The following is a 57,201-nucleotide window of genomic DNA, read 5'->3' as shown; positions in this document are numbered from 1 at the left end:
TGGTATCGGCAGTGATAAACGCAGTGACTTAATTTGGTAAGTTCCATATTGAGATGGTACTAAATATGAAGATTTGGGGATACACACTCCATCCCTCGGGCTTACGCCCGGGGTTTATTGTGAGCAGTAGTTATAAAAAATCCCCAGCCTAAGCCGGGGATTTTTAATAAAGCCAAACGAAACTATTTTTCGTTTTCTTTTTGGAATAAATCCCGCAGAAATTCCTCCACCAGCGGCTTGCTCCCCAACCCCACGCCTATGCCGAACGCCAGGCCCAAAGAAGCCAGTAAAATCACCACCACATTATTTACCAACTGTGTGGCAAAGCCTAAATTTTCCACCGCCACCAACGCACAGAAAAACACAATAAATACGTTGACCGCGCGGGAAATTAAAAACCCGCCTTTTAAGTTATTGGCGCGGGAGGCGTTATCAATAATATTGCCCATTAATTTGCCAAACAACAGCCCCGCAAACAAAATGAGCACTGAGACAAACAACGTGGGAATAAACGCCAGAAAACGGGTAAATAAATCCCGTATAACGGCCAAATGCAGAAAATCCGCCGCCAACACGATAGCGTAAAAGATAACCGCCCACGCCAATATAAACGAAATAATATACGTGGGGGATTTGCCCAACCCAAACCGCACGCACAGCTCATTAATGCCGATTTTGGAAGTCTTGTCATCAAAAGAAATTTTATTAAGCAGTTTTTTAGTCCACGAGCTGACAAAGCGGGACAAATACAACCCAATTACCAAAATAAAAAGGGCAACCACCACCTCAAACAAAAATTTGAGGCCCGTCTGCCCGATAACGGTCAAATGTTCGGTTATATTGTTGGAAATGGCTTCAATATCCATAAAAAGTCCTCCTTTTGTTTCATTGTAGCAAAAATCCATTAAAGCGTATCAAATATCCTCCTGATATACGCCGCACAAAGTGTTTTTGCTAAAATATAAAAAAGGATTTTCCCGTGACAAAAAACCCCTTGCAATATTTAAAAGGCGTAGGCCCCGCCAAAGCCAAACTGTTTGAAAAGCTGGAAATATCCACGCTTACGGATTTGCTGCATTACTATCCCCGCACTTATCAGGACCGGCGCCTCAACCAACCCCCCAACGATTATAACTCCGGCCAGCTTACCGTTTTTAAAGGCCGCGTACTCAACAGCCGGGAAATCCCCGCCCGCAATATCCTTATTTTTAAAGCATTTTTAGAAGATGAAAGAGGCCGACAAATAGAATGCACCTGGTTTAAAAAAAGAATGTATGGGCGTTTTCGTTTTGATCCGTTTTACCAATTAAAAAAAGATTTCAAAATCAATGCGGAGGTATGGGTCATCGGCCGTCCGGAAAACCGCAACAATTTTTTTGGGGATAAAATAAATGTGGACGAATATTACCCCGTGTCTGACCCGCAATGCGCTTTGCACGCCGGGCGCATTACGCCCGTCTACGCTCTAACCGAAGGGCTTACCAACAAGCAATTCCGCCAGTTTATGCACGAGGCTTTGCAAACGGACACCTTAAATACAGAGCCGGAAATCCTCCCCCCTTCCCTCTTGCAAAAACGCAAACTGCTGGGCAGCGCGCAAGCGTTAAAAGGGATACATTTCCCCGGCAGTCTGACGGAGCTGGACGCCGCCAAAGCCCGCCTGGCGTATGAAGAATTTTTGCTTTTGGCCACCGCCTGGGGCATTAAACGCACCCAAACCAAAGTGCTGGAAAAGGGGTATCGCTACACCTTGAAAAGGAGCCTGCTTACCCCCTTTCGCCAAAATTTAGGGTTTGATTTTACAAACAGCCAAAAACACGTAATTAACGAGATCTTCCGGGATTTGCAATCCCCCCGCCCCATGAACCGCCTTTTACAAGGGGACGTGGGATCGGGCAAAACGGTGGTGGCGCTTTCCGCCATGCTGCTGGCGGCGGAAAACGGCTATCAATCCGCCCTCATGGCCCCTACCGAAATTTTGGCGGAGCAACATTTTATCACCTTTGGAAAACTGCTTAAAAGCCTAGGCGTAAAAACAGCCATTTTAACTTCCAGCACCAAAGCCGCCGCCAAAAAGAAAATACTAAAAGAATTGGCGGAAGGAAAAATACAAATTATCGTGGGCACTCATTCTTTAATCCAAGAAGACGTGCAATTTGCCACCCTGCGCCTGGCGGTAATAGACGAACAGCACCGCTTTGGCGTACGCCAAAGAAGCCTGCTTAAGGAAAAAACCGCTAAGTTGGATTTACTCACCATGACCGCTACCCCCATTCCCCGCACGTTGGCTTTGGCTTTTTATGGGGATTTGGAAGTTTCCACCATTAGCGAGCTTCCCCCCGGCCGCCGCCCCATAAAAACGGAAAGCGCCACGGAAAAACTGGCTTTTACGCGCGTAGCGCAAGAAGTACAGAACGGGCGCCAGGCTTATATTGTTTACCCGCTTATTGAAGAGAGCGAAAAAATATCCGCCAAAGCAGTAAGCGAAGAATTTGAAAAACTAAAAACCGTTTTTCCGCAGTTTAAATTGGCCATGCTGCACGGCCAAATGAGCCAGGAAGAAAAAGAAGCCGTCATGGCGGATTTTGCCGCCCACAAGACGGACATTTTGGTAGCCACCCCGGTTATTGAGGTAGGCATAGACGTTAAAAACGCTACGGTCATGGTGATTGAAAATGCCGAACGCTTTGGCCTGGCCAGCCTGCACCAGCTGCGCGGGCGCGTGGGCCGCGGGGAGCATGAAAGTTACTGTATTTTAGTCCCCCAGCATGCGGGCAGCGTGGCTAAAGAACGGGTGGACATCATCTGCCGCACGAGCGACGGCTTTAAAATTGGAGAGCGCGATATGCAGCTGCGCGGCCCGGGGGAAATTTTAGGCACCCGCCAAAGCGGGGAGCTGGAATTTAAAGCGGGAGACTTTTTTAAAGACCGCGACATCTTAACCTGGGCGATACAAGACCGTGATGAGCTTTTATCGCAAGACCCGTCTTTATCCCAACCCCAGCACGCGCTTTTTAAAGCCCGCCTGATACAGCTGTATGAAAAGAACTGGCATCTGATAGATTTAAGCTAAAAAACCGGTTATTCTTTACGCAAAAACCCCGGCTTTTCAGCCGGGGTTTTACATCATATCTATTGATAAACGTCTGCTTATTTGTCTTCCAACCGCGGAAAAAGCGGCGGATATTTTTCAATTTTTCCCGGCAACAGCCGCTTTTGCATTTCTTTGGCAATCGTGGGCATAAACGGCTCCAGCCACAGCGCCACGCGGCGCAGGCCGCCCACCAATTCCAACAGCACGGCTTTGGCGGCTTCGGGGTCCGTCTTAGCAAGCACCCAGGGTTTTTTATCGTCCACCAATTTATTTAAATCGCCGCCGTAGCCGTAAATGGCTTCCAATACTTTGTCAAAAGCCAGTTCATCGTAAGCTTTATCAATCGTTTGTTCCACTTCATCCGCTTTTTTAAGCAAGGGATAGTCTCCCTCAATTTTTTCAGGCAGTTCACCAATATTTTTGGCGGCCATATTCAGCGTGCGGGAAAGCAGGTTGCCTATATTGTTGGCCAAGTCTGAATTATAACGGTTTTTAAAACTTTCCATGGAAAAATCCCCGTCCTGCCCAAAAGGCACTTCCCTAAACAAGAACGCGCGAAGCGGGTCCGTACCGTATTTGGCGGCTACTTCGGCCGGGTCCACAATATTGCCCAAGGATTTGGACATTTTCTCCCCTTCCACCGTCCACCAGCCGTGGGCAAACACTTTTTTAGGAAGCGGCAGCCCCAACGCCATCAGCATGGCGGGCCAAATCACCGCGTGAAAGCGGAAAATTTCTTTCCCCACCATATGCAAATCAGCCGGCCATAAATCTTCAAACTTATCGGCGCGGATTTGTTTTAGCTGGGCTTCGTGCTCCGCCTTGTCTTCACAAATCAGCGTGCCGTATCCGGCGGCGGAAACGTAGTTAATCAACGCGTCAAACCATACATATACCGTATGCGCCGGGTTGGACAACACCGGCACCCCCCATTTTACCTTGGTGCGGGTGACGGACAAATCCTGCAATCCGCCCTTTACAAAGTTGATAATTTCGTTGGCGCGGAATTTGGGGCTTAAAAAGCCGGGGTTTTCTTCATAAAACTTAAGCAAAGCGTCCTGATAGCGGGACAATTTAAAGAAGTAAGTTTCCTCATGCACGTCCGTCAGCGGGCGTTTGTGCACGGGGCACAGGCCGCCTTCCAGCATTTCGCTTTCGTTGTAATACTGCTCGCAGGACAGGCAATATTTGCCCGAATAAGAGCCTAAATAAATGTCTCCGCTTTTTAACAATTTTTCAAAAATGGCCTGTACCACGTGCTCGTGTTTGGCGTCCGTGGTGCGGATAAAGTCGTCATAAGAAATGTTAAGCGTTTTCCACATTTCTTTGTATTTGGCGGATACTTCATCCGTCCATTCTTTGGGGGACACCCCTTTGGCGGCGGCGGATTTTTCAATATTGGCGCCGTGTTCGTCCGTACCGGTTAAAAAGCGTACGTCCAGCCCTTTCTGCCGTTTATGGCGGGCCAGCACATCCAGCGCAATGGTGGTGTACGCATGCCCGATATGCGGAACGGAATTTACATAATAAATAGGGGTGGTAATATAACATTTTTTAGTCATGGCAGTCTCCGGTTAATCAAAAATCTTTACATTTATTCCGTCCAAGCTCATCAGGGCGGTTTCCAACACTAACGCGGGCGAAACGTTGCGCGTAATGGCCCGTTTGTAATCTTCAAATTTTTTTAAGTCCCGGCGCATGGCGGCGGCTTGGGCCGGGTCGGTCTCCTGCCGCCAAGACTGGTGCAGCGCCGCAAGCAATACATCCAACACGCTTTGCGCCTCCGTGCGCGACAGCGCCAGCGTGCGCGACAGCGCCCCCGCCACCGCGCAAGGCCACGCGGCCCCCTGCTCCGCTGAAGCCAACAGCTCCAGCGCCTGCGAAGCTTTCAGCGCGCGCGCCACGGACCCGCCGGAATATTTGGCGGCCAATTGGGCGTAAGGCACTTCTTGCTGGGAAGCGGACAAAATCTTTTCCACCGTTTCCCCCGCCAGCGGCGCAAAAGCCAGCGGCTGGCAGCGCGACAAAATGGTTTTAAGCATGGTGGCGCGTTTGGAAGTAATTAAAATCCACAATGTTTTATAGGGCGGCTCTTCTATAAATTTAAGCAGCGCGTTGGCAGCAGCCGCCTGCATGGTTTGCGCGGCGTCTATAATAAGCACCTTCCAGCCGCCCGCCACCGCTTTTTGTTGGGATTTGGCCGTTACGTCGCGTATGGTATCTACGTTAATATGCTGCTGTTTGGCAAGTTCTTTTTCCAGTTCTTCCTCATAGCCTTTGCTGGAAAAATCTTTTTTCACTTCCAAGCGGGCTTGGTACAAAAAATCGGCAAACACCACATCGGGGTGCGTGCCCTGGCTGATGGCACGGCAGCTTTGGCAAACGCCGCAGCTGTCCCCGCGCGCACGGGCGGAAGAGTCCAAACAATTGAGCGCCTTGGCAAATTCCAAAGCGGTTTTGGCTTTGCCTATGCCTTCCTCGCCAAAAAAGAGCATCGCCCCGGGGACCTTTCCCCCCGCCGCAAGCCCTTTTAAGTAAGAAACGGCCTTTTCCTGGCCTAAAATATCAGCAAACGGCATCTGCCCCCACAATATGGTGCTTGGCTAACAGACCAACCACCTGACGTTGTATTTCATCTACATTGCGGTCCGCATCCACCAAATAAGCATTGGGCGTACGGGCGATTAACTCTTGATAGCCTTGGCGCATTTTTTGGCGGAAAGCAAGGTCTTCTTGTTCCAAACGATCTGAAAACAAATACTCTCCGCGTTCGGTAAAATACTTGTCTGACATTAAAAACACCAAAGTTAAATCCGGCTTAAGACCCAGGGTAGCTATTTGGTTCAGCGTTTCAATGGTTTTTAAATCTATGCCGCGGCCATAGCCCTGGTAAGCGCAGGTGGACATGGTGTAGCGTTCACAAATAACAATTTTTCCGGCTTCCAGCGCGGGTAAAATTTTCTCCTGCGTGTGTTGGGAGCGGGATGCCTCATACAAAAACAATTCCGCCATGGGGCGCACGTCCAGCCCCGGCTCCAGCACAATTTGGCGTATACGTTCCGCCGTGGGGGTGCCGCCCGGTTCGCGCGTAAGAAGCACATCATATCCGCGCGCCAAAAAATAGTTATATAACAACTTGGCCTGGGTGGATTTGCCGCACCGGTCCGGCCCTTCCAAAACAATAAATTTACCTTTCATAAATAAAACCTGCCGTTTAAGAAATGCCTTCCTGCGAGGTAATAATCTGCAGCTGCGGGAGGGAGTATCCCTTCCAAGAAGAGTTTTTTATACACTCTATCAACGGCTCCAGCTTGCCTTGGGCATCTAAAATAAGGTCCGTCATTTCGCGGTAGGCGCCGTCCCCCCCTTGGCGGGAAGTAATATAATGGGCCGCTTTTTTCACCTGCTCCACCGCGTTGGGCACCGTAACGGCTAAACCCACTTTTAATAAGAGGGGCAAATCCGTTATATCGTCCCCAATAAAAGCCACTTCTTCCGGGCGGAGATTCTCCCTTTTCAAAATATCTTCCAGCGGGCCCGTTTTAGTTAAAAACCCCTGGTAAATATAAGAAAAACCCAACGCCCGCGCCCGGTACACGGTAGAGGGATGACGGCGGCCCGTAATAATACCCTGCTTAATTCCGCAGGATACACACATGCGGGAAGCTATGCCGTCTAATGCGTTGAAAGTCTTAAATTCGTCCACACGGCCGTCGGGCAGGGCAAAAAAATTCAATTTGCCGTCCGTAAGTATACCATCCACATCGGTTAATATGGCCTTTATCTTGGCGGCGCGCGCGCGCAATTCTTCGTTCATATATATAGGTATTATACCAAAAACGAGGGGCCGGGTTTTGCGCTTAGAACAGGCCTTACCTGGCGGTTTTATTTTTATATAATGAATGTAAGAGTTTTTTATCAGGGGTTAAAAATGCCAAAAAGATTTACAGAAAATGCGCAAAAAATTATTCTCATCGCGCAGGAAGAAGCCAAACGTTTAAACCATGACTATGTAGGCACGGAACATATTTTGCTGGGGCTGGCGGCTATAGACGGCACCGTTTCCGGCAAGATTTTAACCGGCTTGGGGATTACCTTTCGCAAAATACGTTTAGAAATTGAAAAGATGATCGGCATTGGGGACACTATTATGCTGCTGGGGGAAATTCCGTTTACGCCCAGAGCCAAAAAAGTGTTGGAATTCTCGGTGGAAGAATCCCAAATGCTGGCTACGGAATACATCGGCACGGAACACATTTTACTGGGATTAATCCGGGAAGAAGAAGGCATGGCCTGCAAAATTTTGGAAAATTTAGGCCTTAGCCTAAATACCGTGCGCGAAAGCGTATTAAATTATATAGGCGATGCCGAACCCGGGGATTTGACGGAAGACCTGTCTGATATCCCCCAGGAAATGAATCTGCCCAACCGGGAAGATTCCCTGCGCAAAGCGGCGCCCGGCAAAAAGAAAAGCAAAACCCCCACGCTGGACGAATACACCCGCGATTTAACCGCCCTGGCCAAAGCCGGCAGTTTGGACCCGGTCATCGGCCGTGAGGAAGAAATAGAACGCCTGGTACAGATTTTAGCCCGCCGCACCAAAAACAACCCGGTTTTATTGGGTGAACCCGGCGTGGGCAAAACGGCCATTGTGGAAGGGCTGGCCCAAAAAATCGCCAAGGGGGAAATTTCCGACGTGCTCAGCGGCAAACGCCTGCTGGCGTTGGATTTAGCCTCCGTAGTGGCGGGCACCAAGTACCGCGGGGAATTTGAACAGCGTTTAAAGAACATTATTGATGAAATTTCCGCCGCCCAAGATGCCATTATTTTTATTGATGAGCTGCACACCATTATAGGGGCCGGCGCGGCGGAAGGGTCTATAGACGCGTCCAACATGTTAAAACCCGCCTTGGCCCGCGGGGAAGTGCAGTGCATCGGCGCCACCACCTTTGACGAGTACCGCAAATACATTGAAACCGATACCGCCTTGGAACGCCGTTTCCAGCCCATTACGGTGGACCCGCCGGACATTGAAGAAACCGTTACCATTTTAAAAGGCATACGTTCCAAGTACGAACAACACCATAAAGTAAAATATACCGATGAGGCCCTCCAGGCCGCCGCCGCCATTGCGGACCGGTATATTACCGACCGCGCCATGCCGGATAAAGCCATAGACCTTTTTGACGAAGCCGGCGCACGCGCGCGCCTTAAAAACGCGGTGCTCCCGCCGGAAATTAAAGAGAAGCAAAAAGAATATACCCAAGCCGTAGAAGAAAAAGACGAGGCGCTCTCCAACAAAGAGTTTGAAAAAGCCGCCGCCGCCAAAGACACCGAGGAACGCCTTAAAAGCTATATAGAACATTTAAAGAAAAAATGGCAGGAAGAGCGGGACCAAAAACAGCCCGAAGTAACCCAGGAAGACATCGCCTTGGTAGCCAGCAAGTGGACCGGCATTCCCGTAACGCGCCTGACCCAAAGCGAGACGGACAAAATCCTGCATATGGAAGAACATTTGCATGAGCGTATCATCGGGCAGGAAGAAGCCGTGCGCGCCGTTTCGCAGGCTATCCGCCGCAACCGCACCGGCTTGGGCAACCCCAAACGCCCGATAGGCGGTTTCCTGTTCCTGGGCCCCACCGGGGTAGGAAAAACCGAGCTGGCCAAAAGCTTAGCCATGTTTTTATTTGGGGACGAAGACGCCATGATTCGATTGGATATGTCCGAATACATGGAAAAATTTGCCGTATCCCGTTTAATTGGGGCGCCTCCAGGCTACGTAGGTTATGAGGAAGGCGGGCAGCTGACCGAGGCCGTACGCCGCCGCCCGTACAGCGTGGTGGTGTTAGACGAACTAGAAAAAGCCCACCCGGATATTTACAATATTTTATTGCAAGTGCTGGACGAGGGGTATCTGTCTGACAATTTAGGCCACAAGGTAAGCTTTAAAAACTGCGTGGTGATTATGACATCCAACGTAGGCGCGCGGGAAATTACCAACAAAGGCAGCAGCTTGGGTTTTGCCGCCAAAAATACGGAAGAACAACAATACCAGGATATGCGCCAAGGCGTAATGGACGAAGTAAAGAAAACCTTCAACCCGGAATTTATCAACCGTATTGATGAAATTGTGGTGTTCCATTCGTTAAATAAAGACAATATCGCCAAAATTTTGGACTTGGCCTTAAAAGACGTGGACGACAAACTGGCGGAAAAAGAATTAACCCTTCAGTTAACCCCGGCCGCCAAAGAGTTTTTAATAGAACGCGGCTTTGACGCCAAATACGGCGCGCGCCCGCTCTTGCGCACTTTACAGCGCGAATTGGAAGACCCACTGGCCGAAAATATTTTAGTCAGCCGTTATGCGCCGGGCACCACCATCCGCGCGGATTTAGACAAATCTTCCAACAAATTAACGTTTAAAAACGCCGCCGCCACGGCTAAACGCGCGGCGCTGATTTAACATTTTAAGGAGAAACCATCATGGACGCAAACAAACAAAAAGCCCTTGATTTAGCCTTAGGCCAAATAGAAAAAGCCTTTGGAAAAGAAGCCATTTGCAAGCTGGGTGACAGCAGCATAAAAAAAGTGGAAGCCATCCCCACCGGCGCTTTATCGTTGGATTTAGCGCTGGGCGTAGGCGGTCTTCCGCGCGGGCGCGTAATTGAAATTTACGGCCCGGAAGCCGGCGGTAAAACCACTTTATCGCTGCATGTGGCCGCCCAAACCCAAAAAATGGGCGGAACCGTGGCCTTTATTGACGCGGAACACGCCTTAGACCCGGTATACGCCACCGCTTTAGGCGTAGATGTGGACGAATTATTGGTTTCCCAGCCCGACTCGGGCGAACAAGCCCTGGAAATCGCCGAAAAGCTGGTACGCTCCGGCGCGATTGACTTAATTATTATAGACTCCGTAGCCGCCCTGGTGCCCAAAGCCGAAATTGAAGGCGAAATGGGAGACGCACATGTAGGCTTGCAGGCCCGCTTGATGAGCCAAGCCCTGCGCAAACTGACCAGCATTTTAAGCAAAACCAAAACCAGCATTATTTTCATCAACCAAATCCGCCAGAAAATAGGCGTGATGTTTGGCAACCCGGAAACCACCCCCGGCGGTTTGGCCTTAAAGTTTTATTCTTCCGTGCGTATAGACGTGCGCCGTATTGAAAACATCAAAAAAGGCGATGAAATCATCGGCACCCGCGTACGCGCCAAAGTAACCAAAAACAAAGTGGCGCCGCCCTACCGCCAGGCTGAGTTTATGATGATTTTAGGGCAAGGTATTTCCCGCGAGGCCTGCATCATAGACAAAGGCGTGGAAGCCGGCTTTATTGAAAAAAGCGGCAGCTGGTTCTTGTATGGGGAAGAAAAACTGGGCCAAGGGTTAGACAACGCCCGCCAGTACCTGTTGGACAACCCGGACTTGGCCAACGAAATACAAGACAAGCTGTTTGTAAAATATTTGGGCCATCATTATGACGGGAAACAACTCTCCCCGGAAGAAACCGCCCAAAAAGAACAAGACGCAGCCAAAGCGTCCGCCTCTAAAAAAACAGCTAAAAAATAACTTCACTTCCCCGGCCCTCACAGGCCGGGGTTTTTTATCCCTCAAATACGTTTCTGCGCTAAAAGTAATTTTCTATAATATGTAAAACCCCCTGCGGGAAAACATATGCATAAAAAGTTTACTAACATTATTTTTTATATCAGTGTGATTGTCAGCGCGGTGATGGCGTTTTATCTGTTTTTACAGCGCTTTGCCAATTTATCGGCAGGGTTTTCGTATGATGAGCTTTACTCCCTAGCTACGGCGCTTCCATCTCTTCCCTTATCCCGTATTTGGAATGAATTTTTAATAAAAGACGTAAACCTCCCGCTTTACAACATTTTGCTGTATGGCTGGAACCACGTTTTCCCGTTAGAGCCGTTTTATATGCGGCTGTTCAACACGCTGGCCAGTGCGGCCGCCGTACCGCTGGTTTGGTTTTTGGCGCCTAAATCCTGGCCCCAATACCCGCGTTTTACCTTAACAGCGTTAACGGCGGGATCATTTCTGCTAATTGCGTTTGGGGTAAATATAAGGGCGTATTCGTTTGCGTTGTTGGCGGCTTTTGCCTTTACGCTGCTGGCCCTGCGGATTATTGACGCCGTTATGCAGCGCATCTATCCGCCCAAAAGCCTGTGGGCGGGTTTCTTTATAACCGGATTTTTAGGCAGCTATTTACATTATTTTTGCTCCGCCGTGTTTTTTATAGCGGCCTTGGTGGTTTTCTTATACGCCTGCGCGTATAAAACGGGGCGCAAAACCGCTTTTTGGGGTACGGCCGCCGTATTTGCCCTGTGGCTTCCGTGGGTAATTAACACGTATCAGATTATGGCGTCTCCGCACGGGTCGTGGTGGTATGTGGCCCCGCTGGCGCGCTCCACATGGGACACAATTACTTTTTTAGCGGGCGGAGCGGTTATGGCCGGTTTTTGGCTGGTATTTTTTATTGTGTCGGGGGTTTCATTCGTACATGAACAAAAAGCCGGCATTTTTAAATGCCCGGCTGTCATCTTGCCTTTGGCTCAAATCATTTTGCTGGTGATTACCGTCCTGATTTTATCTCTTAAATATAATCTGTGGCTGGACCGTTACTTCCTGCTAAGCGTTCCCCCGTTTTTATTGTTAATTACCCAATGTTTAACCCATTTGCAAAAACGCCACGCCATATTGGTGCTTTTACTGCCTTTCATTTTAACAGTTTGGACAAACCAATACTGGAAATTAGACTATCTGCGCAACCCTGAATACACGGGCCTAAAAGAAGCTTTTCATTTTGTATCCAACACATTAAAAGCGCAAAAAGTATTGGTGGACTCCGCCAAAACAGGTTATCCGTCGGACTCCTTTTCGCTGATGCTTCAATATTACATTCCAAAAGAAAGCCCGCTGCGCATTGAAATTTTAACCCCTCAAAACGCACAACAAGCTTTTGAGGAGCCCAAAATACCCGTATTACTGCCGCTGTGCTCGCAAATACACATGATACAGGCCAGCTTGGATTATAATATGGAGGAGGACCACCCGCCTCTTATCTTTGGAAAGGACGTGTGCGTTTTTACCGTCCACCCCATACCGGAGAAAGCGAAATGAAGCCTTTTTTATTGGAAGATTTTGCCAACCACCTCACGTTTGAGCGGCAGCTTTCCCCTAACACCGTAAACGCTTATAAAAGCGATGTGGAAAGCTATTTGGAATATTGTTTGGCCAATGAAAAAGACCCTCAACAAATCACCCCGGAATTTTTAGACCAATACCTTTACCAATTACGTGTGATAGAAAAATTGGCCCCGGCAAGCGTGTTTCGCAAAACGGAAGCAGTAAAAAGTTTGTATAAATTCCTACTGGTGGAAGAGGAGATAAAAGAAGACCCCACCCGCTTTTTAAAATCCCCTAAACTGGCGCAAAAAATACCGGTGCAGCTTTCGCGCGAAGAGATGGACCGCTTGTTATCTTATCCCGCCAAAAAATTTGACGAAGTACGCACGCTGACTATTATTGAGCTGCTCTACGCCGCCGGCTTGCGCGTAAGCGAGTTAATCAACCTGCGCCTAGAAAATGTAAACCTAAAAGAAGGCTGGGTATTGGCTTTTGGCAAAGGCGGCAAACAACGCTTTGTTCCCATCCACCCGCAAGCCTGCAAACGCCTTAAACAATATATGGAATTGCGGGAAGCTCACTTTGCCGCTAAAATAGTGGGGAGCGAACTCTTTTTAAATAAGAACGGCAAAAAAATAAGCCGCCAAAGCGTGTGGAAAGATTTAGCCGCCTTAGGCCGCCTGGCGGGGATATCCCAGCCGCTGCACCCTCATTTATTCCGCCATACCTTTGCCAGCCACTTGCTTCAGGGCGGGGCGGACCTAAGAAGCCTGCAGGAAATGCTGGGGCACGCCAATTTAACCACCACGCAAATCTACACCCATTTAAACGTGGGGGATTTAAAAGAAAAACATAAAAAATTTCACCCGCACGGATGATGAAAGCCCTCCCGCAAGAGAGGGCTTTGCGTTTTCTCTGAAAAGAAACAACCCCCATTACGTATTATGGGGGTTGTTTCTTTCTCTTTACTGCGGTTTTGGAAACGTATCCGTGGGCATCATTTGGGCAAACTGCTCACAGCGCCCGATAATAGAAGCGCATTTAATTGTTTCCCCATTATTCGCGGCGCGGCAATCCGGGGAGGAACACTCCATCCCCAAAATTTCTCCCGTTACGTTGGAAAATGTAACCTCAAACATTTTATTGCCGTTTTGGTCATAGTAAACCGCCTGGGACAACAACCCCAAACGTCCGCCCGGGGTATATTGGTACTCACTGCCGTCTTCCCACTTAAAGGTGTAACAATCCGGGAAGAAAAAACCGCTGATGGAAGAGCACCCTTTTGTTTGGGTGTAATTGTTGGTTAACTCAATATCACCAAAATTGTCCTCTCCCGGGGCGGGTTCCGGCTCTGGTTCCGGCTCCGGCTGGGGAGCGGGAGGCGTCGGATCCGTCGGTTTTTCCGGCTCGGAAGGTTTGTCGTCTTCTCCCTCTTCCGTTTTGTCGCAAGGGGAAGGCAGGGCGGGCTCCGCATATTCATCCACCCCTAAAAAGTCCGCGCATAACGCTTCAGACTGTTTCGTATCCGCCTTGCAATATACCGTACGGTTTGGGTCATGATAATAGGTATACACTTGGTAGTGCCCAAAAACTTCGCTATTTTCCCGCTCGGCCCGGATACCATAGTTTTTTAGGTCGCCTTCTCCGCACAAATTGATTTTAAAAGAGGTAGAAGCCGAAGGACATTGGCCATCCGTCTGCGCGCTGGCCCCGTGCAGGCAGTACAGGTCTGTATATTGGCTGTCAGGCAAACTCATAAAAGAAAGCGCTTTCCATTTGCAGGAATAATCATGTTTGCGCATACGGTACATCTCCTGCGCTTGCCGTACGGTGCCAAAAAGCAATTCCACCTCCGCCAAGCGGGAACGTTCCACCGCCCGGGAATACATAGGCAAAGCTACCGCCGCCAAAATGCCTATGATTAAAATAACAACTATCAGCTCCACTAAAGTAAAACCTTTCTTCATAAAGGGCTCCTTTATAAGAGAATAAGTAAACCAAACGCTATCATAGATAGCTACTATATTATAAGGGAAAACTCCCCAAGCCGCAATAGCAAATTATAAACCAAACGTTTTTGTGTGTAAAAATTGATAAAATGAATTTATGAGCATAGATAACTTTCCCCAAATAGACAAGAAACAACAAGAACGCTGGGAAAAGGAAAACCTTTTTGCCAGTCCCAAACTGCCCAAAGGCAAAAAATTTTATTGCCTGGATATGTTTCCGTACCCGTCCGGCGCGGGCTTGCACGTAGGCCACCCGGAAGGATACACCGCTTCGGATATTCTTGTTCGTTTTAAACTAATGAACGGCTATGACGTGCTTCATCCCATGGGGTGGGACGCGTTTGGCCTGCCGGCGGAAAACTATGCCATTGCTACCGGGATACACCCGCACGTTACCACGCAAAAAAATATTTCCAACTTTAAACGCCAAATTAAAGCCATCGGCTTAGCCTATGACTGGAACCGCGAAATCAACACCACGGACCCGGACTATTACAAATGGACCCAATGGATTTTTTTACAACTCTTTAAAAAAGGCTTGGCCTATGAGTCTACCGTACCGATAAACTGGTGCCCTTCCTGCAAAACCGGCTTGGCCAATGAAGAAGTTTTCAACGGCAAATGCGAACGCTGCGGCCACGAAATAGAACGCAAAGCCCTGCGCCAATGGATTTTAAAAATTACCGCCTATGCCGAACGCCTGCTGGAAGACCTGCCCACCTTGGACTGGCCGGAAAGCACGCTGACCATGCAAAAAAACTGGATAGGCAAATCCCAAGGGGCCAATGTGGTGTTTAAGCTGGACGGGCACAACGAAACCTTAACCGTGTTCACCACCCGGCCGGATACGCTTTTTGGCGCCACCTATATGGTAGTGTCTCCGGAGCACCCCATTTTGCAAAAAATCACCACGCCGGAGCAAAAAACCGCCGTGGAAAAATACCAGGCAGACTCCGCCAAAAAGAGCGATTTTGAACGCGCCGATTTAAACAAAAACAAAACCGGCGTGTTTACCGGCGCCTACGCCATTAACCCCGTGAACGGCAAAAAAATACCGGTGTGGACGTCAGACTATGTGCTTATGGGCTACGGCACCGGGGCCATTATGGCCGTGCCCGCCCATGACGAAAGAGACTACGCCTTTGCCAAAAAATTTGGTTTAGACATTATTGAAGTCATCAAAAGCGAACAAGGCGTAGAAAAAGAAGCGTTCACCGGGGACGGGGAGCTGGTCAACTCCGGCTTCTTAAACGGGCTTCGGGTAAAAGAATCCAAAGCCGCCATGATTAAATGGCTTGAGGAACACGCCTGCGGCAACGCCAAAACCACGTATAAACTGCGGGATTGGGTGTTTGCCCGCCAGCGCTATTGGGGGGAACCTATCCCCATTGTGCACTGCCCCAAATGCGGGGTGGTGCCGCTGCCGGAAGACCAACTGCCGCTGCGCCTGCCGGAAGTGGAAAAATTTGAGCCGTCCGGCACGGGGGAATCCCCCCTGGCCACGGTGGACAGCTGGGTAAACACCACCTGCCCCCAATGCGGCGGCCCCGCCAAGCGCGAAACCAACACCATGCCCCAATGGGCCGGTTCCTGCTGGTATTATTTGCGCTACATGGACCCCAAAAACGACAAAGCCTTGGTAGACCCCGCCATAGAAAAAGCCTACGGCCCGGTGGATTGCTACATAGGCGGAGCCGAACACGCCGTATTACACTTGTTATACGCGCGCTTTTGGCATAAAGTATTGTTTGATTTGGGGATAGTGTCCCATAGGGAGCCTTTCCAAAAATTGCGCCACCAAGGTATGATTTTGGCCTACTCTTACCGGGACAAAATGGGCGCTTACCACGCTTATGAAGACATTGATTTTAAAGACGGGAAAGCTTATTTAAAAACCACCGGGGAAGAATTAACCCCCATGGTGGAAAAGATGTCCAAATCCAAGAAAAACGTCATTAATCCCGACGACATCCTCTGCCAATACGGCGCGGACGCTTTCCGCATGTATGAAATGTTCATGGGCCCGTTTGAAGCCAGCAAACCCTGGGATATGAAAGGCATTGAGGGCATTACCCGCTTTCTGCGCCGCGTAGCCCAATGGGGTGAAGACGCCGTGTTAAAAGACGGACGCGATGAACGGAAACTGGAAATACTTAAAAACAAAACCATCGCCAAAATTAATGAGGATATAGAAAACTTCCGCTTTAATACGGCTATTTCCGCCTTAATGGTATTTTTTAACGAAGCCGGCAAACTGCCCCAAGTAAGCAAGCATACGTTTGAGACGTTCATCAAACTCTTGCACCCGTTTGCCCCGCACCTGACGGAAGAAATCTGGCAGCTGCGCGGTTACCCGGGGTTTGTGGTAAAAAGCGCTTGGCCGCAAGTGGACCCGAACCTCCTGCAAGACGACATGGTGGAAATAGGCGTGCAGGTAAACGGCAAAGTGAGAGACCGTATCCAAATACCGCCCGCCGCCCCCAAAGAAGAAATTGAAAAATTGGCCTTAGCCAGCGCCAAAGTGCAGCGCAATTTGGAAGGCCTGGAAGTAAAAAAAGTAATTGTTGTACCCGGCCGGATGGTAAGCATTGTGGCCGCACCTAAAAAATAGAGGAACTCTTATGAAGAAAATAATGGCTCTTTTACTCACCAGCGCCGTTTTGGCGGCTTGTGCCGGGCAAGGGGTGGTTTATAAACCGCAAGCCCAAATTATGCCCCAGCATATTAAAAAAATAGCCGTACGGCCTATTTTAAATAAAACCGAAGTCTTTGCGTTGGAAGACAAATTTTACATTGAACTTTACGACCAATTCCTGCAAAACGGAACCTATCAAATTGTGTCTGAAAACAACGGGGCGGAAGGCGTGGTGGTTACCACCATTACACGCTATTTAAACATCCCCATACAGTATGACAGCCAGCTCATCCCCACCGTATACCGCATGGAAGTATGGCTGGACGTGGTGTTAATAGACAAATCCACCAACCAGCCGGTATGGAGAGAGCCCGCTTTCTTGGGCACGCAAATTTACTCCGCCTCCACCATGCCCGGCGGCATGACGGAAGTACAAGCGCGCGACGTAATTTGGCAGAAACTTTCCAAAGACATTATTAAACGCACGGTGGACGGGTTTGGTTCCGTCATGAGCGAAAATAAAAAGAAAGTCATGCAAAACCCGGAATACACTACCATTACCCAATAAGCCATGCCAAAAACCACAGCGGATAAATTACTGGCAGAAATTGAACAAAATAAAATTTCCCCCGCCTATTTACTGACGGGGGAAGATGTTTACCGCAAAAACCAAGTGATTAACCGCTTGGTGCAGGCCCTCCAGCCGGACGATTTTAATATTTACCGCAGTGAAGCCGATAAGGCCGATTTGGGCGAAGCCCTGGCTTTAGCCAATACGGCGCCCGTGTTTTCCAATACGCGCGTGGTGATTATCACCGGTGTGGAAAAATTAAGAAAAGAGCCTAAAGAAGCCCTTATACGTTATTTGGATAACCCCCTCCCCACCACAACGCTCATTTTAACGCATAATGACGCCAAAAAATTAAAAACGGATAAAACCCTGCTGGAAGCAGCGGGGGACGCCGGGCGCGTGGCGGACTTTGCCGAACTAAAAAAAGAAGAACTAAACATATGGGCCCGCAACAAAATGCAGGAAAAAGGCCTTCAGCCGGATTTTAACGCCGTAGACATGCTGTGCGAGGCGGTGGGAGCAGAACTGTCCGCCATGGAAAATGAGATAGAAAAAATTTACCTCTACACCCTGGACCGGGCAGATAAAACCGTTACCGCGCAGGATATTTTGGCCTGCATCGGTTTTTCCAAAGAAGAAAACCCTTTTGAGCTTTCCAACGCCATTACCTCATGCGACCGCAAACGCGCCATACAACTGGTGGACAAATTATTAGATGACGGAGAAGAACCGGTAGGTGTTTTAAGCAAAATGACTTTCCCCATTTTAAAAATGGCCCGCATTAAACGCCTGACGGAAGCAGGACTATCCCAAAGCGAAGTGCTCCGCCTGGCCGGTCTAATGTTTTGGGAAAGCCGCTTGGTGAACTCGGCCCGGCGTATGCCTGGTCAAGCGGCTTTTAAACGCACGCTGGACCGTATCATAGAAACGGACGCGGCTTTTAAATCCTCCAGCGGGGCGGACCCCAAGACCGCTTTAAAAGGCATTTTGCTTACGCTTTTTAATAAATGAAAATCCGGGGCTTAGCAGCCCCGGATTATTCTCTTTTCCCGGAGAAAGATTCCACTCCCTCCAGGCATATAACGCGCCATTTACCCCCCGGTAAATTTGTTCTGCGCACGCATCGGCATATTTAAGTATACAGGACAGAAGAAACCCATAAATTCTACTTACCGGTAAGTATATTTTAACACAAAGAAATAAAAAAGGCAAGAGAGAACGCTTTTTAGTTTTTTCAACCTTTTTTCCCTCATTGGTTTTGCCCAAAAACCCGCCCTTAAAACACCTCATTTGGCAAAATATATCCCTCTCAAAAAAGGGTGGGCAAAACGCTAGAAACAAGAGACATCACGCCGGCAAGACAAAAAGACGGCAAACCTCTTTGGTTATTGCGTTGAAAAAGGGAATAAAAAACCTCCCTTACGGGAGGTTTTTGTTTGTCGCCTAAAATTTATTTAGCGGCGGATTTGTTGGCCGCTTTGGCCAAGCGGGATTTCTTGCGGGCGGCCGTTTTCCAGTGAATTACACCTTTTTTGGCGGCTTTATCAATGCAGGATTCCGCTTTTTTCAAATCTTCTTTCAACGTGGCGGCTTTGGTGGAAGCGGCGGCTTTCACGGTTTTGGTGGCCACACGGACCTTTTTAATAAGCCCTTTGTTCTGGGAAGTTCTCTTCTCAGCTTGGCGCTGGGCTTTTAAAGCGCTGGTATGTCTACCGGTTTTTAATTTTGCCATTTAAGATTCCTCTATACAAAAATCTGTTAGATATATTTTATCCAATTCCGGGGCACGGGGTCAACCATTTTTTTGCCGGGCGCATGCGGCCCGGAAATGTTAAAATAAAAAAATGGATCCCAGGCTTTCTATTTTACCAAATAAACCCGGCGTTTACATCATGCGTTCCAAAGAGGGCGCCATTATTTACATCGGAAAGGCCAAAAACCTGGCGGACCGGGTAAAACAATATTTCCAAGCCTCCAACCTCTATTCCCGCGGCTGGAAACTGCCCTGCCTGCTGCCCCTCATCGCTAAAATTGATTACGTAACCACCGCCAGCGAAAGAGACGCCCTTGTATTGGAAGAGAAACTAATCAAACGCTACCAGCCCTTTTTTAATTCTTTAGGCAAAGACGGCAAAAGTTACCCTTATTTAAAACTGACCATGGGGGAAGACTTTCCCCGCCTGCATTTAACCCGCCGCCGTACCCCGGGGAAAGATTTGTACTTTGGGCCGTACCCCAAATCCAGCATTGTCAAAAGCCTGCTGCGCTTTTTATGGAAAAGCAAATACGCCCCGCTGCGCCCGTGCAAGTGGAATTTTTCCCGCCAAAAACCGCTGGACGAAAAAAAAATTAAAACCTGCATTTACTACCATACCGGCCAATGCCCGGCCCCCTGCGCGGGGAAAATATCTTATGAGCGATACCGCGAAATCGCCCAGCGCATGGCTTTGTTTTTAGAAGGAGATTTTGACAACATCACCCGCAGCATTACGGTGTTGATGCGCCGTTGTTCCCAAAATTTAGAGTATGAGCAAGCCGCCGTGTACCGCAATTTTTTACAAGCGCTGGAACACATGAAAGAACGCGTGCTGGTGGGAAAATTTAAAGAAGAAAAAATTGTTACCGCCATGGATAATACCGATAAACTAAAACGCTTGGCGGAGGTCATCGGCATGCATAAACTGCCGGCCCATATAGAAGCGTTTGACAATTCCCACCTGTTTGGGCGGGAAGCCGTAGGCTGTATGGTGTGTTTTATAAACGGTGAAAAAAATACCGAACACTACCGGCGTTTTAAAATACGCTCCAAATTGCCGCAGCGGGGCGGGAGCGATTTTACCATGATGGAGGAAAATGTATTCCGCCGCCTGCGCCAAATCAAAAGGGACCCCTCCCAAATGCCCGACTTAATTTTGCTGGACGGCGGAAAAAGCCAAATACACGCCGCCATGAACGCTTTTGAGCGGGCGGGGCTGTATATACCGTTTATCGCGCTGGCGGAAACGCATGAAGGAATTTACCTGCCGGGCGCCGCCGAAAGCATCAAACTGCCTATCGGGGACCCGGCCCTCAACCTGCTTATGGAAATACGCGATGAAGTCCACCGTTTTGCCATTACCTACCACCGCAAACTGCGCGACAAGCAAACCTTGTCAGACGGGCCCATGACCGCTTAGGCCTTTTAGCCCTGGCATACCCTGCCAAAAAATAAATACAATAGAGATATGAGACTGTTTCCCCTTTGCGTCAATATGCTGGCAGGAAGCTTACTGATCGGGTTGTCTGCTTCTGGCCTGCAGGCGCAGCCATACTCCCAACGTGCTTTTAAAGGAATACAAAAAGCCTGTAAGCGCCACCCCAGCAAAAACCCATATTTTAAAAAACAACGCCAACAGACACCCTCTTTTAAGAAAAAGGAAGAATTAAAAAAATGGCAAAAAGAGGTGGAAAAAAATTTCTCGGCCGCCGCGGCGGAAGCCCAACTTCTGCAGCTTACAAAAAATCCCTTCGCAAAAACCCTGCTGGGCCAATTTGATGAACTGGTTTCTTCTTTTCCGGCCGCGCTGCCAGCGGAGGTGCTGGCCCGCAATAACACCATGGCGGCATTGTTCCGCAAACATTTTATAAGCCGTATCCGTTACATACAAAACAACCGGGAAAGTATCCTGCAACACATTGAACAAACCGTTTCCGCTAATCCGCCCGATTACTTGGCTTTGCTGGAAGATAAAAATGTTATTTTTGCCGCCGTACACCATTATGACCCTTTTCTGGCGCCGGCTTCGCATGAAATTGTGTCTTTGGTAAAACAATATAAGGCAAAAAATCCAAAAGCGCAGGTCTTAATAGCGGCCGAGGCTTTATCCACCACTTTAAACGGCAAGCCCGTCCCGTTGCTGACGGAAGAAAACCTTTCTTTAGAATGGCTGAAAGCCAATCACTGGGGACCCTCTTTTAACCCCTATACCCCCCTGGCCCAAGAAAACGGTATTTCCTTTTTACCGTTGGAAAATTATACCCAGTTATTAAAATACGGAAAAGAAAACCAAACGCTTTACGCTAAATCCCCCCTGGGGCTGGAAGAACGCAACCGGCAGTGGGCCAAACGCATTGCAGAAGAACGGAAAAGAAAAATATTAGAAACCGGGGAAGATTATGATTTAATTTTGGTAATAGCCGGCGAAGCACACCTGCGGTATATGTTTCCCCAAAATTTACCGGCCATTATGAAGGAAAAACGTGCCGCCGTAATAGATTTTTCTTTGCGGGATGCCAAGCTTTTTGCCAATTATTTTTGGGACAAATTGCCCGGCGGCACGGCACGGCAAATGATCCCCCCTCAATACTATATAATCAAACAAACAGACCCCAAAACCGCCCAATTATTAGGGGCGGATTTATACATAAACACCCCCTTATAGGCCTTTTGGCCCCACACACCAGGGACTTTGGGCCCTGTCTTTTCCCCTGCCACCTGTTTATAATAATAATATGAAGCCTATTTTGCACCTCTGTTTACTTAGTATGCTGCTTTCCACCTTGCCCCACGCATGGTTACGCCCAACGTTGGTTAAAACCCTTTCATAAAACCTCCAAAAAAGTTTTCCCCCAACAAACGCTAGCGGCAAGCTGTGTTTTTCCTTTCACGAAACAAGAAATTAAAAACGCCGCCAGGCAAGCCGAACAAATGTGGCAATTACAGCAAATCAACGCCGCCTTAGATAAAAAAGTTTTGGCAGACTGGGCTTTGCAGCAAAGTGTGCGGATACAATCCCACGCGTACCACAAAGAGGCGCAGCATTTGGCTTTTATCCGCCACCATGCGCAGCGCATGCAAGCTACTTTGAAGCGTGATTTTGTACATATAAACGCCGTAAACTACACCCCTTTTATTAAAGATAAAAACAAAATACTGGTGGCGGCAGACTGGAACCCCGGCTCCCAACTGCAAATAGCCAAATTGTTAGAAACCATACGGAAACAAAACCCGCAAAACAAAATAATAGTAGCCAGCCCTTTCATTCCGCCCAGCGCCCGGCCGTACGCATCGGGGCAATATAGTCGCTTTTTTAAAGACAATGGGGCAGACCTGTTTTTCAAACAATTATTGCGCCAACCCCATATGGTATTAGTAAATTTAAAAACGGAAGAAAACTTATCAGTTAAAAACCATTGGAAGAACTGGCTGGAAGCGATAGAGCCGCTTTATCCCCAGCCTGTGTTGGGGAAAAACAAAGATATTTTAATCATCATCGCCCCGGCACGCTTTATTGAAGGAAATGCGGCACAGCTCAAACAAGAGTGGCAAAACAGACTCTTTTGGAACCAAGACAAAATACTCACCCTATCCATACGAACCCAAAAAGAGAGCACCCTGACCGATTTTAAATGGGAAATAATCACCTCCCGCGGGAAAACCCCCATTCCCGCCCCCTATATAAATGGTTGGCTGTTAAACGCTTTTGTGGACCGGGTAGACCCGCAGTTTAGCACGGTGTTAGGGACAGATGTGATCGTCCGCGTACATCCGCAGCTCCCCCCGCGGCGCCCGCGCCAAGAATAAAAGCCTTTTTATAGCTTTTCCCAAAACAAAAACCCCCGTTTAAAAAAGCGGGGGTTTTATATTAAATAAGAAGGGGCCTCTTTGCGGCCCCTTTTAAAATTACTTTATTTAAAATTACTTGTTCCCAATTTTTGCTGCAAGTAAGTTTTAAAGCCGGAAGGATCGCCCGAGTGGCCGATGGCTTCCTGATAGCTGATTTTCTTTTTAATATACAAATCACCCAGCGCCTGGTTCATGGTAATCATACCCATGCCGGCATTGGTTTGCATGGTGGAAAGAATCTGCTCCGCCTTACCTTCACGGATTAAGCTGCGCACGGCGGAGTTGGCAAGCAACACTTCGCAGGCCATGGCGCGGCGCCCGTCCAGCGTGGGAATTAACTGCTGGGATAAAATGGCTTCCAACACGAAGGACAGCTGCGTACGCACCTGAGGCTGTTGGTTCGCCGGGAACACGTCAATAATACGGTTGACGGACTGCACGGCGTCGTTCGTGTGCAAGGTGGCAAACACCAAGTGCCCGGTTTCCGCCAAGGTAAGGCAGGCTTCAATGGTTTCAATATCGCGCAACTCACCCACCAGAATGACATCCGGGTCTTGACGCAAGAAGTGTTTTAATGCCGCCTGGAAAGAGTGCGTATCAGAACCCACTTCGCGCTGGTTTACAATACTGCGTTTATGCGGATGGACGAATTCAATAGGGTCTTCCACCGTCATGATGTGGTTGCTTTCATTCATGTTTAAATAGTTAATCATGCTGGCCAAAGAGGTTGATTTACCGGAACCCGTACACCCGGTTACCAAAACCAAGCCTTTGTTTAACTTCATGATATTGTATACCACGGGAGGCAGGTTTAATTCTTCAAAGGATTTGAAATCATTGGGAATGGAACGCAAAGCCGCGCCCACGCAGCCTTTTTGTCTATAAATATTTACACGAAGACGACCCAAACTTTTTAAACCGAAAGAGAAGTCCAACTCTAAATTTTCTTCAAACTGCTGGCGTTGTTCGTCCGTCATGATGGAGTAAATGAGCGTCTGGGCGCTTTCTTTGGTAAGCGCCTCAAACTGGGTGGCGTACAAACGCCCCTCAATACGAAGCACTGGCGGTACGCCCACGGTAAGGTGAATATCGGAAGCGTTTTTTGCTTTCATCAGTTTAAACAGATCGTCCATGAGTATCATATACTTAACCCTCTTTGGTTTAATTTAATTTTCCTACCAAGTCCAGCGTTATATTATTTAAAGCGCCTATTAATTTGTTTGTGGAAACATCCACCTGAAACAAATATACCACCGGCTCCAGGCGGGTCTTGCTTATCCGGTATTTTACAATATATACATTATTGTGCAGCGGCGTGGCGGACCAAACCGCATTATACCCGTCGGCCAGTTTGCTTTTATAAATCCTATCAAAATAATCAGCTATTTTTCCATTAGAATTGGGCAATTCATAATTTTTTACAACCTGAAGCGCCGTATCCTGCGGAGAGACTTCCGGCGCTTTGGGCGCGGGCGGCGCGGATGGAACGCTGGGCGCAGACAAAACTTCCTGCGCGGAAGGAACGTCCGGTGCGGCGTCAGGCATTAGTTCTTCCACGGCAAGGCCTTCCTGCACAACACTCTGCGTTTGCTGTTTGCCGGAAACCACCGCTTGCTGGTGGCCAAACAACCATAATAGCCCCAAAAGCGCCAGTATAACCGCCAAAAAACCGGAAGCCCACATTAGTTTTTTTGAAGCGGGAATACGGGATTTTTCTTCTTTTATTTTTTCATTTAAAAATTTATCTATTTCCGCCGTTTTCTTTAAAGAGGGTTTAACCCGGTTTACCTGCGTCTCCACCACCGGGGCCACTTCTTTTATGGGTTCTTTTACTTCCGGAGTTTCCGTTACAGCCACCGCCCCTTTAAAAATTTCGTTTACAGGGTCTTTCCCGGCATTTTCTTTAGGCTGGGCGGGAACCGCCTGCTCTTGCTGCGCTTCTTGGGCGGGCGGCAGAGGCTCAGGTTTTTTTTCCGGTTCCGGGTTAGGAGCGGGCGCCTCTTGTTTGCCTTCCGGCGCAACCGTTAAAACGGGAGAGGCTTGCTTCTCTTTTTGTTCCGCGGCGCAAGCGGCGGGCGGAGTATCTTTTGGAGCGGCCGGCTCCGCCTGCGGGGCTGAGGCCGGTTGTTCGGCAGGCAAAACCGGAATCTGCGCCTCTTTAGAAGGTTCCGGCATTTTATCTTCCGTCTGAGGCTGAAAAGTTTCCTCGGTTTTTGCTTTTATCTCTTTGGGGGGATTCATATCCGCTTGACGCACCACAGACGGCGTTTCCTGCGGCTCTTTCACTAAAGGGATAGATCCTTCTTTCTTAGACGGGTCCTTCCCCTCCGGCAAGGACGGGGTTTCCCGCTCAACAGAAAGAGCCTCCTCTTCCTGCAAAGATAAGGAAATGCCCTGTGATAAAGTGTTAGGCAAAGGGGCCGCTTCCAAGGTTGGTTCTTCCTGCTGGTCCGCGTGAGATAAAGGAACGGAGGAAACTTCTTCCGCCGTTTCTTTTTCCTCCGCCAAAACAGGGGCGGAAACGGCGGGCGTTTCTTGCGGCTCTTCAGTTTTTACAAGGGCAGAAACCGGTTGAGTCTCTTGTTTTAAAGAAGATTTTTTTACGTCTTGTAAAATATTTTCTTTCTCTTGGGAAGCCGGGGTCTCCGGTTCGCCGGGTTGCTCCGCGGACGTTTGCGGCGGGACAGGCGCTTCTTGCACATCCGCATTTTTGTCCCGTTTTTTACGGATGCGATATTTGGGGTGGAAAGACTCTTCTTGAGGTTGCCCCGCCAATACTATGGGCACCTGCTGGGTGATAGGCTCCACCCCCGCCAAATCATCTTCTAGGGAGCCTTGCTTGTCGGACAAGTCTTCTTTCGCGGTAAAAGCATCAAAGGGATCATCTTCCAGCACGGATTCTTTTCCTATGCCGGAAGGCGGCTGGGTTTGGGCAAACTGGCTTTTTAATGCGCGGGCCAGATTCATGTCAGAATTTTCGCTTGGGTCCGGTATGCCCAAAATATTGCCCAGGTCCTCACCCTTGATATTATTAAAATAGTCTTCTATCGGGCCGGGTTTAGCGGGCGCATGCGCCGGAAAATGCAAATTCTCGGCCGGCTCCTGCGCTACGGGTTGTTCGGGAGATATGATGGGAGATTTTTCTTCCAACAGGGTGTTTAACTCCTCTTCAAAAACATCCTGCTTTTCCACATCGCTTAATACAGGGGAGGCAAACTGCGCAATGGGTGTTTCAAAATGGAAATCATCGTATGAAGCGGCCTCTCTCCAAGCGGCAGACTCCTCCCCTTGTGATTCGGGGCACACCAAACTGTGGGGGCCAAATCCCTCCCGCTCCATTAACTCCTGAAGCGGGAAAGGACCCACCACATCACCATTTTCGAAAACCCAATATCTCATGCCGTTCCTTCCGGGTCCGGCCCGGACTGTTTACTTACACAAAGCCACGGCGGCTTTTAAACGCGCAACCACGGTATCTTTGCCCATATACTCCAACATCTTAAACAAAGTGGGCCCGTGGGTGCGGCCGGAAACAGCCACGCGCACCGGGTGGAAAATCTGCCCGGCCTTCATGCCGTTTTCTTTGGCGTAGGAACGGGCGGCCGTTTCCAAATTGGCTTCTGTAAAATCGGCCAAATCCCCGTATACTTTTGCCATGCCTTCCAACACGCTTTTGGCTTCCGGCTTGGCAAAAACTTTTTCCAGCGCTTCGGCTTCAAACTTTGGTTCTTCAAAGAAGAAGCGGATTAAATCCGGTATTTCCGTTAGTAGTTTATACTTTTCCTGCTCCAGGCCGATAATGCCTTCCAAGCGGGAGCGTTCCACTTTGGAAACGTCAATTCCCGCCGCCGTGATAAACGGCAAAGCCAAATCCGTTAACCGGGAAAGCGAGGTATGGCGGATATATTCCCCGTTCATCCAGTTCAGTTTTTCCGGGTCCATAACGGCCGGGCTGGGCTGACAGCCGGAAATATCAAATTTTTCTTCCAATTCTCCCGGGGCAAAAAGCTGTTGGGAATCCGGGGTGGACCAGCCAAGCAGCGCCAAATAGTTTTTAAGCGCTTCCGGCAGGTATCCCATCTTTTGGAACTCCACCACATTGGTCGCGCCGTGGCGTTTGGAAAGTTTTTTGCCGTCCGGCCCGTGAATCATAGACAAGTGGGCAAAAATAGGTTCTTTCCAGCCCAGCGCGCGGTAAATTTGAATTTGCGCCGGCGTGTTGGAAATGTGGTCATCGCCGCGGATCACATGCGTCATACGCATTAGGTGGTCGTCCACCACTACGGCAAAGTTATAGGTGGGGTATCCGCTGGTTTTTTGGATAACCAAATCATACAAATCTTTGCTGGCAAATTTTACATGCCCGCGAATCATGTCATCCCATTCCACGTCCCCTTCCTGAGGCATGCGGAAGCGGATAACGTACTTGCGCCCCTGGGCTTCCAACTCCGCTTGCTGCTGGGGGGTTAAATCCCGGCATTTGCCGCTGTACTTAGGCGGGCGGTGCTCCGCCAGGCATTTTTGGCGGTTGGCTTCCAACTCTTCTTCGGTGCAATAGCATTTGTAGGCTTTGCCTTCGGCAAGAAGCTGGTCAATATATTTTTTATAAATACCCATATCGGCGCGCTGGGCTTGGTAATAAGGCGTATCCGGCCCTTTGGAAGTACCGTCTGGCATAGGGCCTTCGTCCCAATTTAACTGCATCCACTGCATTCCTTCAAAAATAGCGTCCGTAGAGGCTTGGGTGGAGCGTTCCTCGTCCGTATCCTCAATACGTAACAAAAACGTGCCTTTATTCTTTTTGGCGAAAAGGTAGTTAAAAAGCGCAGTACGAACCCCGCCTATATGCAAAAACCCGGTTGGGGACGGGGCAAATCTCACTCTTACTGTCATAATTCCTCTTTGTATAAAGTAAAACTGCAAATACAAATATATTATACTTATTATGGAAAATTTTTTAAAATATAAATAAATCCCGCGCGCGGGTAACATTGCCCCGGCCGCGGGCCTTTTTTGCACAGGAGCCGTTTTCATGTTTTTTTGGATAATGACCGTAGGTCTTTTTTTTATTCAATTTACAGCCGGCGTTTGGCTGCATGTGGCTTTTCCGTCCGTACCGCTTAAATGGGCGGCGCTCATTATACCGTTTCTTTTGTCCGTCTTTGTACGTTTTGGCATGACGTATACGCGCACCCACTTCGGCGTGTGGGAAAGCGTGCTGTATTATGTTGCCAACGCCTGGGTGGGGCTGGCGTTTATTATATTTTGCGCAAGCCTTATTTTCTTGGCATTGCACGGTTTGCTTTTGCTTTGCCGGTGCAATATCATTCGTTTTTTAGGGCCGGCCAGCCTAGTGATAATGGTTGTCTTGTGCGCCTTGGCCATGTGGAACGGGCTGAAAACCCCCGCCATAAAATACGTGGACGTGCATATAGACGGCGCCCCTGAATTAAAAGCGGCGGTTTTGTCTGATACGCATTTAGGGGTAGGTGTCAGTTTAAAACGCTTTGAACGCGCGCTGGAAAAACTGCAAAAAGAAAAACCGGATTTGCTTTTGGTGTTGGGAGACGTTTTTGAGTACGGCCCCGGTAAAGATAGCTACGCCCAAGCGTTGGCCCGGTTTGAAGCCCCTTTAGGCAAATACGGCGTATTGGGAAACCATGAATATTACACCGGGTATGAAAATTCCCTGCGTTTTTACCGCCAAAGCGGCATTGCTCTGTTGCAAAACGAAACGGCCCGCCCAATGGAAAATTTAACCATTGCCGGGGTAAAAGACGTACGCACCGCCCGCGTAAAAGCACAGGACGTAACCCAATTATTGGCCTCCATTCCCGCCGGGGACGCCATCTTTTATTTAAGCCACCAGCCCCTTTTGGCACAAACCGCGGCGGACGCCGGAGCCGGCCTGATGTTAAGCGGGCACACGCATAACGGACAGATATTTCCTTTCAATTTCTTGGTAAAATGGCAGTATCCGTATGTGTACGGGCTGTATCCCGTGGGACACATGAATTTATACGTCACTTCCGGCTGGTTTTATTGGGGCATGCCGCTTAGGCTGTTTGCCCCGGCGGAGATGGCGGTCATCCGGGTAAACGCATGAAAAAATGGATATTTTTAATACTGGCATTATGGCCGTTGGCCGCCGCCGCGCAAATAAAGTTTGAAGACCTGAGTTTTGAGGAAAAACTAGGCCAAACCTTGGTGGTATTTGTAGACGTAGACAGCGCAGAACAAAACCGCAAAGCCATTGAAGAAGGCAAAATAGGCGGGGTGCTGATACAGTGGGGAAATTACTCCCTCCCCCAAACCAAAGAATTGGTGGCCAAGCTGCAGTCTTGGGCCGCCAAAAGCCCGCATAAAATACCGTTGCTTATTTCTATCGATTATGAAGGCGGCACCGTATACACCCCCATCACGCTGGGTTTTGAATATTTGCCTACCAACATGATGCTTTCCGCCACGCAGGACGAGGAAGCCGCCGCCACTGTGGCTTATTTGGCCGGATTGGAACTACGCCGCGCGGGCGTGCACATCAACTTTTCCCCCGTATTAGACGTAAACAGCAACCCGCATAATCCCATTATCGGCGTGCGCTCTTTCGGGTCCGACCCGGACAATGTAACCAAGATGGGTTTGTCTTTAATGAACGGGTTTAAGGCTTCCGGCATTATCAGCGTGGTGAAACATTTCCCGGGGCACGGGAACACGACCGTAGATTCCCACTACAAAGTGCCTGTGGTGCACGATAAGCTGGACGTGATGGAAAAAACCCACTTAACCCCATTTGCCCAAGCCATACGGCACCAGGTCCCCGGTGTTATGACCGGGCACATTTTATACCCGGAGCTGGATATTAATAATATTGCCACTTTCTCCCGCCCGATTTTGCACGATTTGCTGCGTGAAAAAATGGGCTTTAACGGCTTTGTGGTAACAGACAGCTTAGATATGAAAAGCACCACTTTTTTCTGTAAAATACCGGACTGCGCCGTCAAAGCCTTAAACGCGGGGGCCGATATGCTTTTGCTGGGCAGATACATCAAAATAAACACCGTTTTTAACCGGATAAAAGAACAAATTTTAAACCAAAAAAGCACCGCGCGTATGGAGGAAGCTTCCCGGCGCATATTTAATTTAAAGAAAGAGCTGGGGTTGTTAGACGGGCCCCTCCCCGTCCCCAGCCCTACGGACAAAGCTTACCGCGCCGCCTTGCAGGACGTGAGCGACAAAGCCGTCACCCTGGTGCGCAACCGCCGCAATCTGCTTCCGTTCAAACCCGCCCGGGCGGACGGCAAAAAGCCCTCCGTTTGCGCCGTGTTTTTCGCCCCCTCCCGCTTTGCGGATCAGTTACCCAGTTTCAGCAAACCATTTTTAGAAAGCGGCTGGGACGTACGCACCTATAACGCCGCCCTTTCTCCGCGCGCCAAAGACAGCCAACGCGCCGCCCAATGCGCCAAAGGAGCGGACCTTTTGGTAGTCACCAGCCTGCAATGGGCGGATAAAACAAATATCAACCAAAAAAACGCCATTAACGGGCTGATAAAAGAAAACCCAAACACGGTTTTCATTTCTACCATGAGCCCGTACGACATTTCCAAATATCCCGAAGCGGATACGGTACTTGCCACTTACGGCTTAAGCCGCTACTCCTTGCAAAGCGCGGCAAAAATTATTTTAGGTGAACTTGAGCCCCACGGCACTTTGCCCGTGGAACTGGAAGAAGCAGATTACGGAGCCACGTCCTTGCGGGAAGAGCGGCGCGCTTTGCGGCGTTCGTTATAAAACTCAAACACCGCCGGCAGACAGGAAAGCACAATAATGGCCACTATAACATAGTGGAAATGGTTTTGCACCACAGGCAAATCCGCAAAGAAATAGCCGCCCAAGGTAAACAAAAGCACCCACAGCGCGGCCCCTATTAAGTTGTAAGAAGCAAAGTGGAAATAGGTCATTTTCCCTATTCCGGCCACAAACGGGGCAAACGTGCGGATAATGGGGATAAAACGCGCCAAAATAATTGTTTTACCGCCGTATTTTTCATAAAAAGAGTGGGCTTTGTTTAAATGGTCTTTGTTTAAAAAAATACTGTCTTTGCGGGTAAACACTTTGGGGCCGAACCATTTGCCTATTTCATAATTGCAAAAATCTCCTAGTACGGCGGCGGCAAACAGCACGGGAATTAATATCCACAAATCAATGGGGCTGCCGGCGGTAGCGGCCAGCGCGCCGCACGCAAAAAGCAGGGAATCCCCCGGCAGAAACGGCGTAACCACCAGGCCCGTTTCACAAAAAACCACCACAAAAAGCACCACGTACAGCCAAACGCCCATCATACCGGCCCAGGCGTTAAGATGCGCGTCTAGATGTAAAAAAATATCCACTATTTGAGCTAAAATTTCCATACTTATATTTTAACAAAAGCAAACCGCTGTTTGGGATTTGCCATAAAAAAGCCGCCCTGTTTCCCCAGGGCGGCTAAGCAAAACAAAGCGGTTTTAGTTGGCTTGCGGCTCGTGTTTATATTTAAACACCAGCGCGAACAATACCATAACCACTAAGGAGAACCCCGCGAAAACAAACCAGGAATTGCTCCACCCTTGCACAATGGTTTGGGACAAATCCGCCGGATACGTCTGCCCCGCAGGCAGCATGCCGTGTACGGCGGTATAAGCATTAATATGCACGTTAACCAGTTTGTTAATCACCCATTGGGCGCCCAGCGTACCAATCATAGCGCCAAAGCCGTTGGTCATCAACATAAACACGCCCTGCGCGCTGGAGCGGATGGAAGGATCCGTCTCTTTATCCACAAACAAAGAACCGGACACGTTAAAGAAATCAAACGCCACCCCATATACAATCATGGATAACACCAACATGGTAATGCCCAGCCCGGTGGTAGGGTTGCCTATGCCAAACAAACCAAAGCGCAGCACCCACGCCCCCATACTGATCAGCATCACCCGTTTAATGCCAAAATGTTTCAGCGCAAAGGGAATAAGCAAAATACACAAGGTTTCCGATATTTGGGACAGAGAAATCAACGCATTGGCGTTGTTAGCCCCCCACGAACCGGTGAACCCCGCCAAAGAGTTAAACCCATTGATAAACGGGTTGGCATAGGCGTTGGTAATTTGCAAGGACATGCCTAAAAGCATAGAGAAGATAAAGAAAATTGCCATCTTTTTTTCTTTAAACAAAGCAAACGCTTTTAAGCCCAACGCTTCGGACAAAGATTTGGCTTTGTCTTTGCATACGGGGCAGGCCGGCAAAGTAAACGCATACACGGCCAGCACAATCCCCAACGCCGCGGAAAAATACCACTGCATATAATTGTTTTGAAAGCCGGTAAAGTTGGAGATCAACATGGCGCAAATAAAACCCACCGTGCCGAACACGCGGATGGGCGGGAAAGCCGCCACCGTATCCAACCCCGCCTGGCGCAAAGCAGTATACGCCACAGAGTTAGATAGCGCCAACGTGGGCATATAAAACGCCACGCTAAGCGTGTATAAGGTATAAACGGGAGTGAAATGCACTTGCGGCAAAGAACCCATGTATCCGGCCGCGGCCAAAAAAGCCGCCGCCAAGAAATGGCACAGCCCTAATAATTTTTGGGCGGGGATCCAACGGTCCGCCACAATACCGATAACGGCCGGCATAAACAGGGACACAAAGCCCTGCGTGGCGAAAAACAAACCAATATTTTCCGCCAGACCCACATTGGCCAAAAACGCGCCCATGGAAGTCAAATACGCCCCCCAAACGGCATATTGGAGGAAGTTCATTACGGTAAGACGGGTTTTAATATACATAAGAATTTTCCTTTCGCCGGCAGGCCTGAGGCCACGGCGGCAAAAGCGGATATAACCTCCGGTAAGATAAGAACAACTGGTGCAGCGGTGCTTCCCTTGTATTGTACAAAAAAATATATAATATAGAAACCTAAAAAAGCTTTTACGCAAGGAGACCGTTTATGGCAGATTACAGCTTTGATATTGTATCCAAAGTGGACTTGAACGTTATTTCAGAAGCCGTCAGCGCGGCCAACAAAGAAATAACCAACCGCTATGATTTTAAAGGAACCAACTCTAACATTGAACTCAACCAAAAAGACAACGAGCTTCGCCTCGCTTCCAGCGATGAATATAAAGTAAATACCTTGCGCGACATTATATTCACCCGCATTGCCAAGCGCGGCATACCGCTTAAAAACATGCAGCCCCAAAAAATAGAAGCCGCCCTGGGCGGCACCGCCAAACAGACGGTAAAAATACAGCAGGGCATCCCGGCGGACAAAGCCAAAGAAATTTCCAAATCCATTAAAGAAGCCAAGCTGAAAGTTTCCGCTTCTATACAGGGGGACCAGCTTCGCGTTTCTTCCAAATCCAAAGACGAACTGCAAGCTACCATGGCTTTGCTCAAAGGCAAAGATTTTGGCGTTGAGCTGCAGTTTACCAACTACCGCTAGGAGGTTTTATGAAAAAGTTTTATCTATCCGCAGCCGTTTTGTTTTTATGCGTAACCGCCGGAGCCAAAGAGTCAGAAGACGCCTTGGAATTTTATCAGGCCCAGTCCCGCTTAGTGTCTGAAAACAGACGCCAAGACCAAGCTTACGCCGCCGCGTTGGCGGATTCGCTGGCGGTATGGCAGAAACGCTTTCCGCAAGACAAACAAAATAAAGACGCTCTTCTTTTACAGGCGGATTTGTTCGTGCGGGCGCAAGATTATCCTTCCGCTTTGGCGGCTTTGCTAAAATCCCACTATTTATTTCCGGTTCCCAACGATTCCGCCCTGCTCGGCTCCCGGGTGGAAGCCGTTATGAACGAATTGGACAAAGACCAAAAAGGCCAAGCTCTTAAACTGTTGGCGGCCAATGTGGACGCGTTAAACAAAGAACAACGCCAAGAGGCTTACCTACGCGCGCTTTATTCCATTGACACGCCGGATATGTACGCCGTCACCGCGCTGGAGATTGACGACTTTTTAGCCCAAAACCCCGGTTACGCCCAAAACGATAAAATTGAAATTTTATACGGGGACTTGCACCGCCGTAACCATAACCCCATGGCCGCCGCCGCCCAGTATAAAAAAGTAGGGGCTTTGTATCCCAAAACAAACTATAAAGCGGCCAGCACCCGCATGGCGGCGGACGTCTACGCCGATGACTTAAAAGACCCGCAAACCGCCACGGCCATGTATAACCAGGTGTTAAAAAATTATCCGGATTCCGTGGAAATCGGCGTAGTATACAAACACTTGGGCATTATGGAAGAAAACAATAAAAATTATGAAAACGCCCTTGCCTATTATGATAAAGCCATACAAATGCTGGAAGGCAAACCCGCCGCTTATGACGCCATGATTGGCAAGGCGGACGTGTACGCAAAAATGAAAGATTACCAAAGCGCTTACAACACGCTCGTCCAAACGGCGGATGCCTTTAACGAAAATGAGGAAAAATACGTTTCCACCATGCTCAAAGCGGCCGAAGTGGCGGACCGCCGGTTAAAAGACCGCAGCCAAAAATCCGTCACGCTGGAGAAAATCCTGCTGGCCTACCCGCAGACCCGCCACGCGCCGGAAATTATGTTTGAGCTGGGCTACTGCTATGAAAAACAAGGCAAAATCGTACAGGCCGCCGCCATGTATAAAAAGCTAATACTGGCCTACCCTACCGATACTTTTGCCGAAAAAGCCCAACCCCGTTTAGACCGTTTAAACAAATAACCCTTACCGGTAAACAAAAAACCCCGGGGAATAAACCCCCGGGGTTTTTGTTTTGTTAAAAAACACTACCGGCCGGATTTTTCTTCCATAATATCCACAATCATCGGGTCCACCCGGCTCATGCCTTGGCTGGAAATATTGCCTAAGTTCTGTATGGTTTCCTCCGCCGTGCGGCCGACAAAGCCTTCCACTTCGGTAATGCCGTAATCATTAATAGCCATATAGGCGGAGCGTATAGCGGAATCGGTAGAGCTGACCACTTTTAACGCGCAGCCGCTTTTGGCCCCGTCGCACAGCATACCGCCAATATCGCTGATAATATTATTAACAGCCAGCGTAATGGCCGGAACGCAGGCCCCCCGCTGCTGAAACACAATCGCCGCCGTAGCCCCCACTCCTGCGGCAATGGCGCAGCCGCATATAGGGGCCAGCTCTCCCGTAAATACTTTCACATAGCCGTTTAATAAATGGGAAAGAGCAATGCTTTTTAAAATAGTGGTTTCCTCCACCCCCATTTCTTTGCCCACTTTCCAAGGCACCAAAATAGTTACCACCCCTTGGTTTCCGGACTCCCCGCTGCTCATTACCGGCACGGGGCGCCCGTCCATGCGCGCGTCCGCCGCGCAGGCGGTTAAAATTTTAGTGGAAGAAAGCAAATCCATTTGCAGCAATCCTTTGCGCACCAGCTCTTTAATATAAAAACCCACTTTCTGCAAAGCTTGGCCCATTTCCGCCGCTTTTAAATTCATTTCCACGCCCTTTTTGATATAGGCCAAATCGTCCGCGTCGGCCTGTTGGGCCGCGTCCAGTAAATCCGCCAGAGTGGCTCTGCGCAAAGCTTCTTTATATTGGGCGGGGCCGGCCGGTTTATTTTCTTGCGGGGAATCCTCCCGCAACACTTTGCCGTTCACGCTAAGCAAAGTAACGTGGGTATGGCTGCCGGAAATAACACACTTGGCCGTTAACCCGCCCGCGCCTTGGGCCTCACACTCCACATAAAACCCATGCGCCTGCGGCAGTACATGCGCCGTAACGGCGTGGGCGTTTACCATTTTCTTTGCTTGAGAGAGCACTTCTTTATCGGCCCCGCTGAGTATTTCCATATTCAGCTCCGGCTTGGCAATCAACAGCCCCATGGCGCCGGCCAGCAGGTTGCCTTTTTCCCCCTCTGTGTTGGGAATGCGCACCCCCATACCGTTTTTATAAGTGCCCGCGTCCAACTTAAACACCGCTTTTTGGGGAATCTTCCCCAACGCTTTTGCCGCATAAGCGGCGCAAAGGGCCACGGAAACGGGCTCCGTACAGCCCATGGCCGGATATACTTGGTTAGCCAATACTTCTTTTAATAAATTCATCATATTTTTCCATTTGCTCTTAAACTGTAATGTGTGCCTTTTCCTACAATAATATGATCATACACGCTAATGCCCAGCAGGCGGGCCGCGTCTACCACCTCGCGCGTAAGCAAAATATCCTCTACCGAAGGGGTAGCGTCCCCGGACGGATGATTATGCACCAAAATGACAGCCGCCGCCTTGGCCGCCAGCGCGCACTCCACTATTTTGCGCGGGCTTACGCTGACGCGGTCTATTAAACCCGTGGCAATAATTTCCGCTTTGGTAACCGTATTGCGCACCGAAAGATAAATCAGTTCCAAACACTCTTCGCTTTTCCCTTCCAAAGACGCTTTGCAATACTGCGCCACCTGCTCCGGAGTGCGTATGGTTACTGTTTCGCGCACGGCCTCCAAGGCATAACGCTTAAACACTTCTCTTACCAGTTTAATAAATACGGCGGTATTGGGGCCTATGCCCTTTACGCTTTTCAATTCCTGCGGGGACGCGTCCAGCACGCCGGATAAAGAGCCAAAACGTTTTAGCAAAGCCCAAGCCAGCGGCTTGGTATCCCGGCGGGCGATGGCGTACGTCAACAGCAGTTCCAGCACTTCATGGTCTAAAAAAGGCGCAAGGCCTCCTTCGGCAAATTTGCCGCGGATACGCTCCCGGTGGCCCAGGTAGGAAGGTTTTTCTTTCGGCTTCATAGTGATAGTTTTTATTATACCGTTTTTAATGTTACAATAGGTATACAAACTCCATACCCCTAACAGGGCGAAAAAGGATTTTTTATGGCCAAAAAAATAGTAGTTATCGGCGCGGGCCCGGGCGGATACCCGGCCGCGTTAAAAGCAGCCTCCTTAGGCGCGCAAGTAACATTAATTGAAAAAGACAAAATAGGCGGGGTCTGCCTCAATTGCGGGTGCATTCCGTCCAAATCTTTATTAGACGCGGCCCACCGTTTTGAAACCGCACGCCGCCTGCCCGCTTTATGCCAAGACGGAGCGGAACAGCCAGCACTTTCCTTAACGCAAAGCATTTCCTGGCCTAAGGTGCAGGCTCGCCAAAAAGCGGCCACCCAAAAATTAACCGCCGGCATAATGACTATGCTCAAAGCCAAAAAAGTAACCGTTATCACCGGTACGGCCAGCTTTAAAAACGCCGCTGAAGTGTTGGTAAAAACGGCGGACGGGGAACAAACCCTTCCGTTTGACGCCTGCATTTTAGCCACCGGCAGCACGGCGTTTTTCCCGCCCGTTTTGCAGGCCGTAAAAGACAAAATTTACGATAACTCCACCATTTTTGACATGCCCCGCCTGCCTAAAAGCTTAACCATTATCGGCGGAGGCGTAATCGGCTGTGAGTTTGCGGAGCTGATGCACGGTTTTGGCGTACAGGTAAATATTGTGGAAATGCAAGAACGCCTGCTGCCGCTTATGGACGAAGGACTATCCCGCGCGCTTACGCAAAGTTTCACCAAACGCGGCATTCATATTTACACGTCCCAAAGCGCCGCCGGCGTAACTTGCGGGGAAGACAAAAAAACCGTAACACTTTCTGACGGCGCCGTGTTGGAAAGCGAAGAAATCCTGGCCGCCATCGGCCGCAGCGTGGATTTAAGCGCCATGGGGTTGGAAGCCCTGGGCATAAGCTGGAGCAGAAAAGGCGTTACGGTGGACCCGCGCACCCTGCGCCTGAAAGACAATATTTACGCGGTGGGGGACGTAAACGGCCTGTGTCTGTTGGCGCACGCCGCCACGCGCCAAGGGGAAGTGGCCGCCCAAAACGCCTGCGGGCAAAACGCCGTGTATCATAACGAGCAGGTTCCTTCCGCCATTTACACCCGGCCGGAAATAGCCTGCGTGGGTCTAAGCAAACAATCCGCCCAAGAACAAGGGATAGACCTTAAATCCCATAAAGCGTTTTTGCTGGCCAGCGGCCGCGCCCAAGCGCAAGACGAGACGGAAGGATATTTTGAACTGCTCAGCAACCGCCAAACCGGCCAGCTGCTGGGGGCCAATTTCTGCGGGGCCAACGCCACGGAGCTGATTCACATCGTCAGCGCCATGTTGGCCGCGGACATGACGGTACAAACCGCACAGGAAATCATTTTCGCCCACCCCACCTTGGCTGAGTCCATAGGGGACGCGTTACACAAATGAACCCGTTTGTCATCATCCTGGTGCGCCCGCGGGACCCAAACAACATCGGCGCCTGCGCGCGCGCCATGGCAAATTTTGGCTTTAACGAGCTGCGCATTGTAGACCCGTACAACCCCGTTTGGCAGGAGGCCGTCAGCGCGGTGGGCGCGCAGGATATTTTAAAAAACGCACGCCTATTTTCCACCCTGGCAGAAGCCTTGGAAGATACCGAATTTTCCCTAGCCACCACCGCCCTTAGAAAACGCGTCATTGAACAAGAAATTTTATTTCTGCCGGATATGGGCTCTTTTCTTCAAAAGGCACCGGGCCGGCGCACCGCCATTGTGTTTGGAAACGAAAAAAGCGGCTTAAGCGGGCAGGACATCGCCCGTTGCAACGCCGTTTTAAACATTCCCACCACCTCCCGCCAGCCTTCCATTAACTTAGCCCAAGCGGTATTGTTGGTTTGTTATGAAACGGCCAAATCCATGGGATTAAAACCCCTGCGCGCCGCCAAGCAAACGGTTTATCCGTCAGACGCCCAGCGGGAAGTGGTGGTGCGGGAACTGGACAGCCTGTTCCTATCCGCCGGATTAAAGGAAGACTGGCCCGCCTCCACCCGCAAAAACTTAATACGCAGCGTCCTTTCACGCCAAAATTTAGACCGAAGCGCCCTCTTCTTAATCAAAAGCTTGGCTGAGAAGCTGCGCCAACACGGCAAATAGACTCTTTCTTTTAAAGCCAAGCCCCCTATATTTTGTTAAAATATAGAAAAGGAGCACCGCCCGTTTTTATGGATTACAATATTTTAGTGATAAACCCGGGGTCTACCTCGGACGATATAGGCTACTACCGCGGAAACACCCCCGTGTTTGAGGTAACGGTACGTTACTCTATGACGGACCTGGAACCCTACGAAGGCAAAAATGTTATTGAACAGCTGCCCCTTCGCAAAAAATTAATTTTAGATTATTTAATAGACCACAATATCCCGCTGGAAGAAATTAACGCCGTTATCGGCCGAGGCGGGTTTATTAAGTCCGTATCCGGCGGCGTGTATGAAGTAAACGAGCAAATGTTAAAAGATTTAAGCGCCGGAACCTACGGAGGCATACACCCCAGCAATTTAGGGGGTATTTTGGCGCATGAAATCGCCCAAATAGCCCACTGCCCCAGCTTTATCGCCAACCCGGTGGTAATTGACGAATTACAGCCCATCGCCCGTTATTCCGGCATGCCGGAAAACCCGCGCATATCCATTTTTCACGCGTTAAGCCAAAAACGTGTGGCCCGCATGATTGCGGAAAAAATGGGCAAGAAATACACCGATGTAAACTGCATTATCTGCCACGGCGGGGGCGGCATTACGGTGGGTGCCCACTGCAAAGGCCGCGTGATAGACGTGAACAACGGCTACGAGGGAGACGGCCCCATGACCCCCCAAAGAAGCGGCGGCGTGCCGGCGGCGGGGCTGATGCAAATGTGCTTCAGCGGCAAATATACTGAGCGCGACATTAAACTGAAACTGCGCGGCAAAGGCGGGCTGGTGGCGTATACCGGCACCTCGGACGTAAAAGATTTGGAAGAGTTTATCCGCACCGGCGTAAAACGCCCCGGTTCCATGATTTTTTGCACGCGGGAACAAGCGCAGGAAGCGCGCGATGCCATGGTATACCAAATAGCCAAATACATAGGCGCTATGGCGGTGGTGTTAAAAGGGAAAATAGACTTTATCGCGCTGACCGGCGGGCTGATGCACAGTAAAACCATCCCGCAGCAGCTGGGGGAATATGTGGGCTGGCTGGCCCCGTTGTACGTCTTCCCCGGCAGTGAAGAGAAAGTAGCCCTGCGCGAAGCGGCCCAGCGCGCCTTGCAGGACCCTTCCCTGGTGAAACGCTACGTATAATTTATATTTGTACCAACAGTAAGGAGAATAAAAAATGAAATTCAACAGTTTCGCTGACTTAATCAGCCAAGTAAAAGGCAAATCCAACCGGGTAGTGGTTCCCGGCGCCAACAACAAAGAGGCCCTGCAGGCCATTAAAATGGCGGACGACAACGGCCTAATCTCCCACGGTATTTTAATCGGCCCCATTAACGCCGTAAAAGCCATGGTAAAAGAAGCCGGCCTGCCGGAAGGAAAATTTGAATTTATTGACTGTGAAGACGTTCCCACCATGTGCAAACTGGCGGTAGACCAAATCTTAGCCGGCAAAGGCGATTTTTTAATCAAAGGGCTGGTAGACACCAAATATTACATGAAAGCCATTTTGAATAAAGAAGCCCATTTAGTGCCGGAAGGAGCCCTGTTGTCCCACTTTGTATTATTCAGCACGCCTAAATACAAAAAACCGTTTGCGGTAACGGATTCCGCCGTAGTCATCGCCCCTACCTTGGAACAAAAGGTAAAAATCATTCAAAACGCCGTGGACACCATGCATAAACTGGGCTTGGCCGAGCCGAAAGTAGCCGTTGTGTGCCCGGTGGAAAAAGTGAACGAAAAAATCCCCAGCACGGTAGACGCCGCCGCCTTGGCCCAAATGAACGCTGAAGGCAAAATTACCGGCTGTACGGTGGAAGGCCCGTACGATTTTTATATTTCTATGTCCGCCGAACGCGCGGCCGAAAAAGGCATTTCCGGCAAAAAAGTGGCCGGGGACGCGGATATTTTGGTCCTGCCGGATTTAGACGCCGCCAACCCGTTCTATAAAGCCCTGGCTTTCTTTGGGCAAGACATGGAAGCGGCCGCCGTACTGGTGGGGCCCAAAATCCCGGTGATTTTGCCTTCCCGCGCGGACGACCCCAAAGTAAAGCTCAACGCCATTGCCTTGTGCTCTTACTTAAAAGACCAAAAATAACTCAATCTTGCAGGGCGTACCCATACCGGGGCGCCCTGCATTTTGTATATAATAAACCAAATGAACAAATTGCGCTTTCTTAATTTTTTTAATAAACATTACCGCCGCTACCATGACTTGCTGTTTTATTTTTTAACCCTTTCCGTCATTACGCTGGCGACGGTGCTTGCCGTTCAAATCACCAAAGAAAAGAACGAGCAGGAGTTAATCAACCTGCAGGAAAAACAAATAGCCGTAGAAGAATTTACCGTTAAACAAAAACCCATTTTTGTGGCTTTGCAAGATGCCGGGCTTTCCAACCGGGAAGTGTTTGAAATTGTAAATAAATTAAACGAAGTAACCGATACCCGCCGCCTGCAAAACCGGGATACCTACTCTATTTCCACTGATCAGGAAGGCCATTTTAATATGCTTTTGCTGAACCAAGGGTTTAAGCATTTCTATGTGGCTAATTTGGAAGGAACGCTTATTTCCGGCGTGAGCGACGTGGAAATAAAAACCCGCGTAAAAACAGCCGCCGGGGAAGTGGAAGGCTCTTTATTTAATTCCATGCTTAAAGAAGGGGCTACCGTACCGCTGATTGTGGATTTTACGGACGCCTTCTCCTGGACGATGGACTTCAACTCCGAAACCCAAAACGGGGACCGCTACGCCGCCCTGTGGGAAGAAAACTACACGGCGGACGGCACCATCACCAGCCAAGACTTGCTGGCCGCTTATTACAAAGGACAAAACGGCCTGACCTACGCCTTGTATTTTAACGGGGAATTTTACGATGAAACCGGCAAAGTAAGCAAAAAAATGTTCTTAAAAGCGCCTATCAGTTTTCGCAGTTACCGTATTTCCTCACGTTTTAGCTATGGGCGGTTACACCCCATTTTGCGTATCCGCCGCCCGCATTTGGGCATAGACTACGCCGCCCCCGCCGGCACCCCCATAGACGCGGTGGCGGATGGAACCGTTACTTACGCCGGGCGCAAAGGCGGCTTTGGCAATTACGTGGAAATCAAACACGCCAACAGCTATGTTACCTCTTACGGGCATTTAAAAGGCTTTGGCAAAGGCATTAAAAAAGGCGCGCGCGTAACCCAAGGGCAAACCATCGGTTATGTGGGTTCCACCGGGCTTTCCACCGGGCCGCATTTGGATTTCCGCATTAAATACAAAAATAAATTTATAGACTTTTTAAAGATGAAGAACCGCAACAATGCAACCCGTTCCGTAAGTAAAGAAGAACGCAAAGAGTTTGACGAATTAAAAGCGTTGTACTTAAAAGAGCTGGACCGGGCTACCAAAGAAGCGGATGAAAAAGCCAAAGCCAATACAGCTTCCCAAGAAAAAGAAGCCCAGGCTGAGGAGAACAAATGAAGAAAAAAATTGCTTTAACCGGTGGGCCAAACAGCGGGAAAACGACGGCGCTGTCTGTATTAAAAGAAACGTTCGGCCCCCAAGTGGAACTGGTACGGGAAGCCGCCACCATGATTTTTAGCGGCGGTTTTCCCCGGCAAGACAACAGCCGCCCGCATATAGAAGCCGCCCAGCGCATTATTTTCCACGCCACCAAACAGCTGGAAAGCCTGGCGGAAAAAACGTCTGACGCGAAGCTCATCGTTTGTGACCGCGGCACCGTGGATGCCGCCGTTTACTGGCCGGGCGGAGTGGAAGATTTTTTCAAACACATGGGAACCACGTTAGAGGCCGAAGTAGCCCGTTACGACGCGGTACTGCATTTGTCCCCGCCGTCCAACCCGGCTTTCTACCAATCCACCCATGTTCGTACGGAAAATTTGGAACAGGCTTTTGAAATTGACCGCAAAATTTTAAAAATTTGGGAAAACCACCCCAACCGTTTGATTGTGGGCGGGACGGAACATTTTTTTGAAAAAGCGGAAATTATTAAAAATTTTGTAGAAAAATTAATTCAAAAATAGGACCTTCTATGAAAAAGAAAATCGTTTTAACAGGCGGCCCCAGCGGCGGGAAAACAACCGCCCTGTCTATTTTAAAAGAAACTTTCGGCAATAAGATTGCCTTGGTGCAGGAAGCGGCCACCCTTATTTACAGCGGCGGTTTCCCCCGCAAAGACAACAGCCCCCTGCACATTGAGCACGCGCAAAACATTATTTTTTACACTGTACACCAGCTGGAACATTTGGCGCAGGTAACCTCCGCCGCGGACATTATCGTGTGCGACCGCGGCTCTATAGACGGCGCCGTCTACTGGCCGAAAGGGCCGGAAGATTTTTTTAAAGCCATGAACACCACGCTGGAAGCGGAACTGGCCCGCTATGATGCGGTGCTGCACCTCTCCCCGCCGCCGGAAAAAGATTTCTATCAAGCCACCAACGTGCGTACGGAAAACCTGCAGCAGGCTTTTGAAATTGACGACAAAATTTTAAAAATTTGGGAAAAACACCCCAACCGTTTGGTTGTCCCGCGGGAAAAACATTATTTTGAAAAAGCGGAAATTATTAAAAATTTTGTGGAAAAAATGCTTTCCGAAAAATAATAAGGAGTTTTAATTTATATGTGGAATCCGTTTAAAAAACAAGAAGAGGCCGAGCCAGCCCAAACGGCGGAAGCGGCCCCCAAAAAACCGAAGCAATCCATAGAGGAACGCCTGGAAAAAGAGCTGGACTCTCTGCCGGCCATGTTTAAAAGCAAATTAAAGGACCCGGCTGTTAAACAGCGCTTTATTGATATTGCCAAACGCATGGAAAAAGACGGCGTAGACTTTAAAAGCATACGCGCCATGAAGAAATGGATGGAAGCCCATAAGGCCGAATTTCAAAACCAAAACGGCGAAGTGCAAAAAGTGGAAACCGTGGTGCATGAGGGGCCCAAAATCGGCCGTAATGACCCGTGCCCCTGCGGAAGCGGCAAAAAATACAAAAAATGCTGCGGCGCCAATAAATAACATCTGAATAAAAAACCCCGCCATAAGGCGGGGTTTTTATTTGCGCACTAAAATATTACGGCTCACGGGCTAAGGTAAAAGCCATTACCTGTTTGGCCCCGGCTTGCTTTAAGGCCGCCGCACAGCCTTCCAGCGTAGCCCCGGTAGTGGCCACATCATCTATCAGTAAAATGCGCTTGCCCTTTACATCCGGCAATGCGGCGAACGCCCCCAGCATATTGATTAGGCGCTCCTGCCTCTTTAAATGCGCCTGGGAAAGCGTGTCTCTCTGGCGAAGCAATACTTCCCCGCGCAGGGAAAGACCCGTGCGCTTACAGAAACTTTCCGCTAACAGCTGGGACTGGTTATATCCGCGCATACGCCGTTTTTTAGGGTGAAGCGGAACGGGAACCACCCAGTCTATGGGTGTTAGCTCCGGGTATTTTATAAACTCCTGCGCCATGCGCTCCCCTAAAAACTCCGCCAAGAAACTGTATCCTTGGTATTTAAACGCGTGGATTAACGCCTGGGTTTGGGGGCCAAACAGCCAGGCCGAACGTATGACGCCGCATTTAAACGTTTTGGCCTTGCTTCCCCGGCAGCGCGCACAATGCGCTCCCCCGGCGGGAAGGACCGTTCCGCACCGGCGGCAAATAAGAGGCCCCGGGCATTGTATTTGGGAAAAACACGAAGCGCATAACGGAAAATCTTCCCCAAACGGCAAATCCGCCCCGCAGGAAAAGCAGGTTTTAGGAAACAGTATATGCAAGATATATTTTCCAGTTTGAACAAACAGCCGTTTCGCGCGATGCATAAACACCCATATATTAAAATTGTACGGTAATGTTGGCGGAAAAATTATAAGCGTCGTAATCTTCCGTGGCTACGTACGCGTGTTTTAAAATACTGTATCCGCCCGACACGTTAAAACGCAAGTTTTGGGACATTTCATAATCCAGCGAGGTGGTAATATCATACAATTCGTAATTGTCGGTCACCTCCACCGGGGAAGATTTATCCGTATAACTAAGCACGGTATTCCAAATCACGCGGTTAGTGGCGTTATAATTGCGGTTTACAAAAGGCAGCCATATCCCACGGGGGAGGTTAAAGTCCCAACGTAAAGTTAAACTGGGAATGGTTTCCGTGGTGCTTTCGCTCAGTTTGCCCACCAGCCATTTATCATGGGAAGTGTAGGTGAGTTTAGGCGTTAAGCGTAAATTTCCGATATAAAAAGACGTCTGCACGGATAAATCTTCATCTTCATAGCGTTCCAAATTGGTGCCGGCGCGCAAGTCTTGCGTGTCAGACTTTTTACGCGTAAAGTTTAACACGTTATCAAAATAATTAAACAAGATAAAGCGCAAATCCCCGCCGTATTGGGTTTCCAAACCGTCTTGGGATTGTTCGGTAGTTTGCGTAATTAAACTGTAACGCAATTTTAAGTTGGAAGAACTGAGCCAAGAACCGGCGTAAAAGAATTTTTCCAAATCACTGATGGAAAAGACCAAATCCGGCAAGGTTTGGCTGACAGAGTCATATTCCGTCCCCGTTTGGTTATTGGTTTGCGTGGTATAACTGAAGTTATTAATCAGGGAAACCGTTTGCAGCGGGGCAGCCATGCCGGTTAACTCATATTTAGCAAAAGGAGACCAGCGCTGGGAAGAGGTAAACGTATCACGCAAAGTCATAGAGCTTAAATACCCGTAGCGGCCCACATCTCCCATGGAACCGCGAATCCATAATTCTTTACGGGAATCAAAACCGCTGTCTACGTCATTCCAGCTGTCCGCGTCCTGTATGCGGAACGAATTGGAAATTACAAACGTATTAAACAGTTTGCTGTTGGGCAGGAGTTCGTTTCCGTTTAAAGTTAAAGCAACGCCCCCGTCCGCATTACGGTTAATGGATTTTACCGCTCCTATCCCCACATCTTCTTTTTGCCCGTTTGCGGCAACCGTTTTGGCGGTTAGATTGTTATTTTCTATCGTAGAGATATTGTAACTAAACGAGGGAGCCAACCAAGAGGCCATCTTCCAGGTGCTGGTAAAGCCGGTGCTTTGATTCATGGCTTTGGGATATTTAAAGTTTTGCGCTTCCCCGCTTTCATAACGCAAGCGTTCTTCCGTACTTTTGGTAATGTTATAACTGGGAACAAAGTTAAAGTTATTCGTAGGCTGATAATTCACCTTTACATTGAGTTTTTGGGTGTCCTCATCCGTGTTATAATTATTGACGGACTCCGCATGCATGTCTTTGGCATAATCTATTTTGGTATTGGTAAAGTAATACCCGGCGTTCACGCTTTTTAAGGTTTGCGTTTCATGACTGACGGTAACGCCGTATGTATGCACGTCGTCTTTACGTTGCAGAAGGTCATAATCCGTTTGGTCCATGGTGTATTCCAAACCTACTTTGGGCATATTTTCTTTTATAAAATCACCGCGCACCACGGCGCGTTCCCGCTCCACCTTGCCTTTATCCAACAAACTAATGGTGTTATAGTCTGTGCTGTCTTCAATATTGGGGGTTACCACCGTACTGCGGGTTAAAGTAGCTTCCATGGGGAATTCTTCTACTTTGTCTACTTTCAAATAATATTCTTCTTCCGTCTTTTCCTGGTTTTTGGAAACCGTAAGCGGCGTTTCAAAATTGCTGTCTTGGTATTTGTATTTGGCGCCGGCGCTGCCCCAGCCATCTAATTTAACGGCTACATTGCCCGTATAGGCCTGCCCGTGCTGAATAATGGTTTCCGCCAAGTGAATAACATTTAACCACACATGCCCGCCCTGTACGCCGGGAACGGGGCTGTCGTCCTTTTGCATACCGGCTATAATTAAACTTACTTTCTTAAAATTCATCACCCCGCCCGGCACGCGGTGGCGGGCCACGCGTACGTTGTATTCTTCTTTAGAAGCGTTTTCAAAAGAATCGGCAATGCCGTCCCCGTCTGTATCCACCATTTTTAAGGAAATCAACCGCCAGCCGTCAAACCCGGCGGGGACAATGACTTTATCGTAATTATTTTCCGTACCTACTTTTAAGAAAAACTCAGACCCGGCGTTAGACTCTTCACTATGCAGCAGAAAGCGAAATTCTTTATGCTGGGTAAAATCCATGCTGGAAAAGTTGCGGCTGGCGTATAATTCCCCCACCGGGTGTTCATCGGTGGCATCATCCGGTACCGGGCTTAAGCCCAAGGTATTAAATTCAATATCCAAAGACTGGTCTTTGGCGTTTACGGAATCAGTCGCTTTTTTCAAGTTGCCGATGGAACCATACAAATAATTAAAAACTTCCAAGCCGTCCCCGTGTATATCATTAAAAATAGGCTCGTAATTGGCGTTATCCACATTATTGATACCGGTTACTAAAATGCGTTTGTCTTCATTGTTTTCCATGGTATTCCAAGCCGTGCCGGAAAGAGCCACGTTGGCAATTTTAATTTGCCCTTTATATTTACCGGCGGTGCGCATTTCATCGGTCATTTTTAAGGTAATACGCAAATGGCGCACAGCCGTCCACTGGTCTTTTACGTCTGCAATGTCCAAGGGTGTTACAAAGGTTTGCCAGCTGTCAAAATTAATACGGTTGTCCGTCCAAGAAAATTGGTCGTTATCCGCGATGGAACCCTCCCCCTGGGCAAAACCGAAGTTACCCAATGTAGGTATTTCCTCCGCGTCAAACTGGCCGTTGCCGTTTAAATCCTGCGTATCTATGCGGCCGTTTGGCTGGGATTCCGGGTTATACACGTTATTCACAAACGGGTTATAGCGGTGGAGGGTGCCGTCCGGGTCTTCATATTCCCAGCCGATGTCCTCATTGGGGGCTAGGCTGTTGCGGCATTGGACATCTTCCGTCTTAGGCACCAAACTGCCGCTGCTGCACTGGGTATACATACCGGAACTATTGTCTGAATATTCGCTGATATTACCAAAAGTAACGTTTAACTGCGGGCCGTTTGTTTCCCCGCGCATGGTTAAATCAAAAGAAGTTTTGTCTGACAAATCCACCCCGCTGGTGCTTAACGGATAGACGATAGAGACCTCATCATACCCGTCTTCCAAATAACTTTTTCCCGTATCCGGATTAATGGTGGTTGCGGCTTTGGTAAAATCGTAATTTATAATCAAAACCTGTTGTTTGTCATTGTAGTTGCTTACGGAGTTAGGGTTCACCTCCAGCGTGGGAATATCCTGTGTATCCCATGCCACAGAACCCCAAAACGCCGCTTTGCCGCTGGGGTTGGAGGCTATAAGCCAGTCTCTAAACACTTTTGAGCCGCCCGTTTGCACACTGGTTTCGTTCATGCTGTCCACCATGGCATACCCAAACTGGTTGGGATTATTGCGGGACTCAGCCACCTCCGCCCCGAAATCCACCGATACTTTGTCCGAAAGTTTAATATCTTTCCCGTTGATATCCGCCCCATACACCAACAAATCTTTGCTGTAATTGCCTACTTGCGGAACGGTGGTGGGTTTATCGCCCCCTTCTTTCAGCAACGTGGTGCCCAGTTGTATTTTATCCCACAGCTTATAGTCTAACCGGCCGCCCATAACAGAGGTGTTGGAACCGCTTCCGGTTACGGTGTCATAAGTGATATCTATAACGGAAGAATCCGTTATATCATCTCCTTTGTAAAAAGTGATAAAGCCGGAGGTATAGTCAATATAATAATCATTGTTTCGGGTAAGCGTTTTGCCGTTTAATTTAACCGTTTCAGACTCAATAACGATGTTGGACTCAATAAAATACGTTTTTACTTTGGAGGTATACTCCACTTTAAACGTGCGGTTGTAAGAAGACACCGGCGTGGTATTATACAATGTGCTGTCGGCAAAGCGGCGCTCCAAATAAAACACCCCGTTGTCAAAATCCATAATGATGTTGCTGGGATAGGTAAGCGTGCCGCCGCCGTCCACCGGCAAGGAAATTTCCTGCCCGGCCGCATCCATCACGCGCAGGAGGAAATTGCCTTTTCCATTATCGCGTGTAATTTGCTGGGCGCCCAAAGCGTAATATGTTTTTAATTCCAGCTGGTAAGAGGTTTCATTAGAGGTAAACGCAACGGGCTTTTCGTTTTCTGTCTTGATTAGTTTAATATCCCCCGCGTCCCCCATCACCTGGCTTAAACGGTTTCCGGTGGTGCTTACATAGTCCACCGCTATAAAACTTTCCGCCGTGATGGCGCGTTTAAACTGAATAATGCCGCTGGCATAGTCCACCGTATAATCCGTACCGCGGGTAAGCAAACGCCAATTAGCGGTGCGCTTGCCTCCGCCCAATACGTCAGAGGCGGTTTTAGAAATAGGCACAAAGTCATAATCCGTGCTGTTGGCGTCTAAATAAATTTCTTCCGTGCCGGGGGATATGTTCCCCATAACGGCGGCCCATTGTTGGTAGGCGTCCGTATAAAAGCCGGTAGGCAGGCGGCCCTGCGTATCTTTTTTAATGTTTCCGCCAAAGGTTAAATCGTAATAAGTGCGGCGTTTATAGTCCGCGTCTGACAAAGAGTTAATTTCCAGCACGCTGCTGCCGATAAATTGCTTTTGCTTGCTGGACCCCTTGGTTTGGGAGCCGATAAGTCTTAAATTTAAATCTTGATACTGCAGGTGCATCTGCGCGCCAAACAATTGCTTTTGGTAAGCAATAAATTCTGTTTCCGGCAAGGATAAATTAATATCCCCGAATTCAGCCAGCTGTACAAATTCCCCCGGTTTGCCGCGGTACGCTACCGAGATGGTCTTTTCTTCTTCACGTTGGTCATCATAGTCAATATCCACAAAAACGCGGTCTAAAATTTTACCCTGCATTTTTAATTGCAGTTCCTGCAACATGGTGTTACTGCGCAGGTTGCGTTCCTCGGTGGTGTTATTATCGTCCTCTTTATAGCGTTTGGCTTCCATCTTAAAACCCAGCACATAACGCCCGGTAAGGGCGATGCTGGTGCCATACAAAGGCAGGGAAAGCGTAGGGTTTAAAAGGGTTAAATCCGGTATTGGTTCGGGATCCTTATCCAGCTTGTAGGCCCCTTCCACGGAGGTTACCGCCTGGCGCCAGAACTCATCGGAATACTTAAGCAGCTGGGCGTCATCGGTGGGTTCCTCCACGGTTAATTCTTTTTCACGCTGGGCCTCTTGGTCTTGCGCGAAGATATCATATTGGTTTTTGTCCACCAGGCTGTACGGCAAGTCTTCCGCCCTCAAACCAGGCGGAAGTATAAGTTGCGTGCACAAAAGCAGGCACAGAAAGGTCCGGAGGATTTTCATGGGGGCAAAATACCTCATTTTTTATTCTATAATATTTGCCTTTTTTTAGCCCGGTGTTTTGGGCATAAAAAATCCCCCTGGAAAAGGGGGATTAAATTCATGAAAAAACAGCTCTACTTTACTTCGTACATTTCTAAACGCACTTCCTGCGCCCCTTGCTGCAAAAACAGAAAAATTTTATCTCTTTTTTGGGCGGGTATTACCTTTTCCAAATGCGCGTAATCCAACGAACCGGGATATTGCTTAAAATCACGGCTGAAAACCACTTTGCCGTCCCGGCGGACCTCCACCAAACCAATATTTTCGCTTATATTAATATCCGTAATTTCCACCCCGTTAAAGACCAAGGGTTTAAACACTTTTCCCCAGTTTTCCATAGCCAGGAACAAATCGTCTATGGCCGTTTTGGCGTCTACCGCAAAGCCCAGCTTGCCTTGAAAGCTTCCGCTGTGAATGCCAACCACTTCCCCCTGCGCGTTAAGCAGCGGGCCGCCGCAAGCGCCATTGCCCCGGCCCACAGGCGGCAAGGTGGTAATAATTTTGTATCCGCATACATCTAATATGCGCCTGCCGGCGTTTTTACTGTAATCTTTGGGACGGAATCCGGAATCCGGAAAGCCAAAAGAGTCCACCATCGTATTCTTTTGGGCGCTTTCCCCCGATATAACAAGCGGCCTGACATGTTCCTTTACTTCCGGGGGTAATGAAACAAGAGCGGCATCCACCCCGTTAAAACCATATGAACCTGACGCCTCCACATATCCAAAATACAACACAGGGGTGCCGTCCTCCCGGTAAAAGCGCATTTTAAGGCGATTGCCCGCCCGCCCGGAAACATGGTAAGACACCACTCCCCAAATCTGTCCGTCCCGCTCAAAAACAAAACCGGAACCGCGGGTGGAACCATCCTCAGGCACGATAACTTGAAAAATGGACTGGCGGATATGTTTTTCAATCTCCTGCCGGCGGGAATTTGCCGCGCCACGCGCCACACGCTGTTCTAAACGGCGCATAGCATGCTGAACCTCACTCCCCGCCGCCACGCGGGCGGCCCCCACCGATTTTTCCGCCGCTTTTTGCAAACTTTTAACCAACTGTTTGCCGGATTGGGCCCGCGCGCAAACCGCGAAATTGCATAAGAAAATAAAAAATAAACACGCTAAAATTTTCATGTTGCTATTTTCTCACTTGATATTCTATTACCTTATCTACCCGGCCGTGGGAAACCACCTCAAAAACCACCACATCCCCCGGCTGCACATGGCTTGTAACAAAAATCTTTTCCACTCTGGCATACGTAAAAGGCGCTTTGAAATGGTCCATATCCACCCTTTCCAGCAAGCGGCCGGCCCTTTTCAAAGAAACGCCCCCTAAACTCTGAAACGGCTCTATTTCAAATACCGTCTTCCCCAATATTTTTACAGGCTGGGAAGCTCTGCCAAAATAAAAATAACGAAGTAATTCCTTAATACCGTTTGCTGATACGGCAAAAGTTTGTTTTCCCTTTTCGCTTCCGCAATGCATGCCAAGCACATATCCGCCGCGGCCGATCACCGGCGCACCGCAAAACCCGCTGGGAGCAGGCGGAAGCTGATAATCCCCGGTAACTCTAAACCCGGTCACATCGGTTATTTTCCTGGCATATATATCCGGGGAACATCTCTCTTTAAACGCGCACATAAAACCATACACCTGGGCGGTTTCCCCCGTTTTGGCACCCAAGTCAGACAAACGCAGCGCAAAAACTTTTCCCCATAATTCCTCGGGCAGTTTGATCAAGGATACGTCTAAACTATTTATACCCCAGCCACCCCCCTGTTCCACGGTAAAATCTTTCACAAAAGGATGGCCTTGTTCATCAAAAAAACGCACATAAACCTTTTCTCCCGCACTGCCGCTGGTATGATACGGCACCGCCACCCACAGGGAGCGCTTCCCTTTAAAAAATTCTTCAAACACAAAACCGCTGGAATGAAAAGAGCCGTCCGCCACATTCACCACCTGCACGATAGCTTGGCGAATGTAAGTCTGAACCCGTTGTGCGTCATACGGGTGGCGCAAAAGCAAGGAGCGATACTCTTTGCGGCTGGCCATCACCGCTTTACGCAAACGCTTTTCCAATACGGTTTGTAATTTTTTAACCAAGGCTCCGGCCGGCTTTGCGCCCTGAGCCCAGCCGCCAAGCGGCATGCAAAAAGTGAATATCAGCAAGAAGAATACCTGTTTCATAGTTTATTGTAAGGTGTAGGTGATAAAATCCCGTTTATCTTGCCCGTCCGTCGTAATACGGAAACGAAGCTGGTCTCCAGGACGCAAAGCGGGTAATGTACGCTCCAAATGCGCATAATCCACCGGTTCCGGATGTTGGGTAATACAAATTTCCGTCCATTTCTCCCCGTTTCTAAAAATTTCCACATCACTTACGCGCTGGGTTAACGTTAAAGAAGTGATATAATGCCCGTTCACAACCACTTTTCGGACCAAAGAAGGGTTCCCCTCCATTTGGTCAAACAAAAACTGGGACACGCGCGAGAAATTTAATACATAGCTGTATTTCCCGAAGTAACTGCCTATGTGCAGCCCCACCACCTTGCCTTTTTTAATAACCGGGCTGCCGCATGCCCCTTGGGCTATACCGTCTTTATTGCCAAAATTATAGGTGGTGCGTATCTGCCAACCGTCTGAAGAGATGACTTTCCGGTCCGCCGTTTTAATCAGATGACTTCCTATAAAAGGCCCGTGGTAACCATAAGAATCCACTCTATCCCCCAAGTGTACGGGCTGAGCGTCTACTTCCAACGGTTTAACATATTTATGCACCCAAACAGGCACTTCCATTAACACCATATCCGGGTTGTGCAATCCTACCGAGCCCCGGGCCCTTACTATAAAAAATGCAGGCAGATAATCTCCTTCTCCTATATAAAAACGAACCGGCACTTTTTGCTCTATTTGCTTAGTCAAATGTCCGGCGGCGGCCGCCCATATCTGGCCTGAACCGTCCGGCCGAATAAACACAAAACCAGTGCCAAAAGGTTGTTTGTCCTCATCCAAAATTTGAAACACGCTGTAATGTATATCTTTTTCAAATTTTTGTTGGCGAAGTTTTGTTGCGCTCAACCAAGCCCGCCAACCCAGCAGCCGGGAGAGTTTGCCTGTTTGGGCGCCTTTAACAGCATCTTTTGATATTTTTTCTAAATGAGCCTGGGCCCCGCGGTTTTGCCTTTCTTCTGAACGGGCCAGACTTTTCACCAGCTGTTTCCACAAGCTTTCCGGGCGGGACTGAGCCGCCGCCGCCTGCCACAGCAGCATGGAAAGAAAAATCACCGCCAGTTTACGAAACGACATAGCGTATCTCCTTATTCCACCCAAAATTCCACACCTTCCGATTCCGACAGGCGCTGGTCTTTTACTACCAGCCGGATTTTATCACCTGGCCGGGCCTGCGGAAATAATTTTTCTAAAAATGCGTAGTCAAAAGGGGTTTCCCTCTTTGTTAAAAAAACTTGCGCCACTATCCGCCCGTTTCTTACCACTTCCACCTGGCTGATGCGCTGGGAAGAGGTAAGCTGAAGAATCAGCTGGCCTTTCCATACAACCGGTCTGAGGAGCTGCCGGTCTCCATGGTAATCGGCCAACATCTCACGCACCGGGCCGGGAGCTTCCACCGCAAAGCTGCAGCTGGCATTACCGTTGCTTCCGCTGTGTATGCCAACCACCTCCCCGGCTTCGTTCAACAAGGGCCCTCCGCAAGCGCCGGCGGGGTCTTGATCTCCAAAAGGATAAGAAGTGGTAATGCGGCTGTTATCTATGGAAACAATTACCCGGCCAACATTTTCCTTAGGTGGGCCGGCAAATTCTGCCGTTTCGTCCAGCCCATAAAAACCGAAAGAAGAAACCTTATCCCCTTTTTTGGGTTTTTCCTGCGCAAGACGCAAAGCAAAAACTTCTTTTTTCACCTCTTCCGGCACAAGCGCTAAGGCAAAATCATAATTTTGATATCCGCTGCTGCCATAAGCCATAATACGAAAGGCCCGGCGGTGGATTTCACCGTCTAAACCCACATACTCCGCGGCAAAAAAAGGAAATTTTTCTCCCACCGCATGCGCCGGAGCGACCGCCCATACCAAGCGTTTTCCAAAATAATTTTCTTCAAAAAAGAAACCGCTGGTTTGCACCAAAGGCGTATACATAAAAAATACGGCGCTTTTAATATTGGCTTTCACCTTTTGTATATCATACGGGGCATGTGCAAGTTGTTCAGCCAACTTCGCTCTGTACGCGGCCGCCTGCGCGCGCACAGCGGCGGCGCGCGCCGCTTTTTGGGCTCCTTTTGCCGCTTTTTTAGTTAACTGCTTAAACGCCTTTTTAGGCAAACGCTGGGCATGCAGCCCCGGCCCCAACACCGCCAGCCCATACAAAACAAGCGCTAAAACGCGCGCAAAAGAATAAACTCTCATACTATATAGCTTAGCACCCTGGCACCCAACAAAAAAGAGCCTTTGGACCTATCCGCCCTAGGCCATAAGACCTATTTATCCCGAACGCGCGGGATAATTTGTTAAAATAGATAATATGCGCATAGGTATTTTTTCAAGATATATCGCAAAAACTTTAATCACGTTTTTCCTGTCCGTGGTAAGTATTTTGACGCTGGTAATTTTTATGAATTATTTTATCCGCGTGGTAAATATGGCCATGGCATATGGAACCGGGTTGGGGTGGATCATATCATCATTGTTAAATATTTTGCCCACTATTCTCTCTTTAAGCGCGCCCATGGCATTTCAAATAGCCGTTTTGCTTACGCTTACCAGCATGAGCGAACAGGGAGAGCTGATCGCGTTGCGGGCGGCGGGGTTTTCTTTCCGGGAAATTATACGCCCCCTCATGATTTGCGCGGTGGGGTTATCCGTCATCTTGTTGCTGGTGGGCAACTGGGGCGCCCCCCGCAGTTATAGGCAATTTTTAGACCTGCGCAACGAAGCCTACAATAAAATTACCAAAGTAACCTTAGAGCCAAAAATGTTTATAGACCTGGGGGAATGGGATTTATATTTAGAAGAAATAGACGAAAAAACAGAAGAAGCCCGCCAAATCCATTTAATTAACAAAGCTGACGACAAAGCCCTCAGCACCAAAGTAAACGCTTCCAGAGGAAAAATTATTTTAACCGACACGGCCATCGGCCTGCAATTGCAAGACGGACAAATGCAGCGTATAGACGCCAAAGACCCCACCGCTATTATTGCCGCTAATTTTGATAATTACACCATGAGCATTGCCCTCACTAAAGCAGGCCAGCGCAGGCAAAGGGTGTCTGAACAGACCACCACTAAACTGCTTCGCCGCATACGTTCGGAATCCTTGCCGGACGAAACGCTAAACGAATTCCGCACGGAAATCAGCGTGCGCAATGTGTTGGCGCTATCCCCTATTTTGATGTTGCTGGTCAGCTGTCCGCTGGGATTTTCGCTGGGAAAACGCTCCAACAAGGGTTGGGGCATGTTATTTAGTATTGTTATCATTTTTTCATTTTATTTATTAATGACGCTGGGGCTTAGCATTGGTAAAAAATATGCGGCCTTATCTTACATATCCCCGTGTCTGCCGTATTTTATGGGCGCGGTAGTTGCTAAATATTTATGGAAAAAGAGGCTTAACATTTAATGCCGCGTATTTACTTTTATATCGCCCGTAAATTTTGGGCCCCGTTTTTATTCTCCATGGGGGTATTTACCGCCCTGGTGGTACTGGGAGACACGTTTGAAAAATTAAAAACCCTCAATAACGGTTATTCCACATTGGGGGCTGTGCTCAGCTACTCGGCGGCGATGTTTCCCAACTGGCTGGCCACCATTATGCCGGTGGCGTGCTTGCTGGCGGCCATATCGGTAATATCGGAAATGATATCCAACGGGGAATGGACCGCCTGCGTGGCGGGAGGATTTTCCCCCAAACAATTATTTATCCCCATTATGGGCTGTATTTTGATTGTGGGCGGCCTGACCATGCTGGTGCAGGAATTTATTGTTCCTCCGCTTAATTTAAAAGCGGAAACCATTTACTATACCCGCATTAAACCCCGGCAAGATTTTAGTATAAACGTGGAGCATAATGTAGCCATGAAAATTTCCCCCCGTCAAATGCTTTACGCCAAAACAGTGGATTTAAGCGCCGGCAAAATGGAAAACATTTCCATAGACACGTATGATTCTTTATGGAATATTTCCAACCAAATAGTGGCGGACGCCATGATTTGGGACCCGGAACAAAAAAGCTGGATTTTTAAAAACGGGACAAACCGCACTTTCATAGACAAAATGGATACCAAAGAGGAATCTTTCACCACCGCCACCGCGCCGCTGTCCACAGACCCGAAAGACATGTCCGTCAACCGCATAGACAGCAAATTACTAAGTATAAGAGACTTAACTAAGCGCATCCGCTTTTTTAAACAAAGCGGCCTGGCCTCTTATGAGGCGGAAACGGCCCGCCAGTCTAAACTGGCCACCCCGTTTGTAACGCTGGTGATGTGTTTGCTGGGCATGCCCTTTGCCATCAGCATGCGGCGCAAAAGCAAAATTTTAAATATTTTAGCTTCCTTGGTTATTGCCTTTGTGTTTTGGTGGCTGATTTCTATGGGTACGTCCATTGGGCAAAACGGCTATTTAAACCCGTTCTTAGCCGGGTGGGGGCCGGTGCTATTCTTCTCGGTAATAGTATTCTTTGAATTTAAGTGGATGAAATTGTAGCTTTATCCCAATAAAAAAAATATCCCCCGGCGTAGCCGGGGGTTTTTCACAATACGGGCATAGCCCTCACTCTACTAGCTACTACTTTAAGTAGTTTCCACTACCTGTCATTTGCGTCCCCTTACATCTAACGGGTTCGTGTCAAACGGAAGCA

At 48.9% G+C, this 57,201-nt stretch carries 45 protein-coding genes; 25 read left to right on the top strand and 20 right to left on the bottom strand.

Going from position 1 to position 57,201, the window contains the following annotated elements:
* Positions 1–182 precede the first annotated feature (182 nt).
* Positions 183–866 (bottom strand): mechanosensitive ion channel family protein, encoded by a 684-nt coding sequence (locus tag ACQY33_RS07045; RefSeq protein ID WP_428075303.1) that lies wholly within the window; start codon positions 864–866, stop codon positions 183–185.
* Positions 867–979: 113 nt separating this feature from the next.
* On the opposite strand from ACQY33_RS07045, the gene recG reads away from it, so the two are divergent.
* The gene (gene recG, locus ACQY33_RS07040; protein ID WP_428075301.1) at positions 980–3,073 is read left to right on the top strand and encodes an ATP-dependent DNA helicase RecG; all 2,094 of its coding nucleotides are present in this window, start codon (positions 980–982) and stop codon (positions 3,071–3,073) included.
* Between the two features lie 77 nt (positions 3,074–3,150).
* On the opposite strand, the gene metG is transcribed toward recG, so the two are convergent.
* The 4 genes from metG to ACQY33_RS07020 are packed head-to-tail and all read right to left on the bottom strand — an operon-like array spanning position 3,151 to position 6,911.
* Positions 3,151–4,656, bottom strand: a complete 1,506-nt coding sequence (metG, locus tag ACQY33_RS07035; protein ID WP_428075299.1) for a methionine--tRNA ligase — start codon at positions 4,654–4,656, stop codon at positions 3,151–3,153.
* Positions 4,657–4,668: 12 nt separating this feature from the next.
* Complete coding sequence (gene holB / locus ACQY33_RS07030; RefSeq protein ID WP_428075297.1) at positions 4,669–5,673, bottom strand: DNA polymerase III subunit delta'; 1,005 nt, start codon at positions 5,671–5,673, stop codon at positions 4,669–4,671.
* Positions 5,660–6,292 (bottom strand): dTMP kinase, encoded by a 633-nt coding sequence (tmk, locus tag ACQY33_RS07025; protein ID WP_428075295.1) that lies wholly within the window; start codon positions 6,290–6,292, stop codon positions 5,660–5,662. Before tmk ends, holB begins: the two co-directional genes overlap by 14 nt.
* A gap of 16 nt (positions 6,293–6,308) precedes the next feature.
* On the bottom strand, positions 6,309–6,911 hold the full coding sequence (locus ACQY33_RS07020) for a KdsC family phosphatase (protein ID WP_428075293.1): 603 nt from the start codon (positions 6,909–6,911) through the stop codon (positions 6,309–6,311).
* Positions 6,912–7,025: 114 nt separating this feature from the next.
* Here ACQY33_RS07020 and ACQY33_RS07015 point away from each other — a divergent pair, with 114 nt between their 5' ends.
* From ACQY33_RS07015 to xerA, 4 genes are all read left to right on the top strand, one after another.
* Positions 7,026–9,557, top strand: a complete 2,532-nt coding sequence (locus ACQY33_RS07015; protein WP_428075291.1) for an ATP-dependent Clp protease ATP-binding subunit — start codon at positions 7,026–7,028, stop codon at positions 9,555–9,557.
* A 17-nt stretch (positions 9,558–9,574) separates the two neighbouring features.
* Complete coding sequence (gene recA, locus ACQY33_RS07010; protein ID WP_428075307.1) at positions 9,575–10,660, top strand: recombinase RecA; 1,086 nt, start codon at positions 9,575–9,577, stop codon at positions 10,658–10,660.
* A 105-nt stretch (positions 10,661–10,765) separates the two neighbouring features.
* Positions 10,766–12,229: a hypothetical protein gene (locus tag ACQY33_RS07005; protein ID WP_428075289.1), complete on the top strand. Its 1,464-nt coding sequence runs from the start codon at positions 10,766–10,768 to the stop codon at positions 12,227–12,229.
* Complete coding sequence (gene xerA, locus ACQY33_RS07000; RefSeq protein WP_428075287.1) at positions 12,226–13,113, top strand: site-specific tyrosine recombinase/integron integrase; 888 nt, start codon at positions 12,226–12,228, stop codon at positions 13,111–13,113. Before ACQY33_RS07005 ends, xerA begins: the two co-directional genes overlap by 4 nt.
* An 87-nt stretch (positions 13,114–13,200) precedes the next feature.
* Here the strand turns inward: xerA and ACQY33_RS06995 are convergent, their stop codons facing one another.
* A complete protein-coding gene (locus tag ACQY33_RS06995) occupies positions 13,201–14,202 on the bottom strand; it encodes a type IV pilin protein (RefSeq protein WP_428075285.1) in 1,002 nt (333 codons plus the stop codon).
* A 139-nt stretch (positions 14,203–14,341) separates the two neighbouring features.
* Here ACQY33_RS06995 and leuS point away from each other — a divergent pair, with 139 nt between their 5' ends.
* From leuS to holA, 3 genes are read left to right on the top strand one after another with little or no spacing between them, the layout of a single operon-like run.
* On the top strand, positions 14,342–16,855 hold the full coding sequence (gene leuS, locus ACQY33_RS06990; protein WP_428075283.1) for a leucine--tRNA ligase: 2,514 nt from the start codon (positions 14,342–14,344) through the stop codon (positions 16,853–16,855).
* A 10-nt stretch (positions 16,856–16,865) separates the two neighbouring features.
* Positions 16,866–17,447: a hypothetical protein gene (locus tag ACQY33_RS06985; protein WP_428075281.1), complete on the top strand. Its 582-nt coding sequence runs from the start codon at positions 16,866–16,868 to the stop codon at positions 17,445–17,447.
* 3 nt (positions 17,448–17,450) lie between these two features.
* Positions 17,451–18,461: a DNA polymerase III subunit delta gene (gene holA, locus ACQY33_RS06980; RefSeq protein ID WP_428075279.1), complete on the top strand. Its 1,011-nt coding sequence runs from the start codon at positions 17,451–17,453 to the stop codon at positions 18,459–18,461.
* A gap of 439 nt (positions 18,462–18,900) precedes the next feature.
* Here the strand turns inward: holA and rpsT are convergent, their stop codons facing one another.
* Positions 18,901–19,182 (bottom strand): 30S ribosomal protein S20, encoded by a 282-nt coding sequence (gene rpsT / locus ACQY33_RS06975; RefSeq protein WP_428075277.1) that lies wholly within the window; start codon positions 19,180–19,182, stop codon positions 18,901–18,903.
* A 112-nt stretch (positions 19,183–19,294) separates the two neighbouring features.
* On the opposite strand from rpsT, the gene ACQY33_RS06970 reads away from it, so the two are divergent.
* The 3 genes from ACQY33_RS06970 to ACQY33_RS06960 all read left to right on the top strand — a co-directional run bounded on the left by ACQY33_RS06970 (position 19,295) and on the right by ACQY33_RS06960 (position 23,013).
* Complete coding sequence (locus tag ACQY33_RS06970; RefSeq protein WP_428075275.1) at positions 19,295–20,626, top strand: GIY-YIG nuclease family protein; 1,332 nt, start codon at positions 19,295–19,297, stop codon at positions 20,624–20,626.
* 48 nt (positions 20,627–20,674) lie between these two features.
* Complete coding sequence (locus ACQY33_RS06965; protein WP_428075273.1) at positions 20,675–21,871, top strand: hypothetical protein; 1,197 nt, start codon at positions 20,675–20,677, stop codon at positions 21,869–21,871.
* Positions 21,872–22,137: 266 nt separating this feature from the next.
* Complete coding sequence (locus ACQY33_RS06960) at positions 22,138–23,013, top strand: hypothetical protein (RefSeq protein ID WP_428075271.1); 876 nt, start codon at positions 22,138–22,140, stop codon at positions 23,011–23,013.
* A 104-nt stretch (positions 23,014–23,117) separates the two neighbouring features.
* Here the strand turns inward: ACQY33_RS06960 and ACQY33_RS06955 are convergent, their stop codons facing one another.
* From ACQY33_RS06955 to gltX, 3 genes are read right to left on the bottom strand one after another with little or no spacing between them, the layout of a single operon-like run.
* On the bottom strand, positions 23,118–24,197 hold the full coding sequence (locus tag ACQY33_RS06955) for a type IV pilus twitching motility protein PilT (RefSeq protein ID WP_428075269.1): 1,080 nt from the start codon (positions 24,195–24,197) through the stop codon (positions 23,118–23,120).
* Positions 24,198–24,216: 19 nt separating this feature from the next.
* Positions 24,217–26,454 carry a hypothetical protein gene (locus ACQY33_RS06950; protein ID WP_428075267.1) on the bottom strand — a complete coding sequence of 746 codons (2,238 nt, stop codon included), beginning with the start codon at positions 26,452–26,454 and terminating at the stop codon, positions 24,217–24,219.
* Positions 26,455–26,484: 30 nt separating this feature from the next.
* Positions 26,485–27,948: a glutamate--tRNA ligase gene (gene gltX, locus ACQY33_RS06945; protein ID WP_428075266.1), complete on the bottom strand. Its 1,464-nt coding sequence runs from the start codon at positions 27,946–27,948 to the stop codon at positions 26,485–26,487.
* A gap of 139 nt (positions 27,949–28,087) precedes the next feature.
* On the opposite strand from gltX, the gene ACQY33_RS06940 reads away from it, so the two are divergent.
* Together ACQY33_RS06940 and ACQY33_RS06935 are read left to right on the top strand one after the other, a co-directional pair.
* On the top strand, positions 28,088–29,161 hold the full coding sequence (locus ACQY33_RS06940; RefSeq protein ID WP_428075265.1) for a metallophosphoesterase: 1,074 nt from the start codon (positions 28,088–28,090) through the stop codon (positions 29,159–29,161).
* A complete protein-coding gene (locus ACQY33_RS06935; protein WP_428075263.1) occupies positions 29,158–30,843 on the top strand; it encodes a glycoside hydrolase family 3 protein in 1,686 nt (561 codons plus the stop codon). The genes ACQY33_RS06940 and ACQY33_RS06935 overlap by 4 nt, the downstream gene beginning before the upstream one ends.
* Here the strand turns inward: ACQY33_RS06935 and ACQY33_RS06930 are convergent.
* Positions 30,789–31,463 (bottom strand): DedA family protein, encoded by a 675-nt coding sequence (locus tag ACQY33_RS06930; RefSeq protein WP_428075261.1) that lies wholly within the window; start codon positions 31,461–31,463, stop codon positions 30,789–30,791. The genes ACQY33_RS06935 and ACQY33_RS06930 overlap by 55 nt on opposite strands.
* A 93-nt stretch (positions 31,464–31,556) precedes the next feature.
* Positions 31,557–32,876: an MFS transporter gene (locus ACQY33_RS06925; protein WP_428075259.1), complete on the bottom strand. Its 1,320-nt coding sequence runs from the start codon at positions 32,874–32,876 to the stop codon at positions 31,557–31,559.
* Positions 32,877–33,037: 161 nt separating this feature from the next.
* Here ACQY33_RS06925 and ACQY33_RS06920 point away from each other — a divergent pair, with 161 nt between their 5' ends.
* Together ACQY33_RS06920 and ACQY33_RS06915 are read left to right on the top strand one after the other, a co-directional pair.
* Complete coding sequence (locus tag ACQY33_RS06920) at positions 33,038–33,532, top strand: YajQ family cyclic di-GMP-binding protein (RefSeq protein WP_428075257.1); 495 nt, start codon at positions 33,038–33,040, stop codon at positions 33,530–33,532.
* An 8-nt stretch (positions 33,533–33,540) separates the two neighbouring features.
* Positions 33,541–34,791, top strand: a complete 1,251-nt coding sequence (locus ACQY33_RS06915) for a tetratricopeptide repeat protein (protein WP_428075255.1) — start codon at positions 33,541–33,543, stop codon at positions 34,789–34,791.
* Between the two features lie 65 nt (positions 34,792–34,856).
* Here the strand turns inward: ACQY33_RS06915 and ACQY33_RS06910 are convergent, their stop codons facing one another.
* Together ACQY33_RS06910 and radC are read right to left on the bottom strand one after the other, a co-directional pair.
* Complete coding sequence (locus ACQY33_RS06910; protein WP_428075305.1) at positions 34,857–36,146, bottom strand: serine dehydratase subunit alpha family protein; 1,290 nt, start codon at positions 36,144–36,146, stop codon at positions 34,857–34,859.
* Entirely contained in the window at positions 36,146–36,832 is a 687-nt protein-coding gene (radC, locus tag ACQY33_RS06905) for a RadC family protein (protein WP_428075253.1), read from the bottom strand. Before radC ends, ACQY33_RS06910 begins: the two co-directional genes overlap by 1 nt.
* Before the next feature lie 84 nt (positions 36,833–36,916).
* On the opposite strand from radC, the gene lpdA reads away from it, so the two are divergent.
* The 8 genes from lpdA (at position 36,917) to ACQY33_RS06865 (ending at position 44,041) form a co-directional block, all read left to right on the top strand.
* Positions 36,917–38,287, top strand: coding sequence for a dihydrolipoyl dehydrogenase (gene lpdA / locus ACQY33_RS06900; protein ID WP_428075251.1), 1,371 nt, complete (start codon positions 36,917–36,919; stop codon positions 38,285–38,287).
* Positions 38,284–38,991: an RNA methyltransferase gene (locus tag ACQY33_RS06895; RefSeq protein WP_428075249.1), complete on the top strand. Its 708-nt coding sequence runs from the start codon at positions 38,284–38,286 to the stop codon at positions 38,989–38,991. The genes lpdA and ACQY33_RS06895 overlap by 4 nt, the downstream gene beginning before the upstream one ends.
* A 68-nt stretch (positions 38,992–39,059) precedes the next feature.
* Positions 39,060–40,172: a butyrate kinase gene (gene buk, locus ACQY33_RS06890; protein ID WP_428075247.1), complete on the top strand. Its 1,113-nt coding sequence runs from the start codon at positions 39,060–39,062 to the stop codon at positions 40,170–40,172.
* Between the two features lie 34 nt (positions 40,173–40,206).
* Positions 40,207–41,124: a phosphate acyltransferase gene (locus ACQY33_RS06885; RefSeq protein WP_428075245.1), complete on the top strand. Its 918-nt coding sequence runs from the start codon at positions 40,207–40,209 to the stop codon at positions 41,122–41,124.
* Between the two features lie 60 nt (positions 41,125–41,184).
* Positions 41,185–42,492 carry a peptidoglycan DD-metalloendopeptidase family protein gene (locus ACQY33_RS06880; protein ID WP_428075243.1) on the top strand — a complete coding sequence of 436 codons (1,308 nt, stop codon included), beginning with the start codon at positions 41,185–41,187 and terminating at the stop codon, positions 42,490–42,492.
* Positions 42,489–43,055 (top strand): ATP/GTP-binding protein, encoded by a 567-nt coding sequence (locus ACQY33_RS06875; protein WP_428075241.1) that lies wholly within the window; start codon positions 42,489–42,491, stop codon positions 43,053–43,055. The genes ACQY33_RS06880 and ACQY33_RS06875 overlap by 4 nt, the downstream gene beginning before the upstream one ends.
* Before the next feature lie 8 nt (positions 43,056–43,063).
* Complete coding sequence (locus tag ACQY33_RS06870; RefSeq protein ID WP_428075239.1) at positions 43,064–43,633, top strand: ATP/GTP-binding protein; 570 nt, start codon at positions 43,064–43,066, stop codon at positions 43,631–43,633.
* An 18-nt stretch (positions 43,634–43,651) separates the two neighbouring features.
* Positions 43,652–44,041, top strand: a complete 390-nt coding sequence (locus ACQY33_RS06865) for an SEC-C metal-binding domain-containing protein (protein ID WP_428075237.1) — start codon at positions 43,652–43,654, stop codon at positions 44,039–44,041.
* A 55-nt stretch (positions 44,042–44,096) separates the two neighbouring features.
* Here the strand turns inward: ACQY33_RS06865 and ACQY33_RS06860 are convergent, their stop codons facing one another.
* The 6 genes from ACQY33_RS06860 to ACQY33_RS06835 all read right to left on the bottom strand — a co-directional run bounded on the left by ACQY33_RS06860 (position 44,097) and on the right by ACQY33_RS06835 (position 54,752).
* Complete coding sequence (locus tag ACQY33_RS06860; RefSeq protein ID WP_428075235.1) at positions 44,097–44,834, bottom strand: ComF family protein; 738 nt, start codon at positions 44,832–44,834, stop codon at positions 44,097–44,099.
* Positions 44,835–44,847: 13 nt separating this feature from the next.
* A complete protein-coding gene (locus ACQY33_RS06855) occupies positions 44,848–50,229 on the bottom strand; it encodes a hypothetical protein (RefSeq protein WP_428075233.1) in 5,382 nt (1,793 codons plus the stop codon).
* Between the two features lie 176 nt (positions 50,230–50,405).
* A complete protein-coding gene (locus tag ACQY33_RS06850; RefSeq protein ID WP_428075231.1) occupies positions 50,406–51,464 on the bottom strand; it encodes a hypothetical protein in 1,059 nt (352 codons plus the stop codon).
* A gap of 4 nt (positions 51,465–51,468) precedes the next feature.
* Entirely contained in the window at positions 51,469–52,521 is a 1,053-nt protein-coding gene (locus tag ACQY33_RS06845) for a hypothetical protein (protein ID WP_428075229.1), read from the bottom strand.
* 3 nt (positions 52,522–52,524) lie between these two features.
* Complete coding sequence (locus tag ACQY33_RS06840) at positions 52,525–53,640, bottom strand: hypothetical protein (RefSeq protein WP_428075227.1); 1,116 nt, start codon at positions 53,638–53,640, stop codon at positions 52,525–52,527.
* An 11-nt stretch (positions 53,641–53,651) separates the two neighbouring features.
* The gene (locus ACQY33_RS06835) at positions 53,652–54,752 is read right to left on the bottom strand and encodes a hypothetical protein (protein ID WP_428075225.1); all 1,101 of its coding nucleotides are present in this window, start codon (positions 54,750–54,752) and stop codon (positions 53,652–53,654) included.
* 115 nt (positions 54,753–54,867) lie between these two features.
* Between ACQY33_RS06835 and ACQY33_RS06830 the strand changes: the two genes are divergently transcribed.
* Together ACQY33_RS06830 and ACQY33_RS06825 are read left to right on the top strand one after the other, a co-directional pair.
* On the top strand, positions 54,868–55,962 hold the full coding sequence (locus tag ACQY33_RS06830; protein ID WP_428075223.1) for an LptF/LptG family permease: 1,095 nt from the start codon (positions 54,868–54,870) through the stop codon (positions 55,960–55,962).
* Positions 55,962–57,047, top strand: a complete 1,086-nt coding sequence (locus tag ACQY33_RS06825; RefSeq protein WP_428075221.1) for an LptF/LptG family permease — start codon at positions 55,962–55,964, stop codon at positions 57,045–57,047. The genes ACQY33_RS06830 and ACQY33_RS06825 overlap by 1 nt, the downstream gene beginning before the upstream one ends.
* Positions 57,048–57,201 lie beyond the last annotated feature (154 nt).

This window comes from Candidatus Avelusimicrobium aviculae, from assembly GCF_949292495.1.
GTDB classification, from domain to species: Bacteria; Elusimicrobiota; Elusimicrobia; order Elusimicrobiales; family Elusimicrobiaceae; genus Avelusimicrobium; species Avelusimicrobium aviculae.
The sequence above is the reverse complement of the archived record's forward strand: the minus strand, read 5'-3'. Positions and strand labels throughout refer to the sequence as shown.

Bases quoted from the DNA above. Each gene is read 5' to 3' on its own strand.
- ACQY33_RS06825 (WP_428075221.1), top strand. From the start codon at position 55,962: ATGCCGCGTATTTACTTTTATATCGCCCGTAAATTTTGGGCCCCGTTT.
- radC (WP_428075253.1), bottom strand. From the start codon at position 36,832: ATGAAGCCGAAAGAAAAACCTTCCTACCTGGGCCACCGGGAGCGTATC.
- ACQY33_RS06865 (WP_428075237.1), top strand. From the start codon at position 43,652: ATGTGGAATCCGTTTAAAAAACAAGAAGAGGCCGAGCCAGCCCAAACG.
- ACQY33_RS06955 (WP_428075269.1), bottom strand. From the start codon at position 24,197: ATGATACTCATGGACGATCTGTTTAAACTGATGAAAGCAAAAAACGCT.
- ACQY33_RS07015 (WP_428075291.1), top strand. From the start codon at position 7,026: ATGCCAAAAAGATTTACAGAAAATGCGCAAAAAATTATTCTCATCGCG.
- metG (WP_428075299.1), bottom strand. From the start codon at position 4,656: ATGACTAAAAAATGTTATATTACCACCCCTATTTATTATGTAAATTCC.
- ACQY33_RS06920 (WP_428075257.1), top strand. From the start codon at position 33,038: ATGGCAGATTACAGCTTTGATATTGTATCCAAAGTGGACTTGAACGTT.
- ACQY33_RS06835 (WP_428075225.1), bottom strand. From the start codon at position 54,752: ATGAGAGTTTATTCTTTTGCGCGCGTTTTAGCGCTTGTTTTGTATGGG.
- tmk (WP_428075295.1), bottom strand. From the start codon at position 6,292: ATGAAAGGTAAATTTATTGTTTTGGAAGGGCCGGACCGGTGCGGCAAA.
- holB (WP_428075297.1), bottom strand. From the start codon at position 5,673: ATGCCGTTTGCTGATATTTTAGGCCAGGAAAAGGCCGTTTCTTACTTA.
- ACQY33_RS07020 (WP_428075293.1), bottom strand. From the start codon at position 6,911: ATGAACGAAGAATTGCGCGCGCGCGCCGCCAAGATAAAGGCCATATTA.
- ACQY33_RS06930 (WP_428075261.1), bottom strand. From the start codon at position 31,463: ATGGAAATTTTAGCTCAAATAGTGGATATTTTTTTACATCTAGACGCG.
- lpdA (WP_428075251.1), top strand. From the start codon at position 36,917: ATGGCCAAAAAAATAGTAGTTATCGGCGCGGGCCCGGGCGGATACCCG.
- ACQY33_RS06885 (WP_428075245.1), top strand. From the start codon at position 40,207: ATGAAATTCAACAGTTTCGCTGACTTAATCAGCCAAGTAAAAGGCAAA.
- ACQY33_RS06950 (WP_428075267.1), bottom strand. From the start codon at position 26,454: ATGAGATATTGGGTTTTCGAAAATGGTGATGTGGTGGGTCCTTTCCCG.
- ACQY33_RS06915 (WP_428075255.1), top strand. From the start codon at position 33,541: ATGAAAAAGTTTTATCTATCCGCAGCCGTTTTGTTTTTATGCGTAACC.
- ACQY33_RS06895 (WP_428075249.1), top strand. From the start codon at position 38,284: ATGAACCCGTTTGTCATCATCCTGGTGCGCCCGCGGGACCCAAACAAC.
- xerA (WP_428075287.1), top strand. From the start codon at position 12,226: ATGAAGCCTTTTTTATTGGAAGATTTTGCCAACCACCTCACGTTTGAG.
- ACQY33_RS07045 (WP_428075303.1), bottom strand. From the start codon at position 866: ATGGATATTGAAGCCATTTCCAACAATATAACCGAACATTTGACCGTT.
- buk (WP_428075247.1), top strand. From the start codon at position 39,060: ATGGATTACAATATTTTAGTGATAAACCCGGGGTCTACCTCGGACGAT.
- holA (WP_428075279.1), top strand. From the start codon at position 17,451: ATGCCAAAAACCACAGCGGATAAATTACTGGCAGAAATTGAACAAAAT.
- ACQY33_RS06935 (WP_428075263.1), top strand. From the start codon at position 29,158: ATGAAAAAATGGATATTTTTAATACTGGCATTATGGCCGTTGGCCGCC.
- ACQY33_RS06870 (WP_428075239.1), top strand. From the start codon at position 43,064: ATGAAAAAGAAAATCGTTTTAACAGGCGGCCCCAGCGGCGGGAAAACA.
- ACQY33_RS06860 (WP_428075235.1), bottom strand. From the start codon at position 44,834: ATGCATCGCGCGAAACGGCTGTTTGTTCAAACTGGAAAATATATCTTG.
- ACQY33_RS06910 (WP_428075305.1), bottom strand. From the start codon at position 36,146: ATGAATTTATTAAAAGAAGTATTGGCTAACCAAGTATATCCGGCCATG.
- ACQY33_RS06940 (WP_428075265.1), top strand. From the start codon at position 28,088: ATGTTTTTTTGGATAATGACCGTAGGTCTTTTTTTTATTCAATTTACA.
- ACQY33_RS06995 (WP_428075285.1), bottom strand. From the start codon at position 14,202: ATGAAGAAAGGTTTTACTTTAGTGGAGCTGATAGTTGTTATTTTAATC.
- gltX (WP_428075266.1), bottom strand. From the start codon at position 27,948: ATGACAGTAAGAGTGAGATTTGCCCCGTCCCCAACCGGGTTTTTGCAT.
- ACQY33_RS06965 (WP_428075273.1), top strand. From the start codon at position 20,675: ATGAGACTGTTTCCCCTTTGCGTCAATATGCTGGCAGGAAGCTTACTG.
- leuS (WP_428075283.1), top strand. From the start codon at position 14,342: ATGAGCATAGATAACTTTCCCCAAATAGACAAGAAACAACAAGAACGC.
- ACQY33_RS06880 (WP_428075243.1), top strand. From the start codon at position 41,185: ATGAACAAATTGCGCTTTCTTAATTTTTTTAATAAACATTACCGCCGC.
- ACQY33_RS06850 (WP_428075231.1), bottom strand. From the start codon at position 51,464: ATGAAAATTTTAGCGTGTTTATTTTTTATTTTCTTATGCAATTTCGCG.
- ACQY33_RS06960 (WP_428075271.1), top strand. From the start codon at position 22,138: ATGTGGCAATTACAGCAAATCAACGCCGCCTTAGATAAAAAAGTTTTG.
- ACQY33_RS07005 (WP_428075289.1), top strand. From the start codon at position 10,766: ATGCATAAAAAGTTTACTAACATTATTTTTTATATCAGTGTGATTGTC.
- ACQY33_RS06970 (WP_428075275.1), top strand. From the start codon at position 19,295: ATGGATCCCAGGCTTTCTATTTTACCAAATAAACCCGGCGTTTACATC.
- ACQY33_RS06985 (WP_428075281.1), top strand. From the start codon at position 16,866: ATGAAGAAAATAATGGCTCTTTTACTCACCAGCGCCGTTTTGGCGGCT.
- ACQY33_RS06925 (WP_428075259.1), bottom strand. From the start codon at position 32,876: ATGTATATTAAAACCCGTCTTACCGTAATGAACTTCCTCCAATATGCC.
- rpsT (WP_428075277.1), bottom strand. From the start codon at position 19,182: ATGGCAAAATTAAAAACCGGTAGACATACCAGCGCTTTAAAAGCCCAG.
- ACQY33_RS06830 (WP_428075223.1), top strand. From the start codon at position 54,868: ATGCGCATAGGTATTTTTTCAAGATATATCGCAAAAACTTTAATCACG.
- ACQY33_RS06845 (WP_428075229.1), bottom strand. From the start codon at position 52,521: ATGAAACAGGTATTCTTCTTGCTGATATTCACTTTTTGCATGCCGCTT.
- ACQY33_RS06840 (WP_428075227.1), bottom strand. From the start codon at position 53,640: ATGTCGTTTCGTAAACTGGCGGTGATTTTTCTTTCCATGCTGCTGTGG.
- ACQY33_RS06875 (WP_428075241.1), top strand. From the start codon at position 42,489: ATGAAGAAAAAAATTGCTTTAACCGGTGGGCCAAACAGCGGGAAAACG.